The sequence below is a fragment of the Nocardia sp. NPDC005746 genome (assembly GCF_040630785.1).
GTDB lineage: Bacteria > Actinomycetota > Actinomycetes > Mycobacteriales > Mycobacteriaceae > Nocardia.
In genome coordinates this window covers 1-57,262 of the sequence record NZ_JBEXYE010000014.1, presented here as the reverse complement: position 1 = coordinate 57,262, position 57,262 = coordinate 1, and the positions used below count along the sequence as shown (strand labels likewise).

Genomic DNA, 57,262 nt, shown 5'->3' with positions numbered 1-57,262 from the left:
GGGCGTGGATCGTGAAGGGCCGCCGCTCGTTCGCTCTGGCGGCGCCGGCGATCAGCTGCACCTCCACCGAACCGTCCAGCGGCAGCGCGGCTTCCACCACGACTTCGGAAACCTGTTCGGCGCCCAGCAGATTCGCCGCGGCGACGGCGAAGTCCACGAAGGCGGCGGCGGGCAGGATCGGCGCACCGGCGATGACGTGGTCGCGCAGCCAGCCGTGTTCGGCGGTGGTCAGGGTGCCGCTGAAGAGCACCTCGTCGCGGTCCGCGCGATCGACCCGGGTGGTGAGGATCGGATGCCCGGCGGCGGGCCGCTCGGTGCCGCCACGCAGCCAGTAGCTGCCGCGCTGGAACGCGTAGGTCGGCAATTCGACGGTGGCCGATGACGATTCGACCAGGGCGGTCAGGTCGGCGGGCGCGCCGTGGACGTGCGCGGTGGCCAGACCGGTCACGAAGGTGTCGGCCTCGGGGCGGCCGCGACGCAGCAGGGGCACCGCGATCGACGCCGGGGTCGCGAAGGATTCACGGGCCATGGCGGTGAGCACGGCGTCGGGGCCGATCTCCACGAACAGCCGGATGTCGTCGTCCTCGAGCCGGCGTACGGCGTCCAGGAAGCGCACGGTGCCGCGTAGCTGACGCACCCAGTAGTCGGGCGAGGTGAGATCGGCCCGCTCGGGCGAGAGCGCGGACACCACGGGAATCACGGGGTCGGTGAAGGACACCGACTCGGCGACGGCCCGGAGCTCCGCCAGCGCGGAATCCATGTGCGCGGAGTGGAAGGCATGGCTGACCCGCAGCGTGTGCGTGCGATGACCGGCGGCCCGCCACCGCTCGGCGACGGCCTCGGCGGCGTCGGTGTCACCGGAGATCACCACGGAGGCAAGTCCGTTCACCGCCGCGATATCCACCGCGTGCCCGTCGAGCGATGCGGCCACCTCGTCGGCGGGCGCGCCGATGGCGATCATCGCCCCACCCGCGCGCGCCGCCTGCATCAGCCGACCGCGCGCGGCCACCAGCTTCGCGGCGTCGGCCAGTCCGATACCACCGGCGACGTGCAGCGCCGCCAGCTCACCGATCGAATGACCGGCCACCGCATCGGGAATCAGGCCCAGCTCGCGGCACAGCGCGGCGAGCGCCACCTCCACCGCGAACAGGGCGGGCTGGGTGTACTCGGTCCGGTCCAGGGCGTCGATATTGTCGCGAACGATCTCGCGCAGCGGCAGTGCCAGCCACGGGTCGAAGGCCGCGCACACCTCGTCGAAGGCCGCGGCGAAGGCGGGGAAGGCGGCATGGAGCTCCTGCCCCATACCGAGACGCTGCGCCCCCTGACCGGTGAACAGGAACGCGGTGCGCACAGCACGTGCGGCCCGTCCCGAAACCAGCTGCGGCGCAGCGGTTCCATCGCGCAGAGCAGCCAGACCGGACCGGAAATCCGCGTGCGTGCGGCCGACCACGACCGCGCGTTCGGGCAGCAGCGCCCGGGTCCGCACCAGCGAGTCCGCGAAGGCGCCGATCGACGCTTCCGGCCGCGCGGCGAGGAACTCGTCCAGCTTGCCCGCCTGCGCGCGCAGGGCCTGCCGGTCCCGGCCGGACACCAGCCACGCCACCGGCCGCGCGACCGCGCCGCCCGCGAATGCGGCTGCCCCGGACGGGGCTACCGAGAGTGCGTTCTCCGATCCAGCGGACGTGGATGTGGTGGGAGCGGATGCGGCCACCCCGGCTTCGGTCTGCGCGGCTGCGGCGACCACGGTTCTGGTCGGGTCGGAGGTGTCCGCGGGGAATGCGGCTGCAGGGGAAACGGACTCGCCCTCTTCGAGGACCAGGTGGGCGTTGGTGCCGCTGATGCCGAAGGAGGACACACCGGCCCGGCGCGGGTGCGCCCCGCGCGGCCAGTCGCGCCGCTGGGCCAGCAGTTCGATGCTGCCCGCCGACCAGTCGACGTGCGGCGTGGGCGCGTCGAGGTGCAGGGTTCCGGGCAGCACGCCGTGCCGCATGGCCTGCACCATCTTGATCACACCGGCCACACCGGCGGCGGCCTGCGCGTGGCCGATGTTCGATTTCAACGATCCCAGATACAAGGGCCGGCCCGAGTCACGCTGTGCGCCATAGGTCGCGAGCAGGGCGTCGGCCTCGATGGGGTCGCCCAGCGCGGTGCCCGTGCCGTGGGCCTCCACCGCGTCGACCGCCCCGGCGGTCAGCCCGGCGTCGGCGAGGGCCGCGCCGATCACGCGCCGCTGCGCGGGACCGTTGGGCGCGGTCAGGCCATTGGACGCGCCGTCCTGGTTGATGGCGGTGCCGCGAATGACACCGAGTACCCGGTGGCCGTTGCGGCGCGCGTCGGAGAGCCGCTCCAGCAGCAGCACGCCCGCGCCCTCGGCCCACGCCGTGCCGTCCGCGGCGGCCGCGAACGGCTTGCAGCGGCCGTCGGGCGCCAGGCCGCGCTGGCGCGAGAACTCCACGAACATCCCGGGATTGGCCATCACGGCCGCGCCACCGGCCAGCGCCAGGGCGGATTCCCCCGCGCGCAGCGAGCGCATCGCGAGGTGGATGGCGACCAGCGACGAGGAGCACGCGGTGTCCACGGTCAGCGCCGGGCCGAGCAGGCCCAGCTGGTAGGCGATGCGACCCGACATCACGCTGTTCGCGGTACCGGTCAGCACGTAGCCCTCGGTGCCCGCGGTGGGCGTGTGCATGCGGGGGCCGTAGTCGGAGACGGTCGCACCGACGAACACTCCCGTGCGCGATCCGGCGAGCGACTGCGGATCGATGCTCGCGTGTTCGATGGCCTCCCAGGAGGTTTCGAGCAGCAGCCGCTGCTGCGGGTCCATGGCCAGCGCCTCGCGCGGCGAGATGCCGAACAGGCCCGCGTCGAACTCGTCGGCGTGGTCGAGGAAGCCGCCGACCCGCACGTAACTGCCGCCGGGCCGGTCCCCGGCGAAGAGAGCCTCGTCCCACCCGCGGTCGGCCGGGAATTCGGTGATGGCGTCGATGCCGTCGGCCACCACCCGCCACAGGTCGTCGGGTCCGGCGATGCCGCCGGGATAGCGGCAGGCCATGCCGACGATGGCGATGGGCTCGTTGCCCGCGGCCGTGAACGCCTCGGCCGCACCGTCGTTCGCGGTGCCGGTGAGCGCGGCGTTCAGGTAGTCGATCAGGGCCGCGGGCGTCGGGTAGTCGAACAGCAGCCCGCCGGGCAGGCTCAGGTCGGTGGCGCGCGCGAGCGCCTTGCGCAGTTCCACCCCGAGCAGGGAATCGAACCCGAGATCACGGAAGCGGGCGTGGACGTCGACGCGTTCGGTGGCGTCGAAGCCGAGCACGGCCCGGATGTGGCCGGTGACCAGGGCATCCACATCGATGTCCGCCACCGCGGGAGCGGCGGCCGCCACCTCCGCCGGGGCGGGCGCGGCCGTCGCCGGGGCGACAGCGGGCACGGACGCTCCCCCCAACAGCGGATACCTGCGGCGCTGGAACGGATACGTCGGCAGGTCCACGACCCGCGCACCGGACCCGGAGAACAGTGCGGGCCAGTCGATCCGCGCACCCCGGGTGAACAGCTGCCCCGCCGCGGTCACGATGGTGACGGGTTCGTCCCGGCCCGGACGCAGCGCCGGGACGGCGGTGATCCGCTCGGCGTCGACGGCCGCGTCGGCGATCATGGCCGAGCACACCCCGTCGGGTCCGAGTTCGAATACCTGTCTCACGCCGTAGGTTTCGAGCGCTCGGACGGCGTCCATGAATCGGACCGGCTGCCGGATGTGCTGCACCCAGTAGTCCGCCGACGCCCACTCCTGCGCGGGTCCGCCGGTCACCGAGGACACCGCCCGCAGGGTCGGCTGAGCGAAGGTCAGGGTCCGTACCACCGCCGCGAACTCGTCGAGCATCGGCTCCATGAGCGGCGAGTGGAAGGCGTGGGAGACCTTGAGCCGCTTGGTCTTCCGCCCCATGGCGGAAACCCGGGCGGCGACCTCGACCGCGCCGTGCTCCGATCCGGCGATGACGACCGCGCGCGGCCCGTTGACGGCGGCGATCCCCAGCTCGGGCAGTCCGGCCAGCAGTGGCGCGACCTCGTCCTCGGTGGCCTCCAGCGCGATCATGGCGCCGCCGCTCGGCAGCGCCTGCATGAGCCGTCCGCGCGCCGCGACCAGGGTGGCCGCGTCGGCGCGCGACAGCACCCCCGCCACGTGTGCCGCGGCAATCTCACCGATGGAGTGCCCGGCGACGAAATCCGGTGCGATACCCCAGGATTCGACCAACCGATACAGCGCCACCTGCACCGCGAACAGCGCCGGCTGCGCGTAGCCGGTCTCGTCCAGGTCCACGCCGGTGGCGATGAGGTCGCGCAGCGGGCGGTCCAGGACCGGATCCAGATGCGCGGCGATGGCGTCGAATTCCGCTGCAAAGACCGGGAATTCGCGGTAGAGCTCCTGGCCCATCCCGATCCGCTGACCGCCCTGGCCGGAGAACACCACCGCGGATTCGCCCGGCTCGACCGAACCGGTCACCAGCTGCGGCGCGGGCAGCCCCGCGGCGAGCGCCTCGAGCGCGCGCTGCCGGGCCGGGCCGTCACCCGCGGCGACCACGGCGCGGTGGTCGAACGTCGTCCGGGTGGTGGCCAGTGACCAGCCCACATCGGCCAGATCCGGCGAGGCGAGTTCCGCGAGCCGCTTCGCCTGGCTCGCGAGCGCTTCGGGCGTGCGCGCCGAGAGCACCCACGGCACGACCGCGAGCGTACGGCCCGCCGCGGTCACCGGCTCGCGCTCCGGCGCTTCACCCACCACGAGGTGGCAGTTGGTGCCGCCCATGCCGAACGAGCTCACACCCGCGAGCAGCGGCGCAGTGGGCTCGGGCCACTCCGAAAGCTCGGTCTGCACAGCGAGATTCAGCTCACCGAACGGGATCGCGGGATTCGGGTCCGAGAAGTTCAGGCTCGGCGGCAACTGCCGATTGCGCAGGCACAGCAGCACTTTGAGCAGTCCGGCCAGCCCGGCCGCGCCCTCCAGGTGCCCGATATTGGTCTTCACCGAGCCGATCGGGAGCGGCCGGGTCCGCCCCGACCCCAGTACCGCGCCGAGCGCGGCCGCCTCGATCGGATCACCGACCGGCGTCCCGGTGCCGTGTGTCTCGACGTACTGGACCTGTGCCGTGGACACCCCGGCCCGCCGGTACGCCTCCCGCAGGACCTGCTCCTGGGCGGCCCGCCCGGGCACCGTGAGTCCCTCGGTCGCACCGTCATTGTTGACCGCGCTGCCGTGGATCACGCCGTGGACGCGGTCACCGGCCGCGATGGCGTCGGCCAGCGGCTTCAGCAGCAGCGCCACCGCGCCCTCACCGCGCACGAATCCGTCGGCGCTCGCGTCGAAGGCGGCGGAGGTGCCGGTGGGCGACAGCCCGCCGAAACGCTCGGTCGCGACCGCGGTCGCCGCGGACAGGTTCAGGTTGACACCGGCCACCAGGGCCGTGGACGCCTCGCCGGCGCGCAGGCTCTGGCACGCCAGGTGCACCGCCACCAGGGCCGAGGACTGCACCGAGTCGACGGTCAGGCTGGGCCCGCGCACGCCGAGGAAGTAGGAGACCCGGTTGGCGATCACGCCGCGGCTGGCGCCGGTCAGGCTGTGATGGGTGATGGCGTCCGCGGGCAGGGTGCCGAGCAGCGCGGCGTAGTCGTCGCGGTGGGTGCCGACCAGTACCGCGGTATCGCCGCCGCGCAACTGCTCGGGCCGGGCGCCGGCGTCTTCCAGGGCCTCCCAGGCGAGTTCGAGCACCAGCCGCTGCCGCGGATCCATCGCGGCCGCCTCGCGCGGGGAGATCCCGAAGAACGGCGCGTCGAAGCCCTCGATATCGGCCAGGAACGCGCCGCGCCGCTCGGGACGGTCGCCCGCCCCGGCGTACGCGGCGCGGTCGTCGGGCCAGGAGGAGATGGCGCTGGTGCCCGAGCTCAGCAGTTCCCAGAACTCGGCGGGGTTGCCCGCGCCGGGTAGGCGGCACGCGAATCCGATGACGGCGATCCCGGCATTATCGGTGGCGTTGTTGGAACTCAAAACGGCTCTCCCCCTTGCCCATTCGGCACGTGGTGTGGAAGTGACGCCATCAGAAGGCGCGATTTCAACGTAGCCGTGCGATCGGAACAGGTTGGTAATCCGTTGGTAATTCAGTTATTTCGACCACACAGCGGTGCCGGTAGCCCGTTCGCGGATCTCCATGTGCAGCGCGTCGACGTGCTCGTTGATGAAGAAATGGCCACCGCGAAACTCACGCAACTCGAACTCGCCGTGCGTGTGCGTCCGCCATTCGGCCATCTCGGCGACGGTGGTCTTGGGGTCGATGTCCCCGGCGAACGCCGTTATCCCGCAGCGCACCCGGGGCCCGCCGGTCCACCGGTAGCGTTCGATGGCCCGGTAGTCGCCACGGATGACGGGAAGCACCATGGCGGCGATCTCCGGATCGGCGAGCGCGGCGGCGTCGGTCGCGCCCAGGCGGACGACATCGTCGAGCAGCTCCGCGTCATCGGCCAGGTAGGTGCTTTCATCGCGGCTGGTGGCGGGTGCGCGGCGGCCGGAGACGAACAGTTCGGTGAGCCGGGTCCCGGACCGTTCCAGCCGCAGCGCGACCTCGAAGGCGAGAATCGCGCCCATGCTGTGCCCGAAGAACGCGGTGGGCCGGTCCAGCCACGGAAGCAACTCCGCGGCAATGTGATCGGCGAGCCGGTCGATATCGTCGACGACCGTTTCGGTGCGGCGTTCCTGACGGCCGGGATATTGCACGGCGAGCACGTCGATTTCGGGTGCGAGGGCCTGCATCCATCGGAAGAAATAGCTCGCGGATCCGCCCGCGTACGGAAAGCAAACCAATCGGTGCGGGGCGGCGGGCGCCGGACCGAATCGGCGAATCCACGCGTTCGGAGAAGGGTTGCCGGACAGACGTTTTTCCATCACACGAATTCCCTTGTCGTATACCGAACGGTTTCGCGCCGGGCACCGGGGAGGGGTACCCGGTGCCCGGCGCGAACCGATCAGGAGAAGTGTCAGCCCATCAGGCCCAGCTGCTGCGACATCTCGAAGTTGTCGTAGCTGATGCGCCAGTAGCTGATCAGGCCGTCACGGAACTCGTAGGTGTCCATACCCTCCAGATCGAACTTGCGACCGGTGGCCGCGACCGGCTCCTCCGGGTGCTCCGGCGGCCAGCCGGAGATGCCGCCGGACAGGGTGCCCTGGCCGTGCCAGGGCACCACGATGCGGTTGCCGTCCAGGGCCACCAGCGGCGCACCGGTGGCCTCGAACCGCATGTCCGGGAATGCCTTGTAGGTGATCTGGGCAAAGAGGCGGAAGTCCTCGTGCCCCTTGCTGAACCGGCCGAACATGGCTGGGTCCTCGACCAGGATGTCGTCGGTGCACATGGCCAGCTGCGCGTCGATGTCGGCGGAGTTCACCGCCTGGTACCACCGGCCCATGAAGTCGCCGATGGTGTCGGCGTCGGGCAGCGCGCCGCCCAGCTCGGCGCGGGCCTTGCGGTAGCGGTCGTCGAAGTACTCGATCTTCTCGAGCGATGTCATCGGATGCCTCCAGGGTGATCCGGTAGTGCGGTCAGTTCTCGCCGCGAACGGCCAGGGCGTGGGTGAAGTGGCCGCGCGGGTCCCACGTCGCCTTGATCTCCCGCAGGCGCGGCAGGGCGGCGCCGAAGTACAGCTCCTGCCACGGAATCGGCGCGGTGTGCAGCGCCGGGTCCAGTGGATCGGTGTCGGTGTAGTTCAGGACCGCGCCGTCGTTGGCGCCGCCCCGTCCCGGCACTCCGCCGGTCGCGGCGTAGACCTCGCCGTAGAAGCGGCGCAGCCAGGCCAGCTGGGCCGCGTCCTCCTCCGACGTCGCCCACATCACGATGTAGAGCATCTTGATGATCGAATCCCGCTGCGGCGACGCGGTTTCCGCGGCCTCGACGGTATTGACACGGCCGCCGTACCCGGCGATCTCCACCAGGGTGGCGGGGTTGTCGAACGCCGGATCGGTGAGGTTGCGGTACAGGGCCGCCACCTGATCGGCGGGCAGCGCGGTGCGCAGGTAGGCCGACTTGGCCTTGAAGCGCCCCTTGCCTTCCCAGCCGTCTCCGCCCAGATCCGCCCACGCGGTGACGTGGGAGATCCACTCGACCCGCTTGCGCGCGTCGACCCGGTAGGTGATGCCGGCGCCCTCGGCCATGGCGGCCAGGAACTCGTCGAGCAGCCGGTCGGCGTCCGGGGTGGCCGCGTCGATCTGCGAGGACATCAGGAACTCGCCGGCCGAGATGTGCCGCGGCTTCAGCGCGCTGAACAGATTCACGTACGGCGAGTCGACGCCCGCGTGCTTCTCGTGCCAGGCGGTGAAGGTGGTGAGCAGCTTGCCGAACGCGTCCTCGGTCAGCTGATCCCAGGACCAGACGACCTCGGATACGATCAGTTCCCGTGGAGCCGAGGGCAACTGGTCGGCCGGTTCGGCGCCCGTCGCGTCGGGCGCGCGCAGCCAGAACCTGGTGGCCAGCCCGTAGGTGCCACCACCGCCGCCGGTGTGCGCCCACCACAGGTCCCGGTTCGGGTCGTCGGCCCGCCGGGTCGCCACGACCTTGCGGGCCTTGCCGTCGGCGTCCGCGACGACGACCTCGACGGCCTCGAGGTAGTCGACGAGATGCCCGAACTGCCGCGAGAGCGGACCGTAACCCGCATTGGTCATCTGCCCGCCCAGCGCGACCGGCGGACCGATCCCGGCCGGGACGGTGACATGCCAGCCGTCGTACAGCTTCTGGTACAGGTCGGCGGTGCTGACGCCGGGGCCCACCGCGAACGCGGACAGCTCGGCGTCGTACTCGACCGAATTCAGTTGCGACGCACTGATGATGACCTGGATGTCGGGGTTGACGATCAGGTCCTCGTAGCACGCGCCACTGCTCTGCAGCGCGAACCGCACGCCGCGATCGAGCACGTGCTGCACCGCCGCCACGGCCTCGTCGGCCGTCTTGGGCAGCAGCACGTACTCGGGCGCGCCACTCCATCGGCCGTTGAAGCTGGCCGCGAGCACGCCGTAGCGCTCGTCGTCCGGGGTCACCCGTTCGACGTCGAAGGTGTCGATCATGGTGTGTCTCTCCTTCTGTCCGTTCAGGCGATCGGCGCCAGGCGGGCGCCCTCCGCGTCGCGAATCTCGAGGCACACGTCGCGCAGGGCGACGATCAGCCGGTCGATATCGGACGTGGTGAGGTGGACCGACGGCTCGAACCGCAGGGTGTAGACCGCGCTCGAGGTGGGGAAGGTGCGAATATTGTGCTCGCGCAACAGGAAACCCGAGACGTAGTAGCCGAAGAAGCCACTGCCGTCGAGTTCCCGCAGCACCTGCGAGTCCGCCTCGGCCAGGTTCGCGAACTCCAGTCCGGCCATCAGGCCGCGCCCGCGCACGTCCGCGATCACCGTCGGGAACTCGGCCCGCAGCCCGCGCAGCGCGGTCAGCAGCTCCGAACCCCGTTGCGCCGCGGTGCGATACACCTCGCCGTCGTTCGCCTCGAGCACGCCGAGCACCTTCTCCGCCATCAGGCAGGAGAAGCTGTCCTTGGCGAAGGTCGAGCTGTGCATCATCTCGAAGTCGCGCAGGTACCGCGACTCACGCACCAGCAGCACCGCGGCCTTGGCGATACCGCCGCCCAGGCTCTTGGCCATGGCGTAGTAGTCGCCGCGCAGACCCAGGTGGCTGCTGGACAGGAACGCGCCGGTCCGGCCCATTCCGGCCTGGATCTCGTCGACGACCACCGGGATGCCGAGGTCCGCGGCGACCCGGTTGACGTCCTTGGCGAATTCCACCGGCACCTCGTGGATGCCGCCCTCGCCCAGGATCGGTTCCAGCACCAGGGCGCAGAACACCGGGAACGACCGCGGCGTCACGCGCACCCGGCCGCCGGCGATCTCCAGGTCGTGCAGGTCGCGCCGCTCGGCGGCGACGATCTCGTCGAGCGCGCCGGGCTGGTCCATCGGGACGAACCGGGCCTGAGCGGCCAGCGCCGAGAACACCGACCGGTAGATCGGGTTGTAGGTGAGCTGGACGCTGCCGGCGAGCTTGCCGTGGAAGGATCCGACGGGGCTCAGGAACAGCGGCGTGCTCGCGAACAACCCGTCGTTGTGCGCGGTCGCCGCGGCCACCAGGGCCTCGATGTCGCCCGACGCCCGCCCGTCCGCGACGGCGGCGCGCGCGGCCTCGACATTGGCCTCGAGTTCGGCCCGGAGCCCGGCGATCCGCGCGAAGCGTTCGAACTCCGCGTGCTTCATGGCGGCCTCGATGGCCTCCGCACCGCTGTTGGCGAAGATCGCGAAGTAGTTCTCGTCGTCGTCCAGCTCGCGCCGGATGATCGAATTCAGCTGGGAAACCACGCGATTGGCGTACGAGTGGCGCGAGAACTGGGCGTGGATCGGCGTCTGCCCGGCCAGCAGTTCACGGGCGTGCTCGATCAGCTCGGGGTTGCTGTGCCCGAGCAGCGTCGAACCGTAGCCGCCGACGAAGTCGAGGACGGCGACTTCCTGACCGTCCTTGCGGTAGTACAGGGTGTCGGCCTCACCGCGGGTGTACTCGACGTCGAGCCCGGCCGTGGCCAGCACCCCGAGCAGATACGGTTCGGCGTAGTCCTGTGCGTTCTCGATCGTGGTCATCGGCTCTGGACCTCTCCGGCGCGCACCAGGTTCAAGATCTCTCCCGCAACGGTTTCCGGCGCCTGCTGCGGCTGCCAGTGCGAGGTCTTCTCCAGCGTGACCAGCCGGTACGGGCCGGTGACGTGCTGGGCGGTCTCGGTGACCGCGAGCTTGCTGACAGCGGTGTCGGTGACGCTCCAGACGAAGGTCGTCGGAACGGTCACCGGGCCGAAGCCGAACGGCTCACCGAGCAGGTTGTTGGCGCGGTACCAGTTCAGCGCGGCCTCGAGCACGGCCGGGTCGCTGTGCTTGGTGACGTAGCGGCTCACCTGTTCCGGGGTCAGCACACCCTCCCCCGCCTGGGCGAACCACGCCCACAGCTGGGCGGCGTCGTCGGCGAGGAACTGCGCGCCCGAGTCGGCCGACATGAGGAACTCGACGTACTGCGAACTGTGCTGCTGCTCTTCGTCGACGCGGTAGGCGTGCTGGTAGGCGTCCAGGTGCGGGATGGCCAGGGCGACCAGGCTCCGCACCCGATCCGGGTGGCGCGCACCGAGATACCACGCGACCGCGGCGCCCCAGTCGTGACCGACCACGTGCGCGGACTCGACGCCCAGCGCGTCCAGGATGCCGAGCGCGTCGGCCACCAGGTTCGGCAGCGCGTAATCGGCGACCCCGGCCGGCCGCGCGCCGTCGGAGTACCCGCGCTGATCCGGGGCGATGGTGCGCAGCCCGGCCTCGTGCAGGATGGGCGCCACCTCGTTCCAGGACTCGCGGCTGTGCGGGAAGCCGTGCAGCAGGAGCACGGCCGGACCGTCGGCGGGACCGGCGACGTCGACGTCGAAGGTGAACTCGCCCAGGCTGATTCGTTCCACGGTCATGACTACTCCGCGAAGATCTTGGCTTCGAGGGCCGGCTCGTGCAGCACCGTGGCGGGATCGGCCAGGCCGATGACGCGCTGGTAGGCACGCGACACGTCGCCGTCGCGGGCGGCCGCGTCCTGGACCTTGGCGATGAAGGCGTGCGCCTCGAGGATCTCCGGGGTGCGCTCACCCTGGACCTCGGGGTAGCTCAGGTCGGCGCCGATCGCCATGTCCCAGCAGCCGTCGATGGCCTCGGCCGCCAGATCGCGGAAGTAGGCCAGCGGGTCGATCTCGCCGTCGGCCTGGACGTGCTTGCGCAGCACGGCCGAACCCATGGCGGCGACCGTCATGCCCTGCGCGTAGCTGGGGTTGAAGCTGGCCACGGCGTCACCGATCACCAGGAAGCCGGCCGGGAAGGCGGTCATGCGCTGGTAGTGGCGGCGCAGGTTGGTGGGGAACTTGTAGGCGACCGGGTCGTTGAGCGGTACGGCCTGCTGCAGCGTCTCGTAGATGTCCGGCGCGGCAAGGGTCTTGATGAAGGCCAGGAAGCCCTCGGGATCGGTCGGCGGGTGGTCGCCGAGGATGCCGTAGGCGGTCACGATGGCCCGGCCGCCGTCGATCTTCTGGCAGATGCAGCCGCGCGGCACACCGGCCGAGGCGACGGTGTTGATCGAGATGTCGTCGCCGAACGCCTCGTCCGGGATGCGGTAGTACCGGGTGGCGTACCCCATGCCGATCTTGTGCTTCTCCTCCTCGACGCGGCCGAACTCGAGGTCGTCGAGCCACACCGAGGCGCGCGAACCGCGACCCGAGGCGTCGACCACCAGGTCGGCGGGGATCAGGGTCTCGTGCGAGTTCTCCGGGAACACCCACACGCCGGCGATCCGCTTGCCGTCCTCGACCACCTCGAGGCGGCTGATGTCGGACTGCTCGGCCAGCTCCACGTTCGGCAGCGCCAGCACCCGCTCACGGATGTGGCCCTCGAAGAACGGGCGGCTGGCGGTCAGGCAGACCAGGCCCGAATCGACCTGAACCAGCTTCTTGCCGTTGATGATCCAGCGCACGTCCTTGGACGCGTCACCGATGGCCGCGCCGTCGGCGACCATCTTGTCGGTCAGGCCGGGGAACAGTTCCTCGGCGATCTGCTGGCCGCGCGAGAGCAGACCGTGCAGGTGGTGGCCCTGCGGCAGGCCGCGCCGCAGCAGGTTCGGACCGGTCAGGTGGTCCCGGTCGACAAGGGTTACCCGCTCGTACTTCTCGGCGAGCACGCGGGTGGCGAACAAACCGGCGAGCCCACCCCCCAATACGACGGCGCGGTTCTCTCCACGGGTGGTCATGGCCTGTCTCCTCTGCTCGTACCGCTCGTGCCAGTGGCTCACCGCCCGTTCGCGCGCGGCCACGGGGTGAACGTATCCACGGGCGGCTCACCGACCGGTCATCGTCGAGACACTGGGCACGAAAAATGCTGGTATGAGCGACTTTTCGAGGGTCCGGCTCAGTCCGCGCGGCGCACGTCGAGCACCGCCTTGCCGGGGACCTGGCGACCCACCAGGGCGTCGGCGGCCCGCAGGTAGTCGGTCCAGTCGCCGCGCCAGCCGATGGCCGGATCCAGCCGCCCGCGCTCGGCCAGGCCGACCAGTTCGGTGAGCTCGCCGCCGAGCGGGGTGCCGATGACGAAGGTCTCGATCCGCGCGCGATCGACCCGGATGCGGGCCTCCTCGAAGTCGATGAGGGTCGGCTGCTTCGAAGCCTTGCCGACCGCCACCACCGTGCCGCCGGTCTCGAGCCGCAGATAGGCGTCGGCCAGCTGCTGGCCGCCGACATTGTCGACCGCGCCGAAGACCCGGCCGCGCAGGGCCGCGGGACCGAGGATCACCTCGGTCGCGCCCAGCTCGACCAGACCCGCGCCACGGGCCGGACTGCCCACCGAGGCAACGACTTCCGCACCGGCGAGGTGCGCGAGCTGCACCGCGAACCGGCCGACGCCGCCGGACGCGCCGGTCACCAGCACCCGGCGTCCGGTGATGTCGCCGAGCCGCCGGATCGCCTGCAAGGCGGTGACCGCGGCGACCGGAAGCGCCGCTGTCGCACCGAGATCCAGGGTGTCGGGCACCAGGGCCAGTTCCGCGGTGTCGACCGCGCGCTGTTCGGCCCAGGCGCCGCCCCAGCCGAAGGTCACCACGCGGCTGCCGGCGGGCGGACCCGAGCCGTCGGCCGCGGGGACCACGACGGTGCCGGCGGCGTCCCAGCCCGGAATCGTGCCGGTCGGCAGGTCCGGGACCCGGAAGGCGACCTCCCCGAAATTGAACGAGAACGCGGCGACGTCGATCAGCGCCTGCGACGGCCCCGGCGTCGGGGCGGGCGCGTCGCTCAGGCGCAGCATGTGCGGGGCGGCCTGGTCGTGGACGAGTGCCTTCATCTTCAGTGCTCCTCTTCTCAGGGGATCGGCGGACATGGTCCGGGCGCACGGCCGCCCCGATTCCGTCCCGGCCGGGATCGGAAATCGGGGCGGCCGTTGCGAATTCAGTTATGGGTGACGCTGCCCGGGGCCGGTGAGCGACTCGGCCCGGGGCCGGGATTCACTCAGCCCAGGGTCGGGTAGTCGGTGTAGCCGACGTGGTCGCCGCCGTAGAAGGTGGCCTCGTCGGGGGTGTTGAAGGGGCCGCCGGCCTTGATGCGGGCGTCCAGGTCGGGGTTGGCCAGCCACAGGGTGGCCAGCGCGGCCGCGTCCGCCACACCGGATTCCAGCGCCTGCTCGGCGGCGTCGACCGACGCCGGGAACGCCTCGGGGGTGGCGTGCGGGTTCAGGATGATGCTGTTGGAGAAGGCCGCGCGCAGCTTGGTGGTCAGCTCGCGGTCGCCGCCCTCCATGATGTGCACGTAGGCGATGTCCAGGTCGGACAGCTTGGTGAGCAGCTCGACGTACAGCGGGGCCGGGTCGGCCTCGACGATGTGGTTGAACGGGTTGCCGGGCGACAGGCGGATACCGGTGCGGTCGGCGCCGATGGCCTCGGCGACCGCGGCCACCACCTCGGTGACGAAGCGGATGCGGTTGGGGATCGAGCCGCCGTAGTTGTCGGTGCGCAGGTTGGTGTTGTCGGCCAGGAACTGGTGCAGCAGATAGCCGTTCGCACCGTGGACCTCGACACCGTCGAAGCCGGCGGCGATGGCGTTGCGCGCGGCGGCCACGAAGTCGGCGATGGTGGTGGTGATGTCCTCGGCGGTCATCTCCCGGGGCTCCGGGTGGTCGATCATGCCGTTGGGGGTGAACAGCTGCTCACCGGAGACCACCGCGGACGGGGCCAGCGGCAGCGCGTTGTCCGGGTACAGCATGGGGTGGCCGATGCGGCCGCAGTGGGTCAGCTGCGCGATGATGCGGCCGCCCGCCCGGTGCACGGCGTCGGTGACCTGGCGCCAGGCCTCGGTCTGGGCCTCGTTGTGCAGACCCGGGGTCAGGAAGTAGCCCTGGCCGATGACGCTGGGCTGGATGCTCTCGCTGATGATCAGGCCGGCGCTCGCGCGCTGCGTGTAGTACTCGGCGGTGAGCTCGGTGACGAGCCCATCCAGGGTGGCCCGGTTGCGGGTCATCGGCGCCATCACCAGACGGCTCGGCAGCTGCAACCGGCCGATCGAGACCTGCTCGAACAGAGTGCTCACCTTGTACTCCTTGCTGGATCGAGTCGCGCGCCGGACTGGTGCGCGCAATTACTTGATTGGATCAAGCACTATGCTGGCACATGTGATTTATCCAATCAAGTACCTTCGTCAAGTCTTGGCTTAGAATTTTCTGCATGGCAGTACCGGCAGGTCCCGTGAGCACATCCACCGACGTCGAGCAGGTGATGTTCGAATTCGTGGACGCCTACAACCACGCCTTCGAGGACGCCGCCCGTGACCAGGGCATGAGCATGGCCCACGCCTGCGTGCTCGGCCGGGTCGGCACACCGCGCGGAATGGGCGAACTGGCCGAGGAACTCGGCTGCGACGCCTCCAACATCACCCAGATCGTCACCCGGCTCGAGGCCCGCTCCCTGGTCCTGCGCCAACCCGACCCCGCCGACCGGCGCTTCCGGCGCATCCAGCGCACCCCCGAGGGCGAAGCCGTCAACGACGCGTTCGAGGACTCCTTCGACTTCCCCCGCCGCGCGGTCGCCAATCTGACCCCCGACGAACAACAACAACTGGCCGACCTTCTTCGCAAAGCACTCACCCCGCCCCGGTAACCACACCGGCGACGGACCCACCGAACTCACTGCGACCCAACGCTACCCGCGGGCAAACACCCCGATCAACGCGTGACGATCTCACGCGCACCGCTCTGACCTGCGCGAATGCTTCCTGATGTCCCGACGATGACCGGGCGATGACGCTCGCGGCGATAGTTTCGCCGCGGACGTGTCGTGGACACGTCGAATACGGAAGCTGCACAAGGTATTCGGAGGCGCGCGGTGACCAGTCAGCAAGAGGACATCACAACCAGAAGACCAGCACCGGAACCATCGGGGGATGCGTTCGGGCACATCGAGGTTCGCGGCATCGACTTCGTTCCCCCGCAGGAGCGCCGCGGCACGCCACGTGAGCTGTTCACCATCTGGGCGGCGTCCAATGTCGCCTACATCTACATCGTGCTCGGCGGCACGGCGCTGCTGCTCGGCCTGTCGTTGTGGCAGGCGCTGGCGGTCGTGGCGCTGGGCAACCTGTTCTGGCTCGGCGTCGGCGCGCTCGCGGTCAGCGGCCCGGCGGCGGGGACGCCCAGCGTGGTGATCATGCGCTCGATGTTCGGCATTCGCGGTAACCGGCTCTTCGGCGCGGGGCTCAACTGGCTGATCGCCATTTCCTACGAGGCGATCAACCTGTCGTTCGGCTCGCTCGCGGCGTTCGCGCTGGCCGGGCATCTGGGCGTCACGGTGTCGACGCCGGTGAAGCTGGTGATCGTGGCGGTCATGGCGGTCGCGACCTTCACGATCAGCATCTACGGGCACGCGACGATCGTGCGGCTCAGCCCCTTCTTCACCGCGGCCCTCGTGCTCTGCTGTGTGCTGCTGGGCGTCTTCGTGTTCGGCCACGCCAAGTTCGATTACGTTCCCGCGCAGCCGCTCACGGGTTCCTCGCTGTGGTCGGCGCTGCTGGTCGGGGTGGCGCTGGTCGCGTCGGCTCCGCTGTCGTGGACCGTCGGCGCGGACTACGCGCGCTATCTGCCCGAATCGGTGTCGAAGCGCGCGGTGATGGGGTGGACCGCGCTGGGCGGGTTCGTGCCGGCCGTCGCGCTGGGCGTCATCGGCGTCATCGCGGGGACCAGCGTCGACATGACCGACCCCCAGACCTCGCTGAAGGGCATCCTGCCCGGGTGGTTCTACCCGGTGTTCCTGGCCGTGATCGTCGTCGGCGCGATCACCACCAACGTGCTCACCACCTACTCCTCGGGCCTGTGCCTGCAGGGTCTCGGCGTGAGGATGCGGCGCTCGCAGACCGTGTTCATCGACGGCGTGCTCGGCGGCACGATCACCTTCTACGCGCTGTTCGTCGCCGAGGACTTCCTCGCGACCCTGAGCCGGTGGCTGGAACTGACCGTCGTGGTGCTGGGGCCGTTGGTCGCCATCTACGTGACCGATATCGTGTTGCGCCGCAACCGGTATGACGGGGTATCGCTCAACGACGAACACCCCGGGAGTGCGCAGTGGTACACGGCGGGCTTCAACGTCGCCGGTGTCACGGCCATCATCGTCGGCGGCATCTCGGCGGGGCTGTGCATCCACACCACCTCGTGGGAGGGGCCGGTGGCCTCGGCCCTCGGGGGCGCGGACCTGTCGGCGCTGGCCGGGCCGGCCGTCGCGGCCACCGTCTACGCGGTGCTCAGCCGCACGCTCTACCGCTCGCGGATCGCGGCGGCCGAGATCAACGTGTGAACAACCGGCGGGTAGCGGCGCCTGTCGGTGACCGAAAAGTCGTGAAGGGAACCATGATTACCGAACAGAGTGCAGCGACCCGCCCACTACGCATTGCGATCGTGGGGGCCGGGCCGGCCGGGATCTACGCCGCCGACGCGTTGATGAAATCCGATGGGCACGCCGGGTTCGACGGGGTGAGCATCGACCTGTACGAGCGGATGCCCGCGCCGTTCGGGTTGATCCGCTACGGCGTCGCGCCGGATCACCCGCGGATCAAGGGGATCATCACCGCCTTGCACAAGGTGCTCGACAAGGAGCAGGTGCGGCTGCTGGGCAATATCGACTACGGGGTCGACATCACCCTCGAGGATCTGCGTCAGTTCTATGACGCGGTCATCTTCTCCACCGGGGCGAATGCTGATCGCGCACTGGATGTTCCGGGCATCGAATTGGACGGTTCCTACGGCGCGGCGGACTTCGTGTCCTGGTACGACGGGCATCCGGATGTGCCGCGGACCTGGCCGTTGACGGCGGAGAAGGTCGCCGTGCTCGGGGTCGGCAATGTCGCGCTGGATGTGGCGCGGGTGCTGGCCAAGACCGGGGATGAACTGCTGCCCACGGAGATTCCGCCGAACGTCTACGACGGATTGAAGGCCAACAAGGCGCTCGAGGTGCACGTGTTCGGCCGCCGCCGGTGGCGACGACGCCGGTCGCGCCGAGGAAGTCCCGCCCAGGCCAAGTTCACGCCCCTCGAACTGCGCGAACTCGACCACTCCCCCACCATCGAGGTCATCGTCGACCCCGAGGACATCGACTACGACGAGGGCTCGGAAGCCGCGCGCCGCAACTCCAAGCAGGTCGACATGATCTGCAACACCCTGGAACAGTGGGCCATTCGCGATGTCGGCGACCGCCCGCACAAGCTGTTCCTGCACTTCTTCGAGAACCCTTCGGAGATCCTCGGCGAGAACGGCAGGGTCGTCGGTCTGCGGACCGAGCGCACCGCACTCGACGGCACCGGGAACGTGAAACCGACCGGCGCATATCGTGATTGGGATGTCCAGGCCGTCTACCGGGCGGTCGGATATCTCTCCCAGCCGATTCCGGGCCTGCCCTTCGACGAGGACAGCGGAACGGTCCCCAACACCGCGGGCCGCATCCCCGGCCTGTCCGCCACCTATGTCACCGGCTGGATCAAGCGCGGCCCCGTCGGCCTCATCGGTCACACCAAGGGCGACGCCAACGAAACCATCGCCTGCCTGCTCGACGACGCCCCGTCCTTCACCCCCGCCGCCCACCCCGACCCCGATGCCGTCATCGAATTCCTGGAGCGCAAGGGCATCCCGTTCACCACCTGGGCGGGCTGGTACCGCCTCGACGCCCACGAACGTGCCCTCGGCGAACCGCAGGGCCGCGAACGCGTCAAGGTCGTGGAACGCGACGAGATGCTGGCCGCCTCCGAACCCGGCAAGGAGACAGGATCCACTGTGCCCACCACGCGAATCACGAAAGTCCTGGTAGCCAACCGAGGCGAGATCGCTGTCCGGGTGATCCGGGCCGCCAAGGACGCCGGAATCTCCAGCGTCGCGGTGTATGCCGAACCGGACGCCGACGCGCCGTTCGTGAAGCTCGCCGATGAGGCGTTCGCCCTGGGTGGTCAGACCTCGGCCGAGTCCTATCTGGTGTTCGACAAGATCCTCGACGCCGCCGCGAAGGCCGGCGCGGACGCGATCCACCCCGGCTACGGCTTCCTGTCGGAGAACGCCGATTTCGCGCAGGCCGTGATCGACGCGGGTCTGATCTGGATCGGTCCGTCGCCGCAGTCCATCCGGGATCTGGGTGACAAGGTCACCGCCCGCCACATCGCCGAGCGCGCGCAGGCGCCGATGGCCGCGGGTACCAAGGATCCGGTCAAGGACGCCGACGAGGTTGTGGCGTTCGCCAAGGAGTTCGGTGTTCCGGTGGCCATCAAGGCCGCCTTCGGTGGTGGTGGTCGTGGCATGAAGGTCGCGCACACCATCGAGGAGATCCCGGAGCTGTTCGAGTCCGCGACGCGTGAGGCCATCGCGGCGTTCGGTCGTGGTGAGTGCTTCGTGGAGCAGTACCTGGACAAGGCCCGTCACGTCGAGGCCCAGGTCATCGCCGACCAGCACGGCAATGTCGTGGTCGCCGGTACCCGTGACTGCTCGCTGCAGCGCCGCTTCCAGAAGCTCGTCGAGGAAGCCCCCGCGCCCTTCCTGTCCGATGAAGTCAGGTCCGAGATCCACCAGTCGGCGAAGCAGATCTGCCGCGAGGCAGGCTATTACGGTGCGGGCACCGTCGAATACCTCGTCCAGGGCGACACGGTCTCCTTCCTGGAGGTCAACACCCGCCTCCAGGTGGAACACCCCGTCACCGAGGAGACCGCAGGAATCGACTTGGTACGCCAGCAATTCCGCATCGCCGAGGGCCACGCCCTGCTCATCACCGAGGACCCGGCCCCGCGCGGCCACTCCTTCGAGTTCCGCGTCAACGGCGAGGACGCCGGCCGCGGCTTCCTCCCGGCACCGGGCCCGGTCGTCACCTACCGCGAACCGACTGGTCCCGGTGTGCGCGTCGACTCGGGTGTGGTCGAGGGTTCGGTCATCGGCGGCCAATTCGACTCCATGCTCGCCAAACTGATCGTCACCGGCGAAACCCGCGACCAAGCCCTCCAACGGGCAGCACGGGCCCTCGCCGAATTCCGCATCGAGGGTTTGGCCACCGTCCTCCCCTTCCACCGCCATATCGTCACCAACCCCGCGTTCATCGGTGACGGCGAGAAGTTCGACGTCTACACCAAGTGGATCGAGAACGAGTGGGACAACCCGATCGAGCCCTACACGGGCGCTGTCGCCATCGAAGAGGACGAAGAGGCTCCGCGCCAGAAGGTCGTCGTCGAGGTCAGCGGCCGTCGCGTCGAAGTCTCTATCCCCGCCCAGTTCTCCGCCTCCGCCGCGTCCACGCCGGTGCGTAAGAAGCCGCAGCCCCGCAAGCGCGGTGGCGCGGGCGCGGGCACCGCCTCCGGCGATGCCGTCACCGCCCCGATGCAGGGCACCGTCGTCAAGGTGGCCGTCGAAGAGGGCCAGTCCGTCGAGGCGGGCGACCTCGTCGTGGTGCTCGAGGCCATGAAGATGGAGAACCCGGTCACCGCCCACAAGTCCGGCACCATCACCGGCCTCACCGTCGAGCCCGGCAGCGCCATCACCCAGGGCACCGTCCTCGCCGAAATCAACTAACCCCGGACCGGCCCCGGCACCCCGGCCGGGGCCATCACCCCTCCCAGAAACCCGATTCCACTTCTCGCCACCACCCTGCTAAAGTTCCTTCCCGCAACGAAGTAGCAAGCGCCATTAGCTCAATTGGCAGAGCAGCTGACTCTTAATCAGCGGGTTCGGGGTTCGAGTCCCTGATGGCGCACCAGAAAGACCTAACCCGAGGTCAGATTCCCGAGGGCGTCCTTCGCCGGCGCGTACCCGGCTTCGGCGGATTTGCGGTAGACGCGTTTCGCGGCGTCCGTGCGCCCGAGGGATTTCCATTGATCGCCCAGGGCTTTCAGAGCGACCATGTCGCCGTCTCGTTCCACCTCGCGGTAGAGGAGCTCGGCTCGGTCGTCCTCGCCTCGGGCCTCATGAACCGTTGCCAAGTGGACTTTTCCGAGAATGTGGCCATTGTCGATGTAGCGGCGGTACCAGTAGGCGGCCTGGCCGAGGTCACCGGTCTTCATGCACATATGGCCCAAGGTCAGCATCGAGAGCGTATCGCCGTGCTCGGCGGCCCGCCGGTACCAGCGTTCGGCTTCCGCGCGGGCGCCCCGGTTTTCGAGGAGTCGCGCCAGGAAGGACATGGAGAGGGTGTCGTTCATCGAAGCGGCCTGACGGAGTAGCCGTTCGGCTTCGCCGATATCGCCGCGCTTCTGATGATCTCGGGCCCGGGCCAGCAACTGGCCGACCTCGCCACGCCTACGGCCGGTGCCCGATGGTCGCGAATTTCCCTTGGGTACTTCCGATTTCGGCGCGATGTCGGGCGGTGTCCGATCCGTGAGCATGGCCAACGCGTGCGGGACGGACGGACGTGACTCCGGCTGCCGATCCATCAGCCGGGTGATGAGCGGGCCGAGTTGCCCGGCGCGCACCGGCGCGGGAACCGCACCGAACATGACCGCTTTCATGGTTCCGTGAATGGTGTCGCGACGGAACGGCGAAACCCCCTCCACCGCCTGGTAGAGCGTGACGCCGAGGGCGTACAGGTCACCGGCGGGCGTGTCGTCGCCGTCGATGCGTTCGGGCGCCATGTACTCGAACGAACCGATGAGCGTCTCTTTGGCGGTCAGCGTGTGATCGGAGTGGTGGCGGGCGGTCCCGAAATCCGTGAGCAGCACCTCGCCGCCGGTGGCGAGCAGGATATTGCCCGGCTTGACATCGCGGTGGACCACGCCGGCATCATGGGCGGCCCGCAGGGCCTGCAACAAGGCGACGGCGACGGCGGCGGCTTCCGTGACGTCCACCGGCCCGTCGCTGTCGAGTCGCTGCTTCAAGGATCGGCCGGACACCAGGCGCATGACGATCCACGGCGTCCCGCCGTCGGTGACGACATCGAGAACGCCGACGATATTCGGATGGTCGCGCAGCCGGGCGGCGTTGCGGGCCTCACGTTCGGCCCGCACAACCCGCTCGGCGTGCTGTGCGCTCGATTCGGCCTGCGGGAGCAGCACTTCCTTCACCGCGACATCCACCCGCAACCGCTCGTCGCGCGCTTTCCACACGGTCCCGAACCCGCCACTGCCCAGCTTCTCGATCAACCGGTAGCGGCCGCCGAGAACCCAGCCCGGTCGTCCCAGCGCAGACATGAAGGCTCCCAGTGGTTCAGTGCCCCAGCAACTTCGGAACCAGTCAACCGTACTCGAATGCGGGTGCCCGAGGCGCCCGCAACCGGGACGGTCAGATCGCCCTTGCCCGCATGAGGTCCGATGGCAGCCCCCGTCATGGACGGCGAGCATGTGGGTCACCTTCGACAGTGTGTCGACGATGGATAATCAAACCTTGGAGCGAACCCGCGAGGGTCCTATTCGCCCGTCTGACCGTCCAGCTGTTCCCGGAGTAGGTCGGCGTGGCCGTTGTGGCGGGCGTACTCCTCGATCATGTGGGTGAGGATCCAGCGCGCGCTGTATCCGTCGTCACCGGATTGGTGATCGCCGACCGTGTCGAGCGATTCACAACTGTCCACAATCTCCCGCGAGCGAGCGCATTCCTCGTGCCACAGGCGAAACGCCTCATCCACATCCGCATCGTCGACGTCGAAGTCGACATCCTCCGACCGCTCGGCGCCCCAGTAGAACGCGGGCGCGTCCACACCCCCGAGCGTGCGGGCGAACCAGCCACGTTCCACGTCGGTCATATGACGAACCAGTCCGAGCAACGACAACGCCGACGGCGGCACCGCCCGCTGCCGCAGCTGGGCATCCGAGAGCCCTGAACACTTCCACGCCAAGGTATCCCGCTGAAACTGGAGAAAACTGCCGAGCGTCTCGTGTTCCCCGGCAACCCGAGGCGTCTCTGCCCGCTCGATCGACTCCATTCGATCATTCTCACCCGTTCCCACGCCGGCCGCCCGCGCCTTCCCCGGAAACGCCAAAACGGCCCGAGATCCCCTCGGGCCGTTGATCTTCGCCGCTACTTGACCGAACCGGCCAGCTGATCGGCATACGGGGCGATGAACTTTCCGACAATGGGCAGCGGCGCGCGGACACCGCCGGTGTTGTTCGCCTGCACCATGGCCATGATCCAGACGACGAGCGCCAGGAGCCCGACCGCGAGCCCGGCGAGGCTGAAGATGATCCCCAGCGCCCCGAGCAGCGACCCGACGATGCTCAGCACGAAGTTGAGAACGGAGACCGCTCCGAAGAAGACGATCGATTGCGAGGCATGGAATTTCACGTCGGGGTCGTTCTTCCCCAGGAACAGGAAGATGATTCCGGTGAGCCAGCCCAGCGCGTAGGACAGGATCGCGCTGGTCTTCTTGTCCAGGCCGGTGGACTGCGGCTGGTTGGCGGGAGGCTGAGAAAATGTCATGGCGTAAGTAAATGCCGCGCACGCCCCCTACCGATCCCAACTTCAGCATGAACCCGCAGGTCCATTGGCTGCGGGGTCAGTGCCGCGCACAGAAATCGTCCAGAAGCAGACGAGTGCGTTTCAGCGACGCCGGTACATTCGTGGGGATTCTGCCGACGGGGAGGGATGATGGCCGGCGAGCCTGTCATGACGCTGTACGACTACCAATTGGCGATGCTGCACCCGATGAACGACTCCGTTGCTGATCTGACGCCCTGGTCGTGCACAAATGAGGAGCTGCAAGAATCCAGCCTCGGCCCAATTGACTTCGTAGACGGATTCGGTGCGGTCGGAGACGTGGTTGCTTTCACCGCGACCGATCCCGATACCGGACGTCAGCAGCGCTACTTCGCCCACATCGATTGGGGCCTTCTGCAGGCGGTCGAACCGGCACCGGACTGGTACACCGACGAGCGACGAACCGATCATTAGCAACCGGGTGACCTGCGACCGCATCCGAGTGCTGTGGTTCGGATATGAGTAGGCCGCCCGAAATTGCTGCGCCGCTATCGAGTTCCGCTGCCTGGGTTACCGGATCATGGCGCCGATTGTTTCGACTCGATCCGCCAGGGGGACGCTCAACTCGATCACCGGGATGTCGGCGAGGAGGTGCAGCGGGTCGGTGTAGGCCAACTCCAGGAGCGTGTCGTTGACCGTGTGGCGCAGACCGAGCATCTCGGCCGGGGGCAGGAGCCGCTCGGTTTCGGGGGTTATGGGCACCAGGACCAGGAGATCCAGTGTGGCCAAGGCATTTCGGACTGTGGCGGGAGTGGTGGCGGACTCGAGGTCGAGGCCGGTCGCTGACAGGTAAGCCAGGAAGTCCAAGGGGGTTCGGTCGAAGACGGATCCGTCCGGCTCGCTGGTCAGCAGTTGGATCGAGCGGGTCAGCTGGGCTCGGTAGTCGGCGCGCGAGGGCGGGTATTCGAAGTCGTAGCCGTCTTCCTCGAGGAGGACATACGGTTCCTCGATCGGCGTGAGTTCGTCGAAGCGGGAACACAGTTCGTGAACCAGCGTTGTCTTGCCGGTCCCGTGTGGTCCGGATACCCCGATCCGCATTCGACTCCTTCGATTCGATGTTCTTGTACGACCAGCCCTCTGGCGCCAGGGCGCAGATCGGCTCTGCGCTGAACGGGCTCGCGCGGCTCGCCTATTCGCTTCTCGACTTCAGCCCCGCAAGGTGGCGATGGCCTTCTCGATGCGGCGTTGGCGGGTCTCGGGCTTCTTGGCGCTCTCGATGGCGTGGACGTGCTCGCGTTTACGGCTGTGGGACAGGTTGTCGTAGGCGGCGCGGGCCGCGGGGTCGGCGTTCAGGGCCTGGGTGAAGTCGTCGGGCTCGACGATGACTCGGGGTTCGGAGTCGAGCCGCACTTCGACCTCGACTTCGTCGCCGATCTCGACACCGGCGGCCTTCCGGTTGGCATTGCTGAGACCGAGTAGGTTGCGGCCGCGCAGGATGGCGACCCGGCTCTTCCAGGAGTGGCCGTTGAGCGTGATCGTCACCGGCGGGCGGGCGCCCCCGCCGAGCGCTTCCACTACCTCGGGCGGAACTTCCAAGCCGCGCATGGGCTCCGGCGGCTCGACGATGGCCCGAAACTTCATGTTCCTTCTCCTGTGGTTCTGCGGGCTCACCGCGGATCCGGCACGCCCGGCTCCGATTGCCGCTCCCACTTCCTACACCAGGATCATCGCCGCGTCCGGAACCGCCGCGGCACGGGCCGATCCTCGTGCCGCGCAGCGCAGTGCACAGCCGACACCGGTGTGCCGCCGACGCGCTAGCGCGCCTTGGTGGCCCACATGATGACGTTGGTTCCGAAGAACTTCTTCCGCCAGCCTATGTCTCGAAAACCCAGGCGAATCAGCAGATCCGCGACCTGTCGCGGGGATTCGAAAGCGCGCGTGCTGGATTCGAGATAGGTGTACGACGAGCGGTCGCCGGAGAACACCTGCCCGAGCAGCGGCACGATTGTGCGTAATCCCCACTCCACGATCGGCTTCGCCGGACCGCTGGGCGGGCAGGTCTCGAGGATGACGATGCGACCGCCGAGTCGGAGCACCCGTTGCTGTTCGCGCAACACCCCTTCGAGGTCTTCGACGTTGCGCAGTAGGTAGCCCTCGGTGATCGCATCGAACGATTCGTCGCCGAAGGGCAGGTCGGCGGCGTCGGCGAGCTGCCAGTGGACGGCGTCAGCCCCCGGCTTGGTCTTGGCGCGCTCCAGCATCCGCTCGGAGAAGTCGGCGCCGGTGACGGTGGCGGTGGGATAGGCGCGGGCGGCCTCCAGTGCGATCACGCCTGTGCCGGTGGCGAGATCGAGCAGGCTCCCGCCCGCGGGCGGTGCGGCGAGCTCGGCGACCTCACGACACCACCGGCGATGACGGCCGAGAGTCATGACCCGGTTCATCCGATCGTAGTACTCGGCGATTCCCTGGAAGATCCCGTGCACCGCACCACTTTTGCCCTGGGGCACCTCATCGATGGCCATCTCACGCACCCGCGCCGTCGGGGCGCTCGCCCGTCGAACGGTTCAGGATCAGGTCTCCCGCTCGCGCGATGACCTCTTCACGAGTCCGGCCGGGGTGATCGGCGGCGAGGAAATGGCTGCCGATGGCCGCGCAGAAGGCGAGGAGGCTGCGAGCCTCGATCTCGGCGGGATCGGAGCAGACGGTGCCGATCGCGTCGCGCAGTAGGTCCATGCGCCGATTGTCCACTCGGCGTAGGCGTTCGGCGACGGCGGCGTCGCGGCGGGCCCAGTCACGCACGGCCAGGTCGATGGGAAGCAACCGGCCATCCGAGAAGGTGAGGCGACCGGCCAACCGGGCCTTGTCGAGAACGCTGCCGTCGGCCTGCTCGACCTCCTCGAGCACATTGTCGACCGCTTCGTGCTCCCAGGTGTCGAGCATCGCCGTGAGCAGCGCCTCACGATCGGCGAAGTAGCCGTAGAACCCGCCCTTGGTCACCCCGAGCGCCTTGGCGAGGGTCTCGATGCGCACAGCATCGACGCCCCCGGTGGCCAAGGCGCTCAACCCGGCGTCAATCCATGTCTCGCGCGGTGTGCGCAGCGCACCCATGCCGTGATCCACCCCACTCCAACGTTGTACGGAACCGTATAACTGATCTAGCCTCACATTATACGCAACCGTATAACCCACTGAGGACGGTGTCATGTCCAATCGACTCCCCCGTGCCGCGCACACCGAAATGCCATGGCGGATCCACGAAATCGCGCCCGACTTCCAGATACAGGACGTCTGGGCCTTTCGAGCGCCCGGCGCCGGAGCGGACGACTTCCCGGTCGCTCTCGCCCTGCTCGACACCGACGGCGGCCCATCCACCGCGTCCCCGCCGGTTCGGTTCCTCTTCGCGGTGCGCTGGCGGCTCGGCGCCCTCCTGAGCTGGGACGATCCCGGCGCTGGACTCGGGACCCGGGTTCGGTCACTACGCGACCGGCTGCCCGACGACCTGCGCCAGGAGCCGGCCGGTCCGACCGTGCCGGGCACCCCGTTCACGACGCTGTACGAAACCCATGATGAATCGGCGCTCGAGCTGGCGAACAAGACCGTGCACGGGGTGGCGCACCTCGGCTGGGTCCCGACCGGCGACGGGTACGAGCTGCGGATGGCGGTCCTGGTCAAACCGAATGGACTCCGCGGCCGGTTGTACCTGGCCGGCATCGAACCGTTCCGTCTGCTCATCGTCTATCCCGCGATGCTGCGCCGATGGGATCGTCTGTGGCGCCAACACAATTCGATCGGGGGCGGCGACGCCGGGGGCTCGACCGAGGAGGTCCGGTGATCACGTGGGCGGGTCGGCTCATCGTCTTCTTCGGAGCCGCGCACACCACTCTGGCCCTGACCCTCGAGGGCGCCGCGCGCCATGCCGGTGACTGGTTCAGCGGCGCCCTGTGGCACGACGACCTGTCCGCGATGAGCCCCGCCAACAGCGCACTCTGGCTTTCGCTGGACAGCTTCGGAATTCCGCTGGCCACCGTCGGACTGATCGTGCTGTGGCTGGATCGGCGCGCCCTCACGCCACCGCCGTTCATCGCCTGGATACTCGGGGCCTGGACCATCCTGGGCGCGGTGATCATGCCGCTCACGCCATGGCCGATCATGGCGGTGGCGACCGGTCTACTGGTGGCGGGCGCCCGACATCCCGCCCCCGCCCCGACACCTGAAGCCGGTTAACGGCCACGATCGTTCCGACCTATTCGACCTCGACTTCTTCGCGAAGAACTGAGATCTAGCAACGCTAGACAAGCTCTCGAGCCCATGTTACCGTTGCTCCATAATCTAGCGCTGCTAGATTGCAGGTAACCGACGAGGAGTAATCGACATGAGCTTCACCATCAATGAACAGAAGTTCCTCGCTGAGGCCGGGCTCGGCCGGCTGGCGACGGTGTCGGCCGACGGTGTGGTGCAGAACAATCCGACCAGCTACCGGGTGAACGCCGACGGCACCATCGACATCGGCGGCATGCGGATGGTCGCCACTCGAAAGTACCGCAATGTGCAGTCCGGCAGCCGGGTGTCATTCGTTGTCGACCAACAGGTTTCGCTGGAACCGTACGAGATTCGCGGCGTCGAGGTGCGCGGCACGGCCGAGGCGATCGAGGACATCGACCCGCCGTTCCCCCACCAGGAACGCGCCATCATCCGAATCCACCCGGAACGCATCATCTCCTGGGGCATCGACGGCGGCTCCTTCGACTTCACCAGCCGCCGCGCCGAGTAATCAGGTGGCGTAGGCGATTTCTCGTCGCCCGGCGGGACGGGGGCCGGGTCGGTACGATCCTCTCGCGGTTCATCGGGGGTGGATCGCCCCGGTGGGTCCGGGAGTTCGAGAGTGAGTCGACGTGACCAGTGAGCCGTTTCAGTCCTATCCGAAGCCGGAGACTTACGATCCGTTCAGGGGTGGGCCCTTGCGATCAGCCGAACCGCCTCGGACCGTGGTCTATGCGTTCTACCTGATGCTGGCAAGTGCCGCACTGACGGTCGTCGGGATGCTGTACGGCTTGACTCTGCTGCCGGAGATTCGCCGGGACGCAGGGGAAATGGAAGCCGGCAGCCTGACCGGCGGCAAGCTCGAGACCATAGTCACCATCGGCATCGGCATCGGGCTCGCGATCTCGGTGATCACCGTTGTGCTGTGGATCTGGATCGCGTTCGCGAGCCGTGCCGGGAAGAACTGGGCGCGGGTCACCGGGACGGTCCTGTTCGGCTTGGACACGTTCGGCATGCTGTTCTCGATGATGTCGGACAGCGCCACCGTGCCCACGATCGTGATCAATTCCCTGGGCTGGGCGATCGAGCTGGCCATCGTAATCCTGTGGTGGGGCAAACAATCCACCGCCTACTTCCGTCCCGCCGCGCAGAGCACGCCGCAAGCCCCCGGCCAGGGTCAGCCCGGTCCCTGGATCTACTGACGTAACCGTCGTCATGCCCCGGCAATCACTTGCCGGGGCATGACGCGTTTCAGTGGGTCATCGGTGCACCGAACCAGGTCGACAGGGCCCGGTGGAAACCCGATGCCGCGGTTTCGGCGGGCTCGGCGAAATCCGCTGCCCAGGCGATGTAGGCGTCGGGGCGGATCAGGAGGGCGTCGGCGGGAGGGTTGTCGGTTTTGGCGGTGAAGACGTCGACCCGGAGGGGCCAGCGTTCGGCGACTTCCCGGAGTTCGGGGCGGTCGGCGAAGTCGAGGAGGACGGGGCGGGAGGTGTGCATGAGTTCGGCGACGGTGACGATGTCGGGGTCGGTGTGGAGGGTGAGGTTCGGGGCGAAAGTTCCGGTCAATGGGTGGGTTTCGGGGGTGGGGTAACGGAGGTCGGTGGCGCCGACGAGGGCGCCCAGGCGGTGGGCTGCGGGGTCGTCGGTGAGGAGTTCGGTGAGGACGTCCCGGAGGGCCTCGGCGGCGGGGTCGCCGCCTCGGCGCAGAGCGACTTGGGCGCGGGTTTGGAGACGGGCTCGCGCACCGGCGTAGTGGCGTTCGGTGTGGTAGGTGTCGAGGAGTGAAGCGGGCGCCCAACCCTGCACTGCCGCAGCGAGTTTCCAGGCCAGGTTGACGGTGTCGGACAGACCGCAGTTGAGGGCCGTGCCCGTGGCCGGGAAGAGGTGGGCCGCGTCGCCTGCGAGGAAAACTCGTCCGGCGCGGTAGTTTTCGGCCTGTCGGTCCTGGAAGACATAGCGGGACAGCCGGGACGGCTCACCCAGAGGCAGGTCGAAGCCCAGGACGCGGCGAATACTGGCGCCGAGTTCGGCCATCGTCAGCGGATCGTCGCTGTCGTAGTCGGCGGGGTCGTCCTCGGTGGACTGGAGATAGAGGATGCCGCCGTGGGCCGCGACGGCGAACATGCCGTGCTCGGTGCGGGTGAAACCGGAACGGACCGTGCCGTTTCCGGGGATTTCGAGGTCGCCGTTGGGCAGGATTGTCACCGATTCGGGGATGGTGACCTGGGCCAAGCGGTTGACCTCCGAGAAGGTGGTGCCGGGAAAGTCGATTCCGGCCATGGCGCGGATCGGGCTGCGGCCGCCGTCGCACCCCACCAGGTAGCGAGCCGTCACCCGGTAGTCGCCGTCGGGACCGCGTACATCCGCGGTGACGGTCGAGTCGTCCTGACTCAGCCCGGTCACTTCATGGCCGCGGCGGATCTCCGCGCCGAGTGCGTCGGCGTGCTCGCCCAGCATGCGTTCGACGGCGTGCTGGGCGATGGACAGTGCCCGCATCGGCGGGTCGGCGAGGCCGGTGAGGTCCAGATGGACACCGCCGAACGGAAATCGAGGTGGCGGGTAGCCGCCCTCCGCTGCCGCTTCCAACCGGCCGAGCAGTCCTCGATAGTGCAGCACATCCAGGATCCGGCCGCCGAGACCGCTGGCCTTCGGAGTCGGCCGGGGTTGCGGGTGACGTTCCAGGACCAGAGCCCGGACGCCCGCGAGGCGGAGTTCACCGGCAAGCATCAGGCCGGTCGGGCCCGCTCCCACGATGATGACGTCGGTTTCCACACCCATTGTCGCTCAGTGCCTTTCGTATGGTTCGGTGGCGAGCGCGGCTGAGCTCTCCGCCACGGCCGCGCGGATCAATTCGGTTATCAGCGGTTCCGACGCCCGCGCGGTCCAGACCACCACCGCGTCGATGGGCGGCGCGTCGGTGATCGGGACCACGCTGGTGGCGGGGTCGGCGTAACGACGGCCGAGGGACTCCGGCGCGAGCCAGATCCCCTGCCGCCGGGCGGCGATGATCGGCCCGTCCGCCGTGTCGAGCACCGTCGGCTCCGGATGCCCGGCGGTGGGACGCAGGGCGGCGGCCCAATACCGTTCGGCCGGATCGGACAGGAAGATGGCCGGGAGCACCAGGTTCTCCGCGGCCAGGTCGGCCAGCGGCAGCCGCTCCCGCCCGGCGAGCCGGTGATCGCGAGCGAGCACCGCCACCCACGAGTCCTGTCCGATAATGCTGTAGCGCAGGCAGTTTCCGCCGAGCGGCAGCCACATCAGGCCCGCGTCCGCCCGGCCCGACTCGAGTTCGCGCAGGCTCTCCGGCATCGACCGGACACTCACCAGCACCACCCGCAGCCCGGGATCGGCCGCCTCCAGCCGGTCGGCGATCCGGATCAGGAACGACGCGGTCGAACGGGGGCAGCACACCACCCGCAGCTGGTTGATCGACTGCCCCGCAACGGTATTCAACCGCACCGACAGCTCCATCAACCCGGCCACCATGGTTTTCGCGCCGTCCGCGAAGATCTCGCCGGCAGCGGTGAGACTCACCCCTCGAGAGTCTCGCACCAGGAGAATCACTCCCAGCGCCCGCTCCAGCTGTTTGATCTGCGCGGACAGCGTCTGCTGGGTGGTGTGCAGCCGGGCCGCCGCCCGCGTGATGCTGCCCTCCTCCGCGACCGCCCGGAACGACTCGAGCTGACGGATGTTCAACTCCGGCAGCACCGAGCGGGGACGGCGGTCCGGTAGCCGCTCGGCTGGGTCAGACATCCCGCGGCGACCGGGTCAGCGAAACCGTCAGCGCGGCAAGACCACTCAGCACGGCACCGAACCACAGCACGGCCGTGAGAGCCAGATTGTCGGCGATGAGGCCGCCGAACAATGCGCCCAACGCGATCGCCAGATTGAACATGGCGGCGTTCAACGCGCTGGCCGCCTCGGTGGAATCCGGTGCGGCACGCAGAATCCAGGTCTGCACACCCACCGGGATACCGCCGAAGGTCAGACCCCACACCAGCAGCAGACCCAACCCTGTGACCGTGGTGTGGCCGACCAGCGCGACCAGCACCAGCACGCTCGCCAACGCCACGCTGATGGCGATCAGCGCCGCGCGAATATCGCGTCCCGCCGCGGCCCCGGTGACGAAATTGCCGACGATCCCGGCGATTCCGAACCCCAGCAATGCCGGACCCACCACCGCCGGATCCACCCCGGCCACATCCCGCAGGATCGGGCTCACGAACGTGAACGCCGCGAAATGCCCACTCACCAGCAGGAACGTGACCAGCACCCCGGCCCGCACCACCGGATTGCGGAACTGCTCGGCCAACGTGCGCAACCGCACCGGCTCGGTCGCGGGCAAGGGCGGCAGCAGCGCGAGCAGCGCCACGACCACCAGCAGCCCGAGCCCGCCGAGCACCCCGAAAGCGATCCGCCAGTCGGTCAATTCACCGAGCAGCGTGCCCGCCGGAACACCCAGCACATTGGCGGCCGTCGCCCCACCGAAGGCGATCGCGGTGGCCCGCGGCACGTACTCGCCGGGCACCATGCGCACCGCGATCCCCGCGGCCAGCGCCCAGAAGCCGCCGATGGCGATGCCGACCACGAAACGCGATGCCAGCAGCAACCCGAAACTCGGCGCGAACGCGGACAATACGTTCGCACCCACCATCAGGCTGATCAGGCCGAGCAGCACGATGTGCCGATCCAGCCGCCCGATCGCCACCGGCAGCACCGGCGCGGTGGCCGCCGCCACCAGGCCGGGCACGGTGACCATGAGCCCCGCGGTGCCCTCGGAAACACCCAGCGCGTCGCTGACCGAGGTCAGCAGACCCACCGGCAACTGCTCGGAGGTCACCATGGCGAAGGTCCCGAGCGCCACCGCCCCGACCCCGAGCCACCGGTGCAGCGGAACCCGTTCCGCCACCGAATCTGATGTCGGAGAACCGACAACGGACGTCATTCAACAACTCCTCGAAAAGGGATCGCGACCGATCGGTCACCGAGACGGAACCCCTGCTCACACCGGGCGTCAGGGGCTCACGTACTAGAGTGATCGCCCGGCCACCGCCGAACAACGACAGAACCAGCAATGCCGCATTAACCGCGGAGTTAACGAGACAGGGATTCCGTGGAGCTGCGCGAGATCGAGATCTTCTTGACGCTGGCCGAAGAACTGCACTTCGGCCGAACCGCCGAACGACTCAATGTCACCCCGGCGCGCATCACGCAGGCGATCAAGAAGCAGGAGCGGCAGATCGGCGCGCTGCTGTTCGAACGCACCAATCGCACGGTGCGGCTCACCTCCGTCGGCGAACAACTACGCGACGACCTGCGACCCTTGTTCGAAGGATTGGAACGCAGTGTGCGGCGCGCCAAACAGGCCGCCCGCGGGCACACCGCGGTCTTGAAACTGGCCCTGCTGCCGTTCAACATCCCCGAGTTCCACCGCTATTGGAACGAATTCCGCGCCCGCCACCCGCAGTGGGAGCTCCAGGTCCACCGACTCCCCTACACCGACGTCTTCGGGTCCCTGCGCAACGGCGACTACGACGTGATCGCCGTCTGGGGCCCGGTCCCCGACGACATCACCTTCGGCCCAGCCCTTTTCAGCGACAGCCGGGTGATGGCCGTCAGCCGCGGCCACCCACTGGCCGATCGCGACACGGTGTCGATCGAGGACTACCCCGACTACCTGCACTCGATGCCGCCGGGCAACGCCCGCGAATGGGAGGAGACCTACCTCCCCTTCACCACGCCGTCCGGACGCCCGATCAATCGCCTCCGCCCGGTCACCAATGTCGACGACCTCATCGAATGGGTCATCAACGGCGACATCATCCATTCCTTCCCGGCCCACGTCACCGAATTCTGGAAGATGTCGCACGTCCGCTTCATCCCCATCCCCGACATCCCGCCCCTCACCTACCACCTCTGCTGGCGCGCCGACGCGGACACCGAGCCCATCCGCGCCCTCGCCCAAGTCCTCACCGACCTACGCGGCGCATAGACCTACTCCCAGGCGAAGCGGGGCTGATCGAAGTGGTCCACGCGGGTCGCGCGGCCATGCAGGGCCACTTCGCGGAACTGGTGCAGGATCGCGGCGGTGGGGGCGTGCAGGTGGCCGCCGAGCAGCGGGAGCTGGATGGTGGGGCGGTCGGAACCAGGGACGGCGGCGAAACGCGGGTTGACGTCGAGTTCGGCCAGTGGGATCCAGTGCACGGAAGCCACTTCGGCGGGGTTCGGGGCGAGGGCCGGCGGGTCGCCGACCCAGGCCACGACGGGGGTCATGATGTAGCCGGACCGGGTCGGGTAGTCGTCGAGCAGGCCCAGGACGGCCGATCGGGGCAGGGCGATGCCCAGTTCCTCGTGAAGTTCGCGCAGGGCCGCGGCTTGCGGGTCCTCGCCCGGGTCGAGGCGGCCGCCGGGGAGGGCCAGCTGGCCGGCGTGGGCGCGCAGGCTCGGCGCGCGTTCAGTCAGCCAGATGCCTTGGTCCGCACCGCGGTCGACGATCGCGATCAGCACCGCGGCGGGTTTGCGGCCTTCCGGGTCGACGGTCCGGCGCGGGAAGGCGTCGAGCGCCTCGGCCATCGCGTCCCGCAACCGGGCCGCGGGCACGTCGGTCCAGCGGTATCCGCTGCTGTCCTGGTCGACGGGCATTCGCCGAACCTAGATCGCCGCGACACCCACCGTCAAGCAGCCAGTATCGTTCCGGCATGCGCGATTTCGGGATGGGATTTGCCCAGTTCTTGGCGGGGCAGCGGTGGGTGGCACGGCATCGCCGGGAGTACGGGCTGGGGCTGGTGCCCGCGCTGATCACGCTGGCGATCTACGGCGCCGCACTGGTCGGGGTGATCGCCTGGGGCGGAGATGTGGCGGAGACGCTGACACCGTTCGCGGATGGGTGGCCGAGCCCCTGGCTGGGGTTGTTCCGCGCAGCGCTGATGGTGGCGTTGATCGCGCTGGCGGTGCTGGTGGCGGCGTTGACCTTCACCGCGGTCACCCTGTTGATCGGATCGCCGTTCTACGACGTGATTTCCGAGCGGGTCGACCGGTCGGTCTCGCCGGACGGAACCGCGCCCGAATCGGGGCTGGCCTGGTGGGTCGAGCTGTGGGTGTCCGTGCGAGACAGCGCTCGAATCCTGGTGCGGGCCATGCTGTGGGCGGCACTGCTGTTCGTGCTGGGGTTCGTGCCCGTCATCGGGCAGACGGTGATTCCCGTGCTGGCGGTGTTCGTCACCGGATTCTTCCTGACCCAGGAGCTGACTTCGGTTGCGCTGCAACGACGCGGAGTGCAGCTGAACCAGCAGATGGCCATGCTGCGCTCCCGCAAGACCGTGGCCTGGGGCTTCGGCGCACCCCTCGCGGCGGCGTTCCTCATCCCGGTGGTGGCCGTGTTCCTCATGCCCGGGGCGGTCGCCGGGGCCACACTGCTGAGCCGTCAACTACTGGGCGAACCGACCCGGGCCTGATCCCGCCGCTCACCTGGTCGAGAGCGCGAAGGCGGTGAGGAATCCGGCGACGGTGACCAAACCCGTCACCAGGTGGGCGTTTTCAAAGGCCTCCGGAATCATCGTGTCCGCGATCATGGTCAGGATCGCGCCCGCGGCCAGCGCGATGATGGCGGCCAGGACGGACGCGGACAGCACATCCGACAGGGCGAAACCGAGCATGGCCGCCGCCGCGCTGAGCACCGCGATGCCGCCCCAGAGGCCGAAGATGTAGACGGGAGTGCGGCCCGCGCGACGCATGCCGGTGGCACTGGACAGACCCTCGGGGATATTGCTGATGAACACCGCGGCGACGGTCGCGACGCTGACCGCGCCGCCGGAGGCGATGCCCACACCGATGATCATCGATTCGGGGATGCCGTCGAGCAGTGCGCCCAACGCGATCGCGGTGCCCGAACCTTCCTGATCGGCCTCCGAAGGCTGTTGATCACCAGACCGTTTGCGGTGCCGTGCGCCACGGCGGGCCAGCGCGCTGTTCGCGCCGGTGTACAGCGCGGCCCCGGCCAGCGCGCCGACCGCGGTGGGCACCAGCCCGCCGCGCGCGTGCGCCTCGTCGATCAACTCGAACGAGACCGCCGACAGCAGTACGCCGCTGCCGAACGCCATGATGGTCGCCACCAGCTTGGCGGGAACCTGGACCAGATAGCCCAGGCCCGCGCCCATCACCAGTGCCGCGCCCGCGAGCAGTCCCCAGCCACCCGCCTCGACCACAGTGCCCATGTCCAGTGATTACCACCGGACCCGGCCCGACGGTGCGCGACCGGCCGATGGGCGGCTCAGCGAGTGACGGCGGGCAGGGACTGCGCTTCGGCGAACGCCGCCATGTCGACCATGCGGCGGGCATTGGACAGGGCGGTGATGGTGCACACGCCCAGCGCGCCGGTGCGGTCGTAGAGAGTCGCCGTGGAGACCGCGATACCGTTCGCGGACACGTGATCCCGGGCGTGCACGCCGATCTCCGGGCCCTCCGGCAGGCGCGAGAGGGTCATGGTGACATCGGTGTTGATGTAGCCGACGCCCGCGGTGCCCCAGTTGCACACCAGGTTGGTGGTGTCGGCCGCGAAGGCCGCGCGCTCGAACGGGGTGATGGGCTCGCCCGCGATCAGGGGCGGAACGTTGTTCCAGGCGGCCTTGCGATGCGGGTTGACGCCGGAGGCGAAATCGTGGGTCCAGTCGGCGGATCCGGACTTGAACAGCGGCGGCGCGCCCTCGGGGCGGTCGAGCCGCTGGTCGGGGACCGGCAGCTCCTGGGTGGGCTGCCAGATCTCGCCGGGCGGCTCGGCCGCGGCGATCAGGAATTGGACGGTGGCGCGGGCCCGGACCTGGTCCTGCTGGACGATCGAGGCGTCGACCACGCGAATGCGGTTGCCGTCGCGGACGATCGAGCTGTGCAGTTCGATCGGCTCGTTCAGGACGGGGCTGAACATGTCGACAGTGAAACGGGCGGGCACGAACTCGGAACCGGGGTTGTGGGTTTCGAGCTCGTGGGCCAGCAGCCCGCAGACGGCGGTGCCCGCGAGCTGGCTGGAAGACCAGGCGCTGACCGCCATGCGGGTCGCCGTATAGCGACCGTCCTCCCGAGTGAAGAACGCGGTCATGATGCCTCCCCTACCTGGTGAATGATCTTCCAAATTAGAACACGTGTCAGAAACGCGGGGGAAGGCGCGCGTCCCGATCAGCGAGCAGCGGGCGGAGTCAGTTCACCCAGGGCGGGTTCACCACGGTGCCGTCGAGCAGCTCGCCGGTGAAGCCGACCGGGGCCGTGACCAGCACCTCGGCGGTCCGGTCGGACGGGTTGTCCAGGCGGATGACCGAATCCGCGGGCGCCACGCCCGCGTCACCGGCGGCGAGTCGCGCCGACTCCCCCTGGATGGTCAGCGTGATCGAGCCCGCCAGCACCACGAAGCCCTCCTCGCGGTGGATGCGGTGCGCGACGCCCTGGGTGCCGGGCGCGATCTCGAGACGCCACACGCACAGCTCGCTGCTGCCGACAGCGGGGCGGATCAAGGGGGTGAAGCGGGAACCGTGCATCTCGTGGGACTGGATATCGGCGGCGTGGACGACGGGCATGAGCACTCTCCTTTGGTCAAGTAGCTTGACTATATAGTCAAGCTTGTTGACTTCTTTGTCAAGTGCCAAGATCTCAGACATGCCCGGACCCGTACAGGACCTGCCGCTGCTGCTGCTCGCGGCCGCCGCCGAGGTGACCGACGCCATCAACGACGGCTGCGTGGCGGCCGGGTTCACCGACATCCGGCCCACCCACGGCTTCGCCTTCGTGCGCATGGCGCCGTCCGGGGCGACGGTCGGCGAGATCGCCGAACACCTGGGCGTCACCAAGCAGGCGGCCAGCCAGCTGGTCGACGAGCTCGTCAAAAAGGGCTACGCGCAGCGCAATCCGCATCCCACGGACGCCCGCGCCAAGATCATCACGCTCACCGAACGCGGCTGGGCGTGCACCCGCGCCGCCGACGCCGCCGCGGCCCGGTTCACCGAGCGATGGGCGGCGACACTCGGGGTCGAAGCGACGGTGGACCTGCGCAACGCCCTCGCGCGCGTGGTCACACCGGGCCGCGTGCGCCCCTCGGCCTGGTGACCGATCCGCGGGGAACTCAGCCCAGTTCGAGGGTGGTCGCGCCGAACACCCGATCCAGCCGGTAATCCCGCACCGGCCCGGTGTACATCCGCGCGGTCTCGAAGCTCGGCGTCAGACCGGCCTCCTCCATGAGGCGCACCGCGGGCTCGTTGACCAGCGGAACATCCACCGCCAGTGGCATTCCCGCCGCGTGCGCGGCCAGCGCGGCCAGCAGTTGACGCGCGTCGGCGGGCGTATCCGCGAACAGGGGCCCGACCCGCAGCGTGTCCCGGGCGGGGCGCAGGACGGCGTACCCGGTGAGCGTGCCGTCGACGATGCGCGCGAACGTCCGATGCCCCGGTTCGTCGAGCCAGGCGGTGAGAAATGCCGGGCGATCCGCCGGATAGCACGCGGAGTCGTACGGCAGCAGCTCCGCCGTATCCGCCGGGGCGAGCGCCGTGACCGCATTGTCGGGCAACGGCAGTCGCGGCACCCCGATGAATCGCGCACTGCTGTAGGCGAGTTCGAATCCACTGCGCCGATAGTTGTCCTGCTGCGCGGGCACCCCGTCCAGGCCGACCACCCGGTTTCCCGCGTGCTTCAACCCGGCTTCCCAGGTAGCCAGCCCGAATCCACGCCCGCGCAGCTCCGGCCGCACCAGATAGAAACCCAGGAAGGCGTAGTCCGCGCCGTAATTGACGACCGACACCGCGGACGCGGGCTCCCCGTTCACCCGCCCCAGGAAGAACCCGTCGGGATCCTGCGCGAAATACGAGGTGGTATCCCGCCGCCCCGGATTCCAGCCCTCGGCGGCAGCCCACTCCACCACGGTGGCCCACTCCCCCGGCGTCGCCCGGGAAACGACCAGATCATCGATGCGCACGGTCTCCGGCATGCGACCAACGGTAGCCGCAAAACCGCTGCTACTCGGCAGAATTCGCGGAGCCGGGGCAGAGCGCGAGCAGCGCCACCCGGCCCGCGCGGCAGCACGACGCCGCCCCGACGTGGGTACAACCCGCTCCGGTGCCGGCAATGCCGCGTCCAGCGGAAACCACCCCGGCCCACGGCCCCATGGCTCCCGCCGGCACCTCACCGACCAGGACGTCGCCACTCGGCGCCGACGGCGGGGGGTCGGGCGCGGCGGCGGGGACTCGAGCACGCGGCGATCGGGGGCCAGGACTCCGGTAGGGTCGGTATGTCATGGCCCGCGACCTGCGAGGTTGCGCGGAGTTCGAGGAAGATATGGCCGACTACGCACATTCCGATCACGCCAGCCGAAGCCGCGAGGAGAAGGCTCGGCGGCTGGCCGCGTATGTCTGGGCACGCGGGATCAGCGGGGTCGAGTTGCTGGAGCTGCCGGTGGCGCAGCGGCGGAAGCTGGCCCGGGCGGCGGAGACGAATCCGCCCAGCACCGAGGAGACCTGGCAGGCGGTGGCCCGGCTGCTCGGGGAGAAGGACGCGTGGGCGGCCCGGAATCCGGGGCATCCGGCGGCCGTGCGCGATCACGCGGACGAGAAGATCCTGTGGGTGAAACCGCCGGTCAAGCCGTGGGAGTAGCGGGAAACCCATCGTCCGTGAACTCTTGACAGCAAGAAATGAACAAGGGTTCACTGCTTGGGTGTCCCCCGACTACGAGAACCACGCCGGCACCCGCCCGGCCGCCTGGCGCGACGACCTGACCGGTGGCGACGACTCGCTGTTCGCCGGCCGCCCGGAACCGGTGAACGAGTACACCGGGCGCACCCTGACCTACGAGGTGACCGGCCGGATCGCGCGCATCACCTTCAACCGGCCCGAGCGCGGCAATGCCATCACCGTCGACACCCCGATCGAACTGGCCGCGGCCGTCGAGCGCGCCGACCTGGATCCACGGGTGCACGTCATCGTGGTGAGCGGGCGCGGCAAGGGCTTCTGCGGCGGCTACGACCTGTCGATCTTCGCCGAGAACGGCCTCGAACCGGCCGAGGGCGCCCAGCCCGCCGAGGGCAGCGTGCTCGATCCGGTCGTGCAGGCGCGCAATCACAATCCGTGGGCCACCTGGGACCCCATGGTCGACTACGCCATGATGTCGCGCTTCAACCGCGGCTTCTCCAGCCTGCTGCACGCCAATAAGCCGACCGTGGCCAAGGTGCACGGCTTCGCCATCGCGGGCGGCACCGATATCGCGCTGTTCGCCGACCAGATCATCTGCGCCGACGACGCCCGCTTCGGCTACCCGCCCACCCGCACCTGGGGCATCCCCGCCGCGGGCATGTGGGCGCACCGCGTCGGCGACCAGCGGGCCAAGCGCCTGCTGTTCACCGGCGACAGCCTCAGCGGCAAGCAGGCGCTCGAATGGGGCCTTGCCATCGAAGCCCCGCCCGCCGAGGAACTGGACGCGCGCACCGAGGAACTGCTGGAACGCATTTCGATGGTGCCGATCAACCAGCTGGTCATGGCGAAGCTGGCCCTCAACAGCGCGCTGCTCAACCAGGGCGTGGCCAACTCCGGCATGGTCAGCACCGTGTTCGACGGGATCTCACGGCACACCCGAGAGGGCTATGCCTTCCAATTGCGCTCGGCCACCGCTGGTTTCCGCGAGGCCGTGCGGGAACGCGATGAGCCGTTCGGCGATTGGAAGCGGGCGCAATTCGGGAAGCCCGCAGGCGAGTCGAAACCGGCCGAGCCCGAGGCGTAGTCGGGCCGGGTCGACCGAACCCCGTCGGTCGCCGCTCAGTCGATCCCGTCCAGATCCGCGCGCTCGACCTCGGCGACCACCCGGTCGGCCAGTGAGCGTACGGCCTTCGCCTCCTCGACGGTCATCTCGTCGATGAACAGCCGCCGCACCAGCTCGACATGGTTGGGCGCGGCGGCCTCGAGGGCGGCGCGGCCCGCGTCGGTGAGCCTGATCTCGCGGCCGCGGGCGTCGTCGGCGGCCTGGCAGCGGTCGACCAGCCCTCGGGTCGCCATCCGGGACAGATGCTTGGACAGGCGGCTCTTGTCCCAGCAGATCTCCGCGCCCAGTTCCTTGGCACGCAGCTGGCCACCGGCCGCGGACAGCGCGACCAGCACTTCGTAGTCGGAGAACGACAGCCCGTCCCGGGTCAGTCCGGCGGCGATCGCCGAGTCCAGGCGTTGCCGCATGCGGATGAAGGACTGCCAGGTCGTCTGTTCCTCATCGGTCAGCCAGCGCGTCATGACATCCATGATATCGGGAAATAGTTGACATGGACACCATGTCAATCCTCAGGAAGTTCACGGAGAATCCGTGCCACCCCCGGCATGCAACCTTCGGTACAGTACTGACCGTTCGATTTGCGTAGTTCTGGCGGAAATCATCAATGCCCGAGCGCATTTCAGTCAGGACGAATGAGACACATAGTGGCAGAAGAGGTTCCGGCATTCGGGGTTAATCCCCTAATTCACCTCGATGAATAGCTCATCCGGTTGACAATGCAACGTTGCGCCAGAACACTCGGGCCAGCTAACCCTAACCGCGCCGACATTGAGGAATACATGAACGTTCGCCGGCTACTCGTCACCGCCAGCGTCGCGGGCCTGACGACCATCGCAGCCCAGACCGCCGTTGCCACCGCCGATGTCATCACCGGATCCGCCGGTACCGGATCCTCCGCCATCGACACCGGTTCGGCCGCCACCGGCTCCGCGGGTCTCAGCCAGACCGGCTCCGCCGGCGGCCCCGTGTACCAGAACTGCGACCAGGCCCGCGCCGCCGGCGCCGCTCCGCTGTTCCGCGGCCAGCCCGGCTACAGCCCGCACCTGGACCCCGACGGCACCGGCATGGCTTGCCCGACGGTCTGAGAGAAACCCCACTCTCGGGACTCACAGGGGTGAACCCCTGAAGCCCCAGGGAGACGCGTGGCCCGGTCCGGACGGACCGGGCCACAGCTGTTCCCGGCCCGAGAAGCCACGGCTGTCCTCGGCACAGAAAAATGTGGCCCGGTCCCATGCATGGGACCGGGCCACATTCGTGTTCGGGTTCGGGGGGCTGTCCCCCGAATCCGGCTGCCGCTCAGCGGCGGAAGATCTTCACCACGACCAGGGTCGCGATCAGGGCGCCCGCGCCGATCAGGCTGTACTTGATCTTCGGCTCGTTGATCTTGGCCACCAGGGACTGTTTGGCATTGTCCGCCAGCCGCTGGGGGTCGGCGCGTACCGCCAGCTCGTCGAGCGTGCTCGCGAGCCGGTTGCGTGCGGCCTCGATCTCCCGCTCGATCGCCTCGGTATCTCTCGCCACGTCACACTCCTGTCTGAAAGCCGCGCGGAATCCGCGGCGCCGTCGAATCGGGGCCGCTCTCGCGCGACGCACGCGCAGGCGAGCCGACCTGCCGAGAGTGTATCGCCAACACCGGCTCGAGCCCGTCGACTAGCGTGGCGGCATGACCGAGAATCACCGACTCAGTCCCGGGGACACCGCGCCCGCCTTCACGCTGCCCGATGCCGACGGCAAGGACGTCTCGCTGTCGGACTACCGCGGCCGCAAGGTGATCGTGTACTTCTACCCGGCCGCCAGCACTCCCGGCTGCACCAAGCAGGCCTGCGATTTCCGCGACAACCTGGCCGATCTCGACGGCGCCGGCATCGATGTCATCGGCATCTCCCCCGACAAGCCGGCCAAGCTGGCCAAGTTCCGCGACACCGAACAGCTCACCTTCCCGCTGCTGTCGGATCCGGAGAAGGAGACGCTGTCCGCGTACGGCGCCTTCGGCGAGAAGATGATGTACGGCAAGAAGGTGACCGGCGTCATCCGCTCCACCTTCCTGATCGACGAGCACGGCAAGGTCGAGGTCGCCCAGTACAACGTGAGGGCCACCGGCCACGTGGCCAAGCTGCGCCGCGACCTGAATCTCGGCTCCCCCGAGACCTCAGCGGGCGCCTGAGAGCCGTCGACCCGTTTCGGTACTCGGGTGCCGAACGATCGTGGACGTACCCGGGGAGTTACCCGGATCGGCACGAAATCGGTTGTCGCCCCGGCCACCGAAAGCACAGAACCCCGGCCCATTCCGGAGCCGGGGTTCTCGTCACCTTGGGGGCGGATGTCAGACCTTGGGCATCATCTGGGCAGCCCACTTCAGCATCATGCGCCAGTGGTTGTCCCACCAGGAGGAGAACTGCTCGGTGCCGTACGCCGGCGGCGCGAGTTCGCCCGGGAACAAGCCGGATTCGCTCGGGGATCCCGCCGTGCGGGTCGGCGCGGGGATGATCGACTCCGGGCTCGAGGCCATCGTGGGCTCCGGCTCGGCCTTGATCAGCGGCCGCGGCTTCCCGCCGGAACGTACGGGACCCCAGTTCAGGGTGGCCGGGTCGACGGTCACCCAATCGCCGGGCTGCAATTCGATCCCGGGCTGTGGGTCCGCGTTCGGGACCACACCGTCCTCCCCCGCCACCGGACCGATGGGCAGGCCGTCGACTCCGAGCACGGAACCCGAGTCGGGGCCGGGGACGGCGGCGTCACTCATCGGATGCTCGCCGTTGTGCCCGTCGGCGGCGACCCGGGAATCGGTGAGGACGGGCTCGGGCACATTCTTGGAATCGCTGCCCGAGGCGAGCACGCCGCCCACCACCAGACCGCCCGCCAGCACGCTGGCCGCCGCGAACAGCGCCGCGGAACCACGGGCCCGGCGGATGCGCTCGGCCGCCTCACCCGCGAACTCGGCCTCGGGCAGAGCGGTCAGGGCCGCGCCCAGGGCCGGGGCGGCGGCCGCCACCTGGCAGGGGATCACGGGCGCGCCGAAGCCGGACTCCAGCGCCGCCACCACCGCGGATTCGGTTGCGGCGGAACCGATCAACACCACCGCGTCCGGCTTCACCCCGGCCGCGTCGAACTGGTCCCAGGCGGCGGTCACCGCGGAACGCATGGCGTCGTCGGTGGCCGCGCCGCCGGTCAGGGTCACCGCGGCTAGCACCCGGGCGCGGTCCGGCGAGATGAGGGAGAACGCCTGGAAGCCGGGCACCACCTCGCAGATGACGAGGTCCTCGAATTCGTCCACCCAGGTCATGGCGCGCGCCACCGCCAGGTGCGAGGCCTTGGCGGACACCAGCGAGGCGTCGTGCCAGGGACCGGCGGCCAGCTTGGTGACGATGGCGCGGCGCTCGGCGGCGTCGCGGTAGGTGACGGCCGCGCCGATGATCTCCCGATCCGCGCCGATCTTGTCGGCGATGTCCTCGAGCGCCGTCTCCACCGCGACCGCCAAGTCGGCCTTCGCATCTCCGCCGATCGGCAGGACGCGCTCGAGCAGCACGCGCTCGGTCAGCTTGTCGCCCGTGTCGGCGAGGGCCACGGCGCGCACCGTGCCGCGCTCGGTGGCGACGCCGAGCGTCACCGCGGTACGAACAGAGGTAGGAGCAACCACAATCAGCCTTCCAACGTCGACGTACAGGCGAGAATCACGCGGTCGAGAGAGGAGAACCGAGGACGAACCGGGTTCGAAAGAGGCCGGGCCCCTTTCAACGGAGAACCGCAGCTGAGAGGCAGCTGCGATGGTTCTTCGGAGCCGACGACGGCTCGGATGGGTCGGATTCGGTGACACACGAACTACCGCAGCGTGTCATGCGCGTGTCGTAACCCGTAGGCTGTTGAGCGTGGAAGCACGCACGGGAACCAGGTCGGCGCGACGACCGGACCCTGCGTTGGAGCTGCAGGACGACCCACAGGAGCTGATGCCCCGTCGCCGCCCGACGCAGGAACGATCGAAGCGCAAGTTCGACGCCCTGTTGCAGGCCTCCCGCGAATTACTGGTCGAGGTCGGCTTCGAATCGTTCACCTGCGAAGAGGTCGCGGCCCGCGCGGAGGTGCCGATCGGCACGCTCTACCAGTTCTTCGCCAACAAGTACGTCATCGTCTGCGAGCTGAATCGTCAAGACCTGGTGGCGGTTTCCCAGGAGCTGGCCGACTTCCACGGCGAGATCCCGTCCATGGACTGGCTGCGGCACATGACCCAGCTCGTCGACCACCTGGCCGACCTGTGGATGACCGACCCCTCCCGGCGCGAGGTATGGCTGGCCATGCAGTCCACCCCGTCCACCCGGGCCACCGGCGCGATCCACGAAAAGGAGTTCGCGGAGGCGGTTTCGCAGATGCTGCGCCCGCTGATGCCGCGCACCCCGCGCGGCCGCCGCTCCATGATGGCGCAGGTGCTGGTGCACGTCGTGTACTCGATGCTGAACTTCTCCGTCCAGGACGGGCTGGCCCACGAGGACGCCGTCGCCGAGCTCAAGCGCCTCATGGTGGCGTATCTGCTGATCGCGGAGAAGGAATCGCGATCCGGCGGGCAGCGCACCACCTTCGATCCGGAGTAGCGCGCACCCGCGAACCGCGTCAGTCGCGGATCAGATCGGCGATCTCGCCCGGATCCTCGAGCACCACCATGGCGGCGGCGGTGTCGCCATCGTGGGTGAGCGACAGGTGAACTCGCACCCGCGGCAGGAATTCCGCTGCCAGCCCGTGCAATTTGATGCTGGGCCGTCCCCAGGCGTCGTTGACGACCTCGATCAGCGGGTACGGGTTGTCGCCGATCTGCGGGCTGCGGGCGAAGCGGGATGACGCCCACGCCTTGATGACCGCCTCCTTCGCGGCCCAGCGGATGGCATAGCTGCGTGCCGGGTCGGTGCCCTTGCTTTGGCAATAGCGCCGCTCCCCAGCGGTGAAACTCTCCCGGAGCATGGTGGTTCCGGTGCGTTCCATTTGCTCGGCGAACTCGGAGATGGTGACCAAGTCCAGGCCGATACCCAGGATCGTCACAGTGCGGGACTCCTAGATTCCTCGTTAGTGCAGTCGAATTGGCTGCGAACATACCAGCGGACCTACGGCACCGTAGGCTCGCGCGTTCCATTGACATGGAACGGCGGGCTCGCGTCCTGTGTCGCGCGGAGCACAGGACACGAACCCGCCGTGTCAGACCTGCCGGGAGCTACATGGCCGGCAGGCCGGTCTTTCTCGGGTTACCGGCAGGCCGGTCCCTTCGGCACCGTCACGTAGACGGCGTCGGAGCCCAGCCGCGCCTGCTGCGAGAGCAGCATGTCGGCCTCGAGCTGCCGCGACTGCTTGGCCGGGGTGCCGTCGCCGCCCAGGCGGCGGTCGGCGGGCCGCTCGTACATCGGCGCGCCACCGCACATCGCCTCGGCGAAGCGCTGACGGCCCGCGAGCTGCCGCTCTTCGGCCTTGCGCTGGTACGCCTCTCGCGCCTCGGCGTCGGCGATGGCCTCCACGAAGGCCTGCGGGTGCACGATGGCGACCAGGCCGGAGACGTGGCCGAAGCCGAGCGAGGTGACCAGACCGGCCTTGAGCGGGAAGCGATCTCCCACGGTCAGCGCCTCGCGCAGCCACACCAGGTGCGGGTACTGGGCCATCTTCTCGTCCACGCAGTCGAGGCTGCGGTTGGGCGGGATGACGCCCTGCTCGAGCACCTGGCACAGGCCGATCATCTGGAACGCCGCCGCGCCGCCCTTCGCGTGACCGGTGAGGGTCTTCTGCGAGATGACGAACAGCGGAGCGCCTTCCGAGCGCCCGATCGCCGAGGCCAGCCGCTCGTGCAGCTCGGACTCGTTGGGATCGTTTGCGGCGGTGGAGGTGTCGTGCTTGGAGATGACCGCGATCTCGTCGGCGCCGACGCCCAGCTTGCCGAGTTCCTTGGCCAGCTTGGACTCCGGGCCACCGCGGCCCGCGCCCAGGGCGCCCAGGCCCGGAGCCGGGATCGAGGTGTGCACGCCGTCGGCGAAGGACTGCGCGAACGCGACCACACCCAGCACCGGCAGACCCATTTCCAGCGCCACCGAACCGCGGGCCAGCAGCACCGTGCCACCACCCTGCGATTCCACGAACCCGCCGCGGCGACGGTCGTTGGCGCGGGAGAAGTAGCGGTCACTGATGCCCTTGGCGGACATGACGGCCGAGTCGGCGGTGGCGGACATGTCGCCGAAGCCGACGATGCCCTCGATGCCGAGATCGTCGTAACCGCCGGCCACGACCAGGTCGGCCTTACCGAGCTTGATCTTGTCCACACCCTCCTCGACGGAGACCGCCGCGGTCGCGCAGGCCGCGACCGGGTGGATCATGCCGCCGTAGGAGCCGACGTAGCTCTGCACCACGTGCGCCAGGGCGACGTTGGGCAGGGCCTCCTGCAGGATGTCGTTGGCGTGCGGCTCACCGAGCAGGTTGTCGATGTAGAGCGAGCGCATCGACGACATGCCGCCCATACCGGTGCCCTGGGTGTTGGCCACCATGGCCGGGTGCACCCAGCTCATCAGTTCGGCGGGGCTGAAGCCGGAGCTCAGGAACGCGTCCACGGTGCAGACGATGTTCCACAGCGCCACCCGGTCGACCGAGCTCACCATGTCGGCGGAGATGCCCCACTTGGTGGGGTCCCAGCCGGTGGGGATCTGGCCGCCGACGGTGCGGGTCAGCTTGGCCTTGCGGGGCACGCGAATCTCGGTGCCCGCCTTGCGCGTCACCTGCCAGTCGCCGGTACCCGCGACCGGGGTGACGACCGTCTGCTCCGGGTTGGCGGCGAAGAAGGCGCGCGCCTCGGCCTCGGTGTTGACCACGAAGGACAGGTCCTTGTCCAGGAACACCGAGGTGAGCAGCGGGGCCGCGTTCTCGATCATGGCCCCGTCGTCGCCGTAGCGGCGCACGCCGCAGCGCTCCACCACGGTGTCGTGGTAGCGGTCGGCCAGCTCTGATTCCTCGACGTACTCACCGGATTCGGTGTCGTACCAGCCCGGCTTGGGGTCGTTCTCCCAGGTGACCAGGCCGGTGGTCCAGGCCAGCTCCAGCACGCCCGCGGCGGAGAGCTGGTCGGAGACCTCCATCTCGAAGCGGGTGCGCGCCGAACCGTAGGGGCCGAGCTCGCCCGCGCCGACGATGACGACCATGTCGTCGAGATCGGCGGTGACCGAACCCCATTCGGGGGTGATCAGCTTGGAGCTCAGGGTCGGCGGGGCGGGCAGGGCCGAAATGGTCGAGCCGTCAACGCCTTCCGACTCCGCGGCCGCGGCCTCGGCCTGCTCGCGCGCCTCCTTGGCGAGGGCGGGCAGATCCAGCTTGGCCCCGGCCAGACCACCGGTGAGGTCGATCTGCTGCGGTCCGGACGCGGTCACCACGCGGGCCCGCGAGGTGCACCACTTGAGCAACTCGTCGGCCATCTGGATGGTGGACCAGGTCTGCACGCCGGCCTTCTCGACGGCCTCGACCAGTGGGTCGTTGCCGCCCATCAGGCCGGTGCCGCGCACCCAGCCGATCAGCGCGTGCACCAGGGTGACCCGCTCCGACCAGGAGGTCTCGGCGCGCCACTTGGCGACGATGGCGTCCAGGGCGGCCTTGGACTCGCCGTAGGCGCCGTCCCCGCCGAACATGCCACGGTTGGGCGAACCCGGCAGCACCACATGCAGTTTCGCGTCCACGTCGTGGTCGGCGCCGATGGCGGACAGGCCGCCGATCAGGCGCTCCACCGACCACAGCAGCACCCGCATCTCCATCTCGGCGCGAGCGCCGGCGTCGGAGAGGTCGCCGGCCACGCGCGGCGCGGCGAACGGCAGCAGCAGGGTGGGGGTCATCGCCTCCTTGACCAGGATCTTGGCTCCACCGGCATTGTCGACCTGCTCGGTGCCGACCCAGTCGATGAGCGCGTCGATGTCGGTGTAGGAGGCCATGTTCGCCGGAACCACCCACAGCGCCGCGCCCTTGCGGGCGTTGTCGCGGTAGAGCTGCTTGTAGAAGCTCAGGCGGTCGTCGTCCAGCTTGGAGGTGGTGACCACGACGGTCGCGCCACCCGCGAGCAGCCGGCCGGTGGCCGCCGCCGCGATGGAACCCTTGCTGGCGCCGGTGATCACGGCGATGTCGGAGGACCAGATGCCCGGCTCGTCCGAGCTGAGCGCGGCCTCGGCGATGGCGCCGTAGACGCCCGCCAGCACCGAGCGGGCCTCCTTCATGGCGCGGTTGCGCCACCAGATGGCCTGCGCCGCAACGGCTTCACCGGCGCCGAGGTAGCCCTCGACCGCGGGTTCGGCGGGCAGCGAGCCGTCGTTGCCGAACCACAGACGGGCCAGATCCTCACGGGCCGAGGCCCACCGGTCGTCGATCAGGACGGCCTTCTTGGCGTCGAACGCGGGCGCGACCAGACGCGGCCAGTCCGAACCCAGTTCGGCCGACACCAGATCCACCAGGGTGTCCTCGGTGATCTCCGGCGCGGACGCCTGCTCGGCGTGGCCGAGGGACTCCAGGATCACCCGGGCGGCCTGCGCCAGCACGCCGTCGCGGCCGGTGATCTGCTCGGTGAACTCACCCAGCGCGGCGGCGTCGACGGTCGCGCCACCCGCACCGCCACCGGCGGACGGCATGGAGACCGCGACTCCGCGGCGCGCGGCCACGGACTGCACGGCGGCGTCGATCGCGGCGTCCACGGACGCGGCGTCCGACAGTCCGCCCGCCACCAGGCCACCCAGGTCGCCACCGCGGACCGACTGGCCCTCACGGGTGCCGAGGGAGACTTCGGCGGTGACGTGGCTGGCCCAGCCGTCGCCCAGACCCCAGGTCTTCTTGACCCGGTCGGTGATGGCCGCCGGGCGCTTGCCGGACGGGCCGAACACCTTGCGCAGGTGGTCGCCGATGGAGTCGGACAGCACCGAACCGAACGGCTTGTAGGTGCGGGCCAGACGGTCGACGGTGTTGGACAGCGCGCCCATGTCGGCGTCGGCGGCGCCGTCGATGGCGCCGAGCGACAGCTCCGCGCCGAGGTCCACGAGCAGCTGGTTGCGGCGCGAGGACACGCCGTCACACAGGCCCTCGATGGTGTCCACCGGGCCGATCTGGTCCATCCGCAGCTTGGTCCACAGCGCGATGAGCACGCGGGTGGCGTCGGCGGCGGAGAACGCGATGTCGTCCGGGGTCGGGCCGCCGGTCGGCACGGCCACGGGGGCCGGGGCGGCGGCAGCGGCGGGAGCCGGTGCGGCGGAAGCGGTCTCGGCCGGGGTCTCCTCCGGCTCCTCCACGGGGGCCGGGTCGTTGTCGGTCGAGTAGACGATGCCGCGCTCGCGCTCGATATTGAGCACCTCGACGACGGCATTGCCGAACTGCGGCAGCTTCAGCGTGTTCGAGGCCAGGTTCGCCACGGTCGGCGTCGCGGCCAGACCGATCTCGACGAATCGCTCGACGCCCACGCCGCCGTGTTCCACATCGGTGAACAGCAGGTCCTGGGTCTCGATCCAGCGGACCGGGCTGGCGAACTGCCAGGCCAGCAGCTCGACCAGGACCACGCGGCACAGCTCGACGCGCTTGGCCTCGGAAGACCAGTCGGACCAGTGCGCCAGCACCTCGGCCAGCGGCTCCGACGGCACCAGATCCGCGATCTCCTGGACGAATTCACGCTCCAGGTTGAACGGCTTGGGCACCAGGTTCGGGATGTAGCGGCCGATCAGCAGCTCCGGCTGCAGATCCGCGGGCAGCAGGTCCAGCAGCTTGGTGCGGAACTCCGGCACGCCGGCGCGCAGCACGGTCGAGTGGAACGGCACGTCGATGCCCGGGATGAGCACGAACGCGCGCTTGCCACCGGTCTCGGCGCGCAGGCGCTCGATCTCGTCCTCGAGCGCCTCCATGCCCTTCACCGTGCCCGCGATGGCGTACTGCGCGCCCCGCAGGTTCAGGTTCACGACCTCGAGGAACTCGCCGGCCTGCTCGCCCAGACCCTTGACCCAGCCGATGACCTCGTCATCGGCGATGCCGATCTGCGAGGGGCGGATGGCGGCCATGCGGTAGTCGCTGCGGCCCTGGGCATCCCGGGGCACCAGCTCGTGCATGGCCGAACCGCGCTGGAACACGACCTCCAGCACCGCGTTCAGCGGCAGCACGCCCGCCGCGGCCGCCAGGGCGTTGTACTCACCGACGGAGTGGCCCGCCAGCATCGCGCCCTCGATGAAGGCGCCCGCCTCGCGCAGCTCGGCGACCTGAGCCACACCGAGGGTGGCCATGGCCACCTGGGTGAACTGGGTCAGGTGCAGCACGCCCTGCGGGTGGCGGTATTCCACGCCCCGCGCCTTGAGGTAGGTCGGGTTGTCGCGCACGACCGCCAGGATCGAGAAGCCGAGGGCCTCGCGGGTGTGCTTGTCGGCGCGGTCCCAGATCTCCTTGGCGGCCTTGGACCGGGTGCGCGCTTCCAGGCCCATCCCCTTGGCCTGAATGCCCTGTCCCGGGAAGGCGTAGACCGTCTTCGGCGGCGCGATGCGGCCGGTGGCGGTCATCACCAGGTTGCCGTCGATGCGGCAGGAGACCTCGACGACCTCCGAACCACGGTCCACCGCAACGCGTTCCACGCGCACGTCGATCTGCGCGCCGAGGCGGACCATGCCGAGGAAGCGGGTGGTCCAGGCGGTGATGGTGCGCGGCGGCACCTTGTCGCCCAGGTCGATCGCCGAGACGGCGTGCTGGGCGGCGGCCGAGAGCCACATGCCGTGCACGATCGGGGTGCCCAGACCGGCCAGGCGAGCGGCGTTCTCGGAGGTGTGGATCGGGTTGAAGTCACCCGACACGTGCGCGAAGGCGCCCATGGCGCGCGGGGCGACCAGGACCACGTCGCGGCGGCGGCGACGGGGGGTGTCGGTGGCCTCGTCGGACAGCGAGCCGGCGGCGCGCGGCGGGTCGGACAGCTCGGCCTGGCCGGTGCGGCCGCGAATGGCGAAGCGCTCCACCAGTGTCGCGACGGCCGGGGTCTCCAGGCCGTGGTCGCGCATGACGCCGACGGTGACCTTGACCTCGACGACGCGGCCCAGGTCGGTGTCGAGCACCTCGGCGGACTCGGCGCGGACCGCGAGCACGGCGTGCTCGGCGGGCAGCGCGCCCAGCAGCTCGATCTGGTGGTCGAGGTGGACCAGGTCCAGCATGCCCTCGATGACGGAGTGCGAGTCCGCGGTGCGGGTCGCGCCCAGGACCGCGAAAACGGCGGGCCAGCAAGCGCCCACGAGCACGTCGGGGGCGGTGCGGCCGAGGGTGGACAGGCTGTCCGGCAGGCCCGCGCCGGTGACACCGGCGTGGTCGGCGATCAGGTCCGGGCTCCAGGCCAGGTTGACGTGCGCGACCTGCGCGCCGTCGACCGTCTTCACCTCGGGCAGCGACTGACCCGCGGCGACCGCGAGCAGCGCCGACATGGCGGCCTCGGCGTCATCCTCGGTGATGACCGGCGCGCCACCGTTGTACACGGAGACCGGGACGGTCATGCGGATGCGGACGGCGTCCTTGCCCAGCAGCGGGACCGCCAATTCCACGTAGGCGCAATCACTCTCGGGGCCATCGGTGGCCGAGAGGGTGGCGCCGGTCGGCGGGTGCTTGGCGCCCTTGCCGTTCATGACCCACTCGTCCAGATCGCCGAGGCGGTGGACGGGGTTGACGGTGGTGCGGCCGGCCCACTGCACGTCCGGTGCGGCCAGCACGATGTCGAGCAGTCCGCCCGCGACCTCGGTGCGGCGGCGGCCGTCCACAGCGGCCGGGACCACGCCCGCACGCACCAGGGCGAAAGCGGCGTCCTGCTCGAAGCGGTCGAGGAGTTCACCGACCGGCTCGTCCACGCGGGTGATGCCCGCGACGGCGACGGTGCCGGGGATGATGCAGACCTGGTCGGCGGTGTAGCGGGCATCGTGGGCCTGCCACAGCGAATCCGAACGCCACCAGCGGCGCACGTCCTGGTCCACGACCGGGACGAAGTTGACCGGCTTGCCCGGAATCTTGCACAGCGACACGAAGAACGGCACGTCGGCCGGGTGCAGCACGGTGTCGGCGGCGGCCGGATATTCGGCCTTCAGGGTGCAGATGGCCTGCACCGGGGCCTCGAAGGCGGCGTCGTCGGCGAACAGGGTGGCGATCTCGCCGCGGTCGGCCGGGTTCAGGCGGGATTCGGTGCGGCGCACCATCTCCGCGAACCGGTCGCGCCAGGTGATGTCGAGCCAGACCGAGCGGGTGGCGTCGGCGATGGCGTCGGCGAAGTCGGCGCCGCAGTCGAAGTCCTTGCGGCGGTCCAGGCCCACGGCCAGTTCGACGTAGCGCTCCAGCCACTCCAGGTAGGTCATGGTGGCGACGTCGCCGAAGTACGGCTTGGCGGTGCCGTCGAGCGCCTCGATGATCTCGGCGCGGCGCGCGGCCACGGCGTCGGCGTCACCGGCGACCTCGTCCAGCAGGCGGCCGGTGCGGGAGGCGGCGTTGTCGATCTCGTGGATGTCCGCGCCCAATTGGCTACGGCCGGAAGCCATCCCGCCGACCGCGGTGCCCGCGCCGACCCAGTCCGGGGTGCCGGGGGTGTCGACCAGCAGCTGCTTGACCTCGGGGGCGGTGGTGGCCTCGAGGGTCGCCATGGCGGCGGTGCCGACCAGGACGCCGTCCAGCGGCATGGCCGGGTAGCCGTGCTGCTGGGCCCAGGCGCCGGTGAGGTATTCGGTGGCGCGCTCGGGCGTGCCGATGCCGCCGCCGACGCAGACCACGACATTGTCGCGGCCGCGCAGCTCGGCGTAGGTGTCGAGGAGCAGGTCGTCGAGGTCTTCCCAGGAGTGGTGACCGCCGGCCTTGCCGCCCTCGATGTGCATGATCACCGGATAGCCGGGGACCGCGTCGGCGATGCGCAGCACGGCGCGGATCTGCGCCACGGTGCCGGGCTTGAACGCCACGTGGGTGATGCCGACCTCGGACAGTTCCTCGACGAGGGCAACGGCCTCTTCGAGTTCCGGGATGCCGGCGGTGACGATGACGCCGTCCAGGGGCGCGCCCGCGGTGCGGGCCTTCTGCACGATGCGCTTGCCGCCCAGCTGCAGCTTCCACAGGTAGGGGTCCAGGAACAGCGAGTTGAACTGCACCGCGCGACCCGGCTGCAGCAGGCTCTTCAGCTCCTCGACGCGGTCGGCGAAAATCTGCTCGGTGACCTGACCGCCACCGGCCAGCTCGGCCCAGTGGCCCGCATTAGCCGCGGCCGCAACGATTTTCGCGTCGACCGTGGTGGGGGTCATGCCCGCCAGCAGGATCGGGGAACGACCGGTCAGGCGGGTGAAGGAGGTCTCCACCACGACGCGGCCGTTGGGCAGGCGGACCGGCTTGGGCGCGAATTCGCTCCAGGCCGAGGCGACTTCGGGAGCCGCGCCGGGGGTGAACAGGCTGCGCTGGCCCGGGCGGGTGGAGGCGGCGAGCACGCCGACGCCGGTGCCCTTGAGCGAGCCCGCGGTGAGGCGGGTCAGCAGGTCGCCGGGGCCGAGGTCCAGGATCCACTGCGTGCCCTTGGCGACGGTGTCGTCCACGATGGCGACCCAGTCGATCGGGTCGACCAGTACTTCCTGGGTGAGGGTGGCGGCCAGTTCGGCGTCCAGGCCACACTGCTGGGCCCAGCCCTTGACCAGGTCGACGGTCTCCGCCAGCGCCGGGTGGTGGAAGGCGACCTCGACGGGGATGTCCTCGAAGACGGGGGCGAACACGGCGCCGCCGCGCTTCTTGGCGTCGCGCTCGGCGGCCTGCTCGGCATTGATCTCGGCGGCCCGCTGACGAACGCGGTCGAGCTGGGCGACCGGGCCGCTGAGCACGGCGCGGCGGCGGCCGTTGCGGATGGACAGCACGGCGGCCTTCTCCAGCGCGACACCGGACATGACCTCGACGACAACGGCTTTCAGGGCCTCGGGGTCGACATTGGAGACGGCGACCATCGGGGACTTCTCACCGATCGGCAGCAGACCGCGGCGGCGCGCGACCAGACCGGCGGCGGCGCCGATCAACTGGGCGATGGCAAGCAGTTCGGCGTCCCGCTGCCCGTGAGCCTCGGCGGCGGTCGCGGCGATGCGGCCCTGGGAGTGGCCGACGATGGCGGCGGGCGCGTGCGCGGCGATGTCGAGACCCTGCAGGCGCAGCGCGCGCAGCGCGGCGATCTGGGTCAGGAACACACCCGGCATGGAGACGGCGGCGGAGCGCAACACCTGCGCTGACGGCGCTCCCGAGACCTCCCCCTGCTCCGGATCGGCGATCTCTTCTTCCAGCATCCATGCGATGGGGTCGAACCCGACCGGCCGGACCACGAGCAGCTGCGCCGCAATCGGTTCCAGCGCGGCGGCGGCCTCGTTGACCAGCGCGGTCAGTTCGGGCTCGAGCGCGGAGTCGCGCCCGATCTCCTCCAGCTCGGTGAGCCACTGCGCGCCCTGGCCGCCGAAGGCGAGCGCGTACGGCGCGCCCCCCAGCAACCGGTCCAGCAGCGACGACCTGATCCCGCTCTCCCGTGACTTCCCCGCCGCCCTGGACTTCGATCCGGTCCCGGTGCTCTCGTTGATCGTCAAGACGTTCGACTTCCTTCTCCTGGCGGCCCGTCTCCACAGGACTGGACCGCGCTCACGGTGCGCAGGTATCCCTCCGGCCCGCAGGCCCTGGTAGATGCCGAGGATGGCACAAAATCATGAGGATCTCCTCATGTTTGACCCGCCGACCAGGCGTTTACCGCCGAGTATTTCTGTACGTACGTACCAGAATAATCAGAAACATGACCCTCCCTCATGTTTGAAGCCGCTGGTGAGCTCGGTTACGCCGATGTAGGAAACGTGAGTCTCCCTCACATTGGTGTTTATCAAATCGTTATAATCGCAGGTGAGGTTACCGACCAGTACGCCACGCGTCCCCGATGCTTCGCGATCCCCGTGGGACCCGGTAAAGTTTGGACGGTCGTACCGTTAGCGCGAGTGGCGAAATTGGCATACGCGCCAGATTTAGGTTCTGGTGTCCTAGGACGTGCGGGTTCAAGTCCCGCCTCGCGCACACATTCCGCAGTCCCGGCCAACCTCGGCCAGGACGTACGCTTTGCCCGATTCCCGAGGTCAGCAGCCGATCTCGTCAGACCGCACAGCAACCATCGAGCAATCATGCGATAACCGGCATACTTCCCCGCCCGGTCCCGCTCCCTCCCCGACCGGAAGAGACCTTCCGCCGCGAACGTCCCACGGGTGGAACACCGGCGTACCGAACAGCCTCAGCCGCACCCGGATTCGCAACCGAATGACCGTTCCCCCAAGTTCCATCCCGCACCCTCGATGCGGCCACACGCGGCGCACGGCGGCCCGGTCCGGCCGCAGCATCGTTCGGCACGGGACTCGCGCCCGCGAGCGCGGATCCGCAAGGCTGCCGCAGAATTGCTACTGGTTGGTACAGTTTCCGAAAAAGTCACACTTCAGATGCCTGACCAGCCTAGACTGCGGCGCATGGAAGTCCATACTCGGCAGTTGCAGTACTTCATTGCCGTGGCGGAGGAATTGAGCTTCACTCGGGCCGCGCAGCGACTGCACGTTTCACAGCAGGGGCTGAGCACCCAGATCAAACAGCTCGAACACGAGATGGATGTCACGCTGTTCACCCGGACCACCCGCCAGGTGCAGCTGACCGCGGCCGGCGCCGCGTTCCTGCGACATGTGCGAGATTCTCTGGCCAGCTTGAGTTTCGGAGCCGAGGAGGCCCGGGCGGTGCAACGCGGCGAGCACGATCGCCTGGTGCTGGGCTGCCTCGAGGGCGCCGCGCTGACGCTCACCGAGCCGATCCTGGCCGCGTTCCGCGAGCGCCATCCCGACGTGACCGTGGAATTGAGTCACTTCACCTACGACACGCCCTCCGCCGGGCTGGCGAACGGGCTGGTGGACGTGGCCATCGTGCGCCGGCCGTTCATGGACGCCGGGCTGCAGTTCGAACCGCTGTTCTCCCAGCCGCTGGTGGCGCTGCTGCCGGCGCATCATCGCCTCGCCGACCGCGCCGAGGTCTCGGCCGCGGAGCTGCTGGACGACCCGATCCTCGCGTCGGGGCCCGCCGACCCGGTGTGGAATGCGTTCTGGCGGTTGGAATCTCATCGTGACGGGCATGCGGCCCCGACCGTCCTCCCGGTGAAGACCCTGCTCGAGGAGCTGCATCAGGTCGCGACCGGCGCGGGCATCGCGATGACGGTGCCCTGCGCGGGCTGGATCCGATTCCCCGGCGTCCGCGTCATTCCGGTGAGCGACGCACCCCGCAACGAGGTCGCCGTCTGCTGGCGCACCACGCACCAGACCCCGCTGGTGCGGTCCTTCATCGACGTGGCCCGGCGGGTTCGCGCCGCCAATCCGGATCTCATCGCCCGCCTGGAGACGCCGCACCGCCGGGGCGCCCCCGTCGCCGCGTTGTCCTCCTGAATCCACAATTTCGCGTTGTCGATCATCCCCAACAATTGATTTCTGTTCTTTTCCTTTGTGCCATAGCGTTTTCCGGGTGAGCGGAAGCTCATTCGGAAGAATCTGAAGGAGAAGGACAACATGGGTTCCCTGGCCAATTACCTTGTGGACGCGCTCGTTTCGGAGCTGATCAAGAAGCTGCTCAGCGGTTCCGCCGGGAGCCTGTCGTAATCCACCCCGTTCCCCGGGTCACCGGCCAGGATCAGCCAGTCCTCGGGGGAATCCGCGTGGATCGCCTCCACCACCGGCTTGTTGCCCTGATGACCGACATGGATGTCGCTCA

At 69.2% G+C, this 57,262-nt stretch carries 46 protein-coding genes, 2 tRNA genes and 2 pseudogenes (1 of these 50 cut by a window edge); 20 read left to right on the top strand and 30 right to left on the bottom strand.

The window, feature by feature from the left end:
* The 9 genes from ABZ412_RS25075 to ABZ412_RS25035 all read right to left on the bottom strand — a co-directional run.
* Positions 1-6,034, bottom strand: partial view of a type I polyketide synthase gene (locus tag ABZ412_RS25075; protein WP_357284332.1) — the 5' end (the start) only. The gene continues 7,247 nt to the left of window position 1, outside the view; the window shows 6,034 of its 13,281 coding nt (coding positions 1-6,034); it begins with the start codon at positions 6,032-6,034; the stop codon falls past the left edge of the window.
* 114 nt (positions 6,035-6,148) lie between these two features.
* Positions 6,149-6,925 carry an alpha/beta fold hydrolase gene (locus ABZ412_RS25070; RefSeq protein ID WP_357284329.1) on the bottom strand — a complete coding sequence of 259 codons (777 nt, stop codon included), beginning with the start codon at positions 6,923-6,925 and terminating at the stop codon, positions 6,149-6,151.
* Positions 6,926-7,017: 92 nt separating this feature from the next.
* Complete coding sequence (locus ABZ412_RS25065) at positions 7,018-7,545, bottom strand: nuclear transport factor 2 family protein (protein WP_357284327.1); 528 nt, start codon at positions 7,543-7,545, stop codon at positions 7,018-7,020.
* A 31-nt stretch (positions 7,546-7,576) separates the two neighbouring features.
* Positions 7,577-9,091, bottom strand: a complete 1,515-nt coding sequence (locus ABZ412_RS25060; RefSeq protein WP_357284324.1) for an FAD-binding protein — start codon at positions 9,089-9,091, stop codon at positions 7,577-7,579.
* A gap of 23 nt (positions 9,092-9,114) precedes the next feature.
* Positions 9,115-10,647 carry an aminotransferase class III-fold pyridoxal phosphate-dependent enzyme gene (locus tag ABZ412_RS25055; RefSeq protein ID WP_357284321.1) on the bottom strand — a complete coding sequence of 511 codons (1,533 nt, stop codon included), beginning with the start codon at positions 10,645-10,647 and terminating at the stop codon, positions 9,115-9,117.
* Positions 10,644-11,507 (bottom strand): alpha/beta hydrolase, encoded by an 864-nt coding sequence (locus ABZ412_RS25050; protein ID WP_357284318.1) that lies wholly within the window; start codon positions 11,505-11,507, stop codon positions 10,644-10,646. Before ABZ412_RS25050 ends, ABZ412_RS25055 begins: the two co-directional genes overlap by 4 nt.
* A gap of 2 nt (positions 11,508-11,509) precedes the next feature.
* Positions 11,510-12,826 (bottom strand): FAD-dependent oxidoreductase, encoded by a 1,317-nt coding sequence (locus tag ABZ412_RS25045; protein ID WP_357284315.1) that lies wholly within the window; start codon positions 12,824-12,826, stop codon positions 11,510-11,512.
* Positions 12,827-12,984: 158 nt separating this feature from the next.
* Positions 12,985-13,908 (bottom strand): zinc-binding dehydrogenase, encoded by a 924-nt coding sequence (locus ABZ412_RS25040; RefSeq protein WP_357284312.1) that lies wholly within the window; start codon positions 13,906-13,908, stop codon positions 12,985-12,987.
* A 164-nt stretch (positions 13,909-14,072) separates the two neighbouring features.
* The gene (locus ABZ412_RS25035) at positions 14,073-15,146 is read right to left on the bottom strand and encodes an alkene reductase (RefSeq protein ID WP_357284310.1); all 1,074 of its coding nucleotides are present in this window, start codon (positions 15,144-15,146) and stop codon (positions 14,073-14,075) included.
* A gap of 134 nt (positions 15,147-15,280) precedes the next feature.
* On the opposite strand from ABZ412_RS25035, the gene ABZ412_RS25030 reads away from it, so the two are divergent.
* From ABZ412_RS25030 to ABZ412_RS25010, 5 genes and pseudogenes are all read left to right on the top strand, one after another.
* Positions 15,281-15,712 (top strand): MarR family transcriptional regulator, encoded by a 432-nt coding sequence (locus tag ABZ412_RS25030; RefSeq protein ID WP_357284307.1) that lies wholly within the window; start codon positions 15,281-15,283, stop codon positions 15,710-15,712.
* 225 nt (positions 15,713-15,937) lie between these two features.
* Positions 15,938-17,395: a cytosine permease gene (locus ABZ412_RS25025; protein ID WP_357284304.1), complete on the top strand. Its 1,458-nt coding sequence runs from the start codon at positions 15,938-15,940 to the stop codon at positions 17,393-17,395.
* Positions 17,396-17,448: 53 nt separating this feature from the next.
* Positions 17,449-17,976: pseudogene (locus tag ABZ412_RS25020) on the top strand (FAD-dependent oxidoreductase); the annotation flags it as partial.
* A gap of 846 nt (positions 17,977-18,822) precedes the next feature.
* Positions 18,823-20,634, top strand: coding sequence for a biotin carboxylase N-terminal domain-containing protein (locus ABZ412_RS25015; RefSeq protein ID WP_357284581.1), 1,812 nt, complete (start codon positions 18,823-18,825; stop codon positions 20,632-20,634).
* Between the two features lie 108 nt (positions 20,635-20,742).
* Positions 20,743-20,818: transfer RNA gene (locus ABZ412_RS25010), tRNA-Lys, on the top strand.
* Positions 20,819-20,825: 7 nt separating this feature from the next.
* Here ABZ412_RS25010 and ABZ412_RS25005 read toward each other — a convergent pair.
* The 3 genes from ABZ412_RS25005 to ABZ412_RS24995 all read right to left on the bottom strand — a co-directional run bounded on the left by ABZ412_RS25005 (position 20,826) and on the right by ABZ412_RS24995 (position 23,466).
* Positions 20,826-22,244, bottom strand: a complete 1,419-nt coding sequence (locus ABZ412_RS25005) for a serine/threonine-protein kinase (RefSeq protein WP_357284302.1) — start codon at positions 22,242-22,244, stop codon at positions 20,826-20,828.
* Positions 22,245-22,459: 215 nt separating this feature from the next.
* The gene (locus tag ABZ412_RS25000) at positions 22,460-22,972 is read right to left on the bottom strand and encodes a DinB family protein (protein WP_357284299.1); all 513 of its coding nucleotides are present in this window, start codon (positions 22,970-22,972) and stop codon (positions 22,460-22,462) included.
* A 95-nt stretch (positions 22,973-23,067) separates the two neighbouring features.
* On the bottom strand, positions 23,068-23,466 hold the full coding sequence (locus ABZ412_RS24995; RefSeq protein WP_357284296.1) for a DUF4870 domain-containing protein: 399 nt from the start codon (positions 23,464-23,466) through the stop codon (positions 23,068-23,070).
* A 168-nt stretch (positions 23,467-23,634) separates the two neighbouring features.
* On the opposite strand from ABZ412_RS24995, the gene ABZ412_RS24990 reads away from it, so the two are divergent.
* Entirely contained in the window at positions 23,635-23,937 is a 303-nt protein-coding gene (locus ABZ412_RS24990) for a hypothetical protein (RefSeq protein ID WP_357284294.1), read from the top strand.
* 96 nt (positions 23,938-24,033) lie between these two features.
* Here the strand turns inward: ABZ412_RS24990 and ABZ412_RS24985 are convergent, their stop codons facing one another.
* From ABZ412_RS24985 to ABZ412_RS24970, 4 genes are all read right to left on the bottom strand, one after another.
* Positions 24,034-24,561, bottom strand: a complete 528-nt coding sequence (locus ABZ412_RS24985; protein ID WP_357284291.1) for an AAA family ATPase — start codon at positions 24,559-24,561, stop codon at positions 24,034-24,036.
* Positions 24,562-24,669: 108 nt separating this feature from the next.
* Positions 24,670-25,104: a YdeI/OmpD-associated family protein gene (locus ABZ412_RS24980; RefSeq protein ID WP_357284289.1), complete on the bottom strand. Its 435-nt coding sequence runs from the start codon at positions 25,102-25,104 to the stop codon at positions 24,670-24,672.
* 173 nt (positions 25,105-25,277) lie between these two features.
* Positions 25,278-25,985 (bottom strand): ubiquinone/menaquinone biosynthesis methyltransferase, encoded by a 708-nt coding sequence (locus ABZ412_RS24975; protein ID WP_357284286.1) that lies wholly within the window; start codon positions 25,983-25,985, stop codon positions 25,278-25,280.
* A 1-nt stretch (position 25,986) separates the two neighbouring features.
* Positions 25,987-26,571 (bottom strand): TetR/AcrR family transcriptional regulator, encoded by a 585-nt coding sequence (locus ABZ412_RS24970; protein ID WP_357284284.1) that lies wholly within the window; start codon positions 26,569-26,571, stop codon positions 25,987-25,989.
* A 94-nt stretch (positions 26,572-26,665) separates the two neighbouring features.
* Here ABZ412_RS24970 and ABZ412_RS24965 point away from each other — a divergent pair, with 94 nt between their 5' ends.
* The 4 genes from ABZ412_RS24965 (at position 26,666) to ABZ412_RS24950 (ending at position 28,925) form a co-directional block, all read left to right on the top strand.
* Positions 26,666-27,295 (top strand): DUF2867 domain-containing protein, encoded by a 630-nt coding sequence (locus ABZ412_RS24965; RefSeq protein WP_357284281.1) that lies wholly within the window; start codon positions 26,666-26,668, stop codon positions 27,293-27,295.
* Positions 27,292-27,687 (top strand): DUF6463 family protein, encoded by a 396-nt coding sequence (locus tag ABZ412_RS24960; RefSeq protein ID WP_357284278.1) that lies wholly within the window; start codon positions 27,292-27,294, stop codon positions 27,685-27,687. The genes ABZ412_RS24965 and ABZ412_RS24960 overlap by 4 nt, the downstream gene beginning before the upstream one ends.
* A gap of 148 nt (positions 27,688-27,835) precedes the next feature.
* Positions 27,836-28,234 carry a PPOX class F420-dependent oxidoreductase gene (locus ABZ412_RS24955; RefSeq protein ID WP_357284275.1) on the top strand — a complete coding sequence of 133 codons (399 nt, stop codon included), beginning with the start codon at positions 27,836-27,838 and terminating at the stop codon, positions 28,232-28,234.
* A 121-nt stretch (positions 28,235-28,355) separates the two neighbouring features.
* Positions 28,356-28,925 carry a hypothetical protein gene (locus ABZ412_RS24950; RefSeq protein ID WP_357284273.1) on the top strand — a complete coding sequence of 190 codons (570 nt, stop codon included), beginning with the start codon at positions 28,356-28,358 and terminating at the stop codon, positions 28,923-28,925.
* Between the two features lie 49 nt (positions 28,926-28,974).
* Here ABZ412_RS24950 and ABZ412_RS24945 read toward each other — a convergent pair whose 3' ends face one another.
* Genes ABZ412_RS24945 through ABZ412_RS24935 form a run of 3 tightly spaced genes read right to left on the bottom strand, consistent with a single transcriptional unit; the run spans position 28,975 to position 32,671 of the window.
* Entirely contained in the window at positions 28,975-30,504 is a 1,530-nt protein-coding gene (locus tag ABZ412_RS24945; RefSeq protein ID WP_357284270.1) for an FAD-dependent monooxygenase, read from the bottom strand.
* 6 nt (positions 30,505-30,510) lie between these two features.
* Positions 30,511-31,479 (bottom strand): LysR family transcriptional regulator, encoded by a 969-nt coding sequence (locus ABZ412_RS24940; protein WP_357284267.1) that lies wholly within the window; start codon positions 31,477-31,479, stop codon positions 30,511-30,513.
* Entirely contained in the window at positions 31,472-32,671 is a 1,200-nt protein-coding gene (locus ABZ412_RS24935) for an MFS transporter (protein ID WP_357284265.1), read from the bottom strand. Before ABZ412_RS24935 ends, ABZ412_RS24940 begins: the two co-directional genes overlap by 8 nt.
* Positions 32,672-32,839: 168 nt before the next feature.
* Between ABZ412_RS24935 and ABZ412_RS24930 the strand changes: the two genes are divergently transcribed.
* On the top strand, positions 32,840-33,718 hold the full coding sequence (locus ABZ412_RS24930; protein WP_357284262.1) for a LysR family transcriptional regulator: 879 nt from the start codon (positions 32,840-32,842) through the stop codon (positions 33,716-33,718).
* 2 nt (positions 33,719-33,720) lie between these two features.
* On the opposite strand, the gene ABZ412_RS24925 is transcribed toward ABZ412_RS24930, so the two are convergent.
* Positions 33,721-34,299, bottom strand: coding sequence for a CoA pyrophosphatase (locus ABZ412_RS24925; protein ID WP_357284579.1), 579 nt, complete (start codon positions 34,297-34,299; stop codon positions 33,721-33,723).
* Between the two features lie 125 nt (positions 34,300-34,424).
* Here ABZ412_RS24925 and ABZ412_RS24920 point away from each other — a divergent pair, with 125 nt between their 5' ends.
* Positions 34,425-35,180 (top strand): EI24 domain-containing protein, encoded by a 756-nt coding sequence (locus tag ABZ412_RS24920; protein ID WP_357284260.1) that lies wholly within the window; start codon positions 34,425-34,427, stop codon positions 35,178-35,180.
* 9 nt (positions 35,181-35,189) lie between these two features.
* Here ABZ412_RS24920 and ABZ412_RS24915 read toward each other — a convergent pair whose 3' ends face one another.
* The 3 genes from ABZ412_RS24915 to ABZ412_RS24905 all read right to left on the bottom strand — a co-directional run bounded on the left by ABZ412_RS24915 (position 35,190) and on the right by ABZ412_RS24905 (position 37,289).
* The gene (locus ABZ412_RS24915; RefSeq protein ID WP_357284257.1) at positions 35,190-35,939 is read right to left on the bottom strand and encodes a ZIP family zinc transporter; all 750 of its coding nucleotides are present in this window, start codon (positions 35,937-35,939) and stop codon (positions 35,190-35,192) included.
* Positions 35,940-35,995: 56 nt separating this feature from the next.
* The gene (locus ABZ412_RS24910; RefSeq protein WP_357284254.1) at positions 35,996-36,817 is read right to left on the bottom strand and encodes an acyl-CoA thioesterase domain-containing protein; all 822 of its coding nucleotides are present in this window, start codon (positions 36,815-36,817) and stop codon (positions 35,996-35,998) included.
* 97 nt (positions 36,818-36,914) lie between these two features.
* Positions 36,915-37,289, bottom strand: coding sequence for a cupin domain-containing protein (locus ABZ412_RS24905; RefSeq protein WP_357284253.1), 375 nt, complete (start codon positions 37,287-37,289; stop codon positions 36,915-36,917).
* 79 nt (positions 37,290-37,368) lie between these two features.
* On the opposite strand from ABZ412_RS24905, the gene ABZ412_RS24900 reads away from it, so the two are divergent.
* A complete protein-coding gene (locus ABZ412_RS24900; protein WP_357284250.1) occupies positions 37,369-37,815 on the top strand; it encodes a MarR family winged helix-turn-helix transcriptional regulator in 447 nt (148 codons plus the stop codon).
* 16 nt (positions 37,816-37,831) lie between these two features.
* Here the strand turns inward: ABZ412_RS24900 and ABZ412_RS24895 are convergent, their stop codons facing one another.
* Positions 37,832-38,689: a GNAT family N-acetyltransferase gene (locus ABZ412_RS24895; protein WP_357284247.1), complete on the bottom strand. Its 858-nt coding sequence runs from the start codon at positions 38,687-38,689 to the stop codon at positions 37,832-37,834.
* Between the two features lie 347 nt (positions 38,690-39,036).
* On the opposite strand from ABZ412_RS24895, the gene ABZ412_RS24890 reads away from it, so the two are divergent.
* Together ABZ412_RS24890 and ABZ412_RS24885 are read left to right on the top strand one after the other, a co-directional pair.
* Complete coding sequence (locus ABZ412_RS24890; protein WP_357284245.1) at positions 39,037-39,351, top strand: hypothetical protein; 315 nt, start codon at positions 39,037-39,039, stop codon at positions 39,349-39,351.
* A 61-nt stretch (positions 39,352-39,412) separates the two neighbouring features.
* Entirely contained in the window at positions 39,413-40,471 is a 1,059-nt protein-coding gene (locus ABZ412_RS24885) for a crotonase/enoyl-CoA hydratase family protein (RefSeq protein ID WP_357284242.1), read from the top strand.
* A 35-nt stretch (positions 40,472-40,506) separates the two neighbouring features.
* Here ABZ412_RS24885 and ABZ412_RS24880 read toward each other — a convergent pair whose 3' ends face one another.
* Positions 40,507-40,971: a MarR family winged helix-turn-helix transcriptional regulator gene (locus ABZ412_RS24880; protein ID WP_357284240.1), complete on the bottom strand. Its 465-nt coding sequence runs from the start codon at positions 40,969-40,971 to the stop codon at positions 40,507-40,509.
* Positions 40,972-41,289: 318 nt separating this feature from the next.
* Between ABZ412_RS24880 and ABZ412_RS24875 the strand changes: the two genes are divergently transcribed.
* Entirely contained in the window at positions 41,290-41,595 is a 306-nt protein-coding gene (locus tag ABZ412_RS24875; RefSeq protein WP_357284238.1) for an excalibur calcium-binding domain-containing protein, read from the top strand.
* A 211-nt stretch (positions 41,596-41,806) separates the two neighbouring features.
* Here ABZ412_RS24875 and ABZ412_RS24870 read toward each other — a convergent pair whose 3' ends face one another.
* Positions 41,807-42,031 carry a DUF3618 domain-containing protein gene (locus tag ABZ412_RS24870; RefSeq protein ID WP_357284235.1) on the bottom strand — a complete coding sequence of 75 codons (225 nt, stop codon included), beginning with the start codon at positions 42,029-42,031 and terminating at the stop codon, positions 41,807-41,809.
* Positions 42,032-42,173: 142 nt separating this feature from the next.
* On the opposite strand from ABZ412_RS24870, the gene bcp reads away from it, so the two are divergent.
* Positions 42,174-42,674, top strand: coding sequence for a thioredoxin-dependent thiol peroxidase (gene bcp / locus ABZ412_RS24865; protein WP_357284233.1), 501 nt, complete (start codon positions 42,174-42,176; stop codon positions 42,672-42,674).
* Positions 42,675-42,833: 159 nt separating this feature from the next.
* Here bcp and ABZ412_RS24860 read toward each other — a convergent pair whose 3' ends face one another.
* The gene (locus ABZ412_RS24860; protein WP_357284230.1) at positions 42,834-44,117 is read right to left on the bottom strand and encodes a hypothetical protein; all 1,284 of its coding nucleotides are present in this window, start codon (positions 44,115-44,117) and stop codon (positions 42,834-42,836) included.
* Positions 44,118-44,454: 337 nt separating this feature from the next.
* On the opposite strand from ABZ412_RS24860, the gene ABZ412_RS24855 reads away from it, so the two are divergent.
* On the top strand, positions 44,455-45,093 hold the full coding sequence (locus tag ABZ412_RS24855; RefSeq protein ID WP_357284577.1) for a TetR/AcrR family transcriptional regulator: 639 nt from the start codon (positions 44,455-44,457) through the stop codon (positions 45,091-45,093).
* 19 nt (positions 45,094-45,112) lie between these two features.
* Here the strand turns inward: ABZ412_RS24855 and ABZ412_RS24850 are convergent, their stop codons facing one another.
* Both ABZ412_RS24850 and ABZ412_RS24845 read right to left on the bottom strand, forming a co-directional pair.
* Positions 45,113-45,535, bottom strand: coding sequence for a holo-ACP synthase (locus ABZ412_RS24850; protein WP_357284227.1), 423 nt, complete (start codon positions 45,533-45,535; stop codon positions 45,113-45,115).
* Positions 45,536-45,735: 200 nt separating this feature from the next.
* Complete coding sequence (locus ABZ412_RS24845) at positions 45,736-55,074, bottom strand: fatty acid synthase subunit beta domain-containing protein (protein ID WP_357284223.1); 9,339 nt, start codon at positions 55,072-55,074, stop codon at positions 45,736-45,738.
* Positions 55,075-55,464: 390 nt separating this feature from the next.
* On the opposite strand from ABZ412_RS24845, the gene ABZ412_RS24840 reads away from it, so the two are divergent.
* Both ABZ412_RS24840 and ABZ412_RS24835 read left to right on the top strand, forming a co-directional pair.
* Positions 55,465-55,546: transfer RNA gene (locus tag ABZ412_RS24840), tRNA-Leu, on the top strand.
* Between the two features lie 440 nt (positions 55,547-55,986).
* Positions 55,987-56,940 carry a LysR substrate-binding domain-containing protein gene (locus ABZ412_RS24835; RefSeq protein ID WP_357284220.1) on the top strand — a complete coding sequence of 318 codons (954 nt, stop codon included), beginning with the start codon at positions 55,987-55,989 and terminating at the stop codon, positions 56,938-56,940.
* 227 nt (positions 56,941-57,167) lie between these two features.
* Here ABZ412_RS24835 and ABZ412_RS24830 read toward each other — a convergent pair.
* Positions 57,168-57,262, bottom strand: a pseudogene (locus tag ABZ412_RS24830) (metallophosphoesterase); the annotation flags it as partial.

What these genes read in the sequence shown, in the direction of transcription:
- ABZ412_RS25070 (WP_357284329.1), bottom strand. Translation starts at nt 6,925, where the DNA reads ATGGAAAAACGTCTGTCCGGCAACCCTTCTCCGAACGCGTGGATTCGC.
- ABZ412_RS25065 (WP_357284327.1), bottom strand. Translation starts at nt 7,545, where the DNA reads ATGACATCGCTCGAGAAGATCGAGTACTTCGACGACCGCTACCGCAAG.
- ABZ412_RS25060 (WP_357284324.1), bottom strand. Translation starts at nt 9,091, where the DNA reads ATGATCGACACCTTCGACGTCGAACGGGTGACCCCGGACGACGAGCGC.
- ABZ412_RS25055 (WP_357284321.1), bottom strand. Translation starts at nt 10,647, where the DNA reads ATGACCACGATCGAGAACGCACAGGACTACGCCGAACCGTATCTGCTC.
- ABZ412_RS25050 (WP_357284318.1), bottom strand. Translation starts at nt 11,507, where the DNA reads ATGACCGTGGAACGAATCAGCCTGGGCGAGTTCACCTTCGACGTCGAC.
- ABZ412_RS25045 (WP_357284315.1), bottom strand. Translation starts at nt 12,826, where the DNA reads ATGACCACCCGTGGAGAGAACCGCGCCGTCGTATTGGGGGGTGGGCTC.
- ABZ412_RS25040 (WP_357284312.1), bottom strand. Translation starts at nt 13,908, where the DNA reads ATGAAGGCACTCGTCCACGACCAGGCCGCCCCGCACATGCTGCGCCTG.
- ABZ412_RS25030 (WP_357284307.1), top strand. Translation starts at nt 15,281, where the DNA reads ATGGCAGTACCGGCAGGTCCCGTGAGCACATCCACCGACGTCGAGCAG.
- ABZ412_RS25015 (WP_357284581.1), top strand. Translation starts at nt 18,823, where the DNA reads ATGCTGGCCGCCTCCGAACCCGGCAAGGAGACAGGATCCACTGTGCCC.
- ABZ412_RS25005 (WP_357284302.1), bottom strand. Translation starts at nt 22,244, where the DNA reads ATGTCTGCGCTGGGACGACCGGGCTGGGTTCTCGGCGGCCGCTACCGG.
- ABZ412_RS25000 (WP_357284299.1), bottom strand. Translation starts at nt 22,972, where the DNA reads ATGGAGTCGATCGAGCGGGCAGAGACGCCTCGGGTTGCCGGGGAACAC.
- ABZ412_RS24995 (WP_357284296.1), bottom strand. Translation starts at nt 23,466, where the DNA reads ATGACATTTTCTCAGCCTCCCGCCAACCAGCCGCAGTCCACCGGCCTG.
- ABZ412_RS24990 (WP_357284294.1), top strand. Translation starts at nt 23,635, where the DNA reads ATGGCCGGCGAGCCTGTCATGACGCTGTACGACTACCAATTGGCGATG.
- ABZ412_RS24985 (WP_357284291.1), bottom strand. Translation starts at nt 24,561, where the DNA reads ATGCGGATCGGGGTATCCGGACCACACGGGACCGGCAAGACAACGCTG.
- ABZ412_RS24980 (WP_357284289.1), bottom strand. Translation starts at nt 25,104, where the DNA reads ATGAAGTTTCGGGCCATCGTCGAGCCGCCGGAGCCCATGCGCGGCTTG.
- ABZ412_RS24975 (WP_357284286.1), bottom strand. Translation starts at nt 25,985, where the DNA reads ATGGCCATCGATGAGGTGCCCCAGGGCAAAAGTGGTGCGGTGCACGGG.
- ABZ412_RS24970 (WP_357284284.1), bottom strand. Translation starts at nt 26,571, where the DNA reads ATGGGTGCGCTGCGCACACCGCGCGAGACATGGATTGACGCCGGGTTG.
- ABZ412_RS24965 (WP_357284281.1), top strand. Translation starts at nt 26,666, where the DNA reads ATGTCCAATCGACTCCCCCGTGCCGCGCACACCGAAATGCCATGGCGG.
- ABZ412_RS24955 (WP_357284275.1), top strand. Translation starts at nt 27,836, where the DNA reads ATGAGCTTCACCATCAATGAACAGAAGTTCCTCGCTGAGGCCGGGCTC.
- ABZ412_RS24945 (WP_357284270.1), bottom strand. Translation starts at nt 30,504, where the DNA reads ATGGGTGTGGAAACCGACGTCATCATCGTGGGAGCGGGCCCGACCGGC.
- ABZ412_RS24940 (WP_357284267.1), bottom strand. Translation starts at nt 31,479, where the DNA reads ATGTCTGACCCAGCCGAGCGGCTACCGGACCGCCGTCCCCGCTCGGTG.
- ABZ412_RS24935 (WP_357284265.1), bottom strand. Translation starts at nt 32,671, where the DNA reads ATGACGTCCGTTGTCGGTTCTCCGACATCAGATTCGGTGGCGGAACGG.
- ABZ412_RS24925 (WP_357284579.1), bottom strand. Translation starts at nt 34,299, where the DNA reads ATGGCCGAGGCGCTCGACGCCTTCCCGCGCCGGACCGTCGACCCGGAA.
- ABZ412_RS24920 (WP_357284260.1), top strand. Translation starts at nt 34,425, where the DNA reads ATGCGCGATTTCGGGATGGGATTTGCCCAGTTCTTGGCGGGGCAGCGG.
- ABZ412_RS24915 (WP_357284257.1), bottom strand. Translation starts at nt 35,939, where the DNA reads ATGGGCACTGTGGTCGAGGCGGGTGGCTGGGGACTGCTCGCGGGCGCG.
- ABZ412_RS24910 (WP_357284254.1), bottom strand. Translation starts at nt 36,817, where the DNA reads ATGACCGCGTTCTTCACTCGGGAGGACGGTCGCTATACGGCGACCCGC.
- ABZ412_RS24905 (WP_357284253.1), bottom strand. Translation starts at nt 37,289, where the DNA reads ATGCCCGTCGTCCACGCCGCCGATATCCAGTCCCACGAGATGCACGGT.
- ABZ412_RS24900 (WP_357284250.1), top strand. Translation starts at nt 37,369, where the DNA reads ATGCCCGGACCCGTACAGGACCTGCCGCTGCTGCTGCTCGCGGCCGCC.
- ABZ412_RS24895 (WP_357284247.1), bottom strand. Translation starts at nt 38,689, where the DNA reads ATGCCGGAGACCGTGCGCATCGATGATCTGGTCGTTTCCCGGGCGACG.
- ABZ412_RS24890 (WP_357284245.1), top strand. Translation starts at nt 39,037, where the DNA reads ATGGCCGACTACGCACATTCCGATCACGCCAGCCGAAGCCGCGAGGAG.
- ABZ412_RS24880 (WP_357284240.1), bottom strand. Translation starts at nt 40,971, where the DNA reads ATGACGCGCTGGCTGACCGATGAGGAACAGACGACCTGGCAGTCCTTC.
- ABZ412_RS24875 (WP_357284238.1), top strand. Translation starts at nt 41,290, where the DNA reads ATGAACGTTCGCCGGCTACTCGTCACCGCCAGCGTCGCGGGCCTGACG.
- bcp (WP_357284233.1), top strand. Translation starts at nt 42,174, where the DNA reads ATGACCGAGAATCACCGACTCAGTCCCGGGGACACCGCGCCCGCCTTC.
- ABZ412_RS24855 (WP_357284577.1), top strand. Translation starts at nt 44,455, where the DNA reads ATGCCCCGTCGCCGCCCGACGCAGGAACGATCGAAGCGCAAGTTCGAC.
- ABZ412_RS24835 (WP_357284220.1), top strand. Translation starts at nt 55,987, where the DNA reads ATGGAAGTCCATACTCGGCAGTTGCAGTACTTCATTGCCGTGGCGGAG.